This window comes from Streptomyces sp. AC555_RSS877, assembly GCF_019049245.1.
Taxonomy (GTDB): domain Bacteria; phylum Actinomycetota; class Actinomycetes; order Streptomycetales; family Streptomycetaceae; genus Streptomyces.
Genome location: NZ_JAGMUK010000106.1, coordinates 1 through 56506, shown reverse-complemented (window position 1 = coordinate 56506; position 56506 = coordinate 1). Strand labels below are relative to the sequence as shown.

Annotated in this window: 52 protein-coding genes and 2 pseudogenes; 26 read left to right on the top strand and 28 right to left on the bottom strand. The window is 69.9% G+C overall.

The features are described from left to right. Positions 1–783 precede the first annotated feature (783 nt). Entirely contained in the window at positions 784–954 is a 171-nt protein-coding gene (locus tag KUM49_RS36360) for a hypothetical protein (RefSeq protein ID WP_217241233.1), read from the top strand. 177 nt (positions 955–1131) lie between these two features. Next, entirely contained in the window at positions 1132–1425 is a 294-nt protein-coding gene (locus tag KUM49_RS36355) for a hypothetical protein (RefSeq protein ID WP_217241232.1), read from the top strand. Positions 1426–1851: 426 nt separating this feature from the next. Here KUM49_RS36355 and KUM49_RS36350 read toward each other — a convergent pair whose 3' ends face one another. Both KUM49_RS36350 and KUM49_RS36345 read right to left on the bottom strand, forming a co-directional pair. After that, complete coding sequence (locus tag KUM49_RS36350) at positions 1852–3126, bottom strand: MFS transporter (protein ID WP_254402327.1); 1275 nt, start codon at positions 3124–3126, stop codon at positions 1852–1854. Positions 3127–3607: 481 nt separating this feature from the next. Next, the gene (locus KUM49_RS36345) at positions 3608–4519 is read right to left on the bottom strand and encodes an NAD-dependent protein deacetylase (protein WP_217241230.1); all 912 of its coding nucleotides are present in this window, start codon (positions 4517–4519) and stop codon (positions 3608–3610) included. A 595-nt stretch (positions 4520–5114) separates the two neighbouring features. On the opposite strand from KUM49_RS36345, the gene KUM49_RS36340 reads away from it, so the two are divergent. Next, complete coding sequence (locus tag KUM49_RS36340; protein WP_217241229.1) at positions 5115–6002, top strand: aminoglycoside phosphotransferase family protein; 888 nt, start codon at positions 5115–5117, stop codon at positions 6000–6002. A 135-nt stretch (positions 6003–6137) separates the two neighbouring features. Here the strand turns inward: KUM49_RS36340 and KUM49_RS36335 are convergent, their stop codons facing one another. Continuing rightward, a complete protein-coding gene (locus KUM49_RS36335; protein WP_217241228.1) occupies positions 6138–7316 on the bottom strand; it encodes a Cmx/CmrA family chloramphenicol efflux MFS transporter in 1179 nt (392 codons plus the stop codon). 357 nt (positions 7317–7673) lie between these two features. Further along, on the bottom strand, positions 7674–8339 hold the full coding sequence (locus KUM49_RS36330) for a maleylpyruvate isomerase family mycothiol-dependent enzyme (protein WP_217241227.1): 666 nt from the start codon (positions 8337–8339) through the stop codon (positions 7674–7676). 116 nt (positions 8340–8455) lie between these two features. On the opposite strand from KUM49_RS36330, the gene KUM49_RS36325 reads away from it, so the two are divergent. Beyond that, positions 8456–8656, top strand: coding sequence for a hypothetical protein (locus KUM49_RS36325; RefSeq protein WP_217241226.1), 201 nt, complete (start codon positions 8456–8458; stop codon positions 8654–8656). Positions 8657–9076: 420 nt separating this feature from the next. Here KUM49_RS36325 and KUM49_RS36320 read toward each other — a convergent pair whose 3' ends face one another. The 3 genes from KUM49_RS36320 to KUM49_RS36310 all read right to left on the bottom strand — a co-directional run bounded on the left by KUM49_RS36320 (position 9077) and on the right by KUM49_RS36310 (position 12218). Continuing rightward, a complete protein-coding gene (locus tag KUM49_RS36320; protein ID WP_217241225.1) occupies positions 9077–10030 on the bottom strand; it encodes a Ppx/GppA phosphatase family protein in 954 nt (317 codons plus the stop codon). Positions 10031–10396: 366 nt separating this feature from the next. After that, positions 10397–11485, bottom strand: a complete 1089-nt coding sequence (locus KUM49_RS36315) for a HAMP domain-containing sensor histidine kinase (RefSeq protein ID WP_217241224.1) — start codon at positions 11483–11485, stop codon at positions 10397–10399. Positions 11486–11519: 34 nt separating this feature from the next. Continuing rightward, positions 11520–12218 (bottom strand): response regulator transcription factor, encoded by a 699-nt coding sequence (locus tag KUM49_RS36310; RefSeq protein ID WP_217241223.1) that lies wholly within the window; start codon positions 12216–12218, stop codon positions 11520–11522. 366 nt (positions 12219–12584) lie between these two features. On the opposite strand from KUM49_RS36310, the gene KUM49_RS49995 reads away from it, so the two are divergent. Further along, positions 12585–12707 (top strand): hypothetical protein, encoded by a 123-nt coding sequence (locus tag KUM49_RS49995; protein ID WP_302185536.1) that lies wholly within the window; start codon positions 12585–12587, stop codon positions 12705–12707. Between the two features lie 23 nt (positions 12708–12730). Further along, positions 12731–13813: an endonuclease/exonuclease/phosphatase family protein gene (locus tag KUM49_RS36300; RefSeq protein WP_254402319.1), complete on the top strand. Its 1083-nt coding sequence runs from the start codon at positions 12731–12733 to the stop codon at positions 13811–13813. Positions 13814–13945: 132 nt separating this feature from the next. Here KUM49_RS36300 and KUM49_RS36295 read toward each other — a convergent pair whose 3' ends face one another. The 4 genes from KUM49_RS36295 to KUM49_RS36280 all read right to left on the bottom strand — a co-directional run bounded on the left by KUM49_RS36295 (position 13946) and on the right by KUM49_RS36280 (position 16207). Then, positions 13946–14428, bottom strand: a complete 483-nt coding sequence (locus KUM49_RS36295; protein ID WP_217241221.1) for an iron chaperone — start codon at positions 14426–14428, stop codon at positions 13946–13948. A gap of 58 nt (positions 14429–14486) precedes the next feature. Continuing rightward, entirely contained in the window at positions 14487–15155 is a 669-nt protein-coding gene (locus tag KUM49_RS36290) for a glyoxalase (protein WP_374200243.1), read from the bottom strand. Positions 15156–15160: 5 nt separating this feature from the next. Next, positions 15161–15682 carry a helix-turn-helix transcriptional regulator gene (locus KUM49_RS36285; protein ID WP_217241219.1) on the bottom strand — a complete coding sequence of 174 codons (522 nt, stop codon included), beginning with the start codon at positions 15680–15682 and terminating at the stop codon, positions 15161–15163. Positions 15683–15796: 114 nt separating this feature from the next. Then, the gene (locus KUM49_RS36280) at positions 15797–16207 is read right to left on the bottom strand and encodes a VOC family protein (protein ID WP_217241218.1); all 411 of its coding nucleotides are present in this window, start codon (positions 16205–16207) and stop codon (positions 15797–15799) included. Between the two features lie 123 nt (positions 16208–16330). Between KUM49_RS36280 and KUM49_RS36275 the strand changes: the two genes are divergently transcribed. Next, on the top strand, positions 16331–16768 hold the full coding sequence (locus tag KUM49_RS36275; protein ID WP_217241217.1) for a pyridoxamine 5'-phosphate oxidase family protein: 438 nt from the start codon (positions 16331–16333) through the stop codon (positions 16766–16768). A 155-nt stretch (positions 16769–16923) separates the two neighbouring features. Here KUM49_RS36275 and KUM49_RS36270 read toward each other — a convergent pair whose 3' ends face one another. Next, the gene (locus KUM49_RS36270; RefSeq protein ID WP_217241216.1) at positions 16924–17511 is read right to left on the bottom strand and encodes a TetR/AcrR family transcriptional regulator; all 588 of its coding nucleotides are present in this window, start codon (positions 17509–17511) and stop codon (positions 16924–16926) included. A 117-nt stretch (positions 17512–17628) separates the two neighbouring features. Between KUM49_RS36270 and KUM49_RS36265 the strand changes: the two genes are divergently transcribed. The 7 genes from KUM49_RS36265 to KUM49_RS36240 all read left to right on the top strand — a co-directional run bounded on the left by KUM49_RS36265 (position 17629) and on the right by KUM49_RS36240 (position 24289). Next, positions 17629–18639, top strand: a complete 1011-nt coding sequence (locus tag KUM49_RS36265) for an NADP-dependent oxidoreductase (RefSeq protein WP_217241238.1) — start codon at positions 17629–17631, stop codon at positions 18637–18639. 112 nt (positions 18640–18751) lie between these two features. Next, entirely contained in the window at positions 18752–18883 is a 132-nt protein-coding gene (locus tag KUM49_RS49990; RefSeq protein ID WP_302185535.1) for a hypothetical protein, read from the top strand. 255 nt (positions 18884–19138) lie between these two features. Then, a complete protein-coding gene (locus KUM49_RS36260) occupies positions 19139–19942 on the top strand; it encodes an SDR family oxidoreductase (protein ID WP_217241215.1) in 804 nt (267 codons plus the stop codon). Positions 19943–20213: 271 nt separating this feature from the next. Further along, entirely contained in the window at positions 20214–21266 is a 1053-nt protein-coding gene (locus KUM49_RS36255) for a zinc-binding dehydrogenase (protein WP_217241214.1), read from the top strand. Further along, on the top strand, positions 21263–22363 hold the full coding sequence (locus KUM49_RS36250) for a class I SAM-dependent methyltransferase (RefSeq protein WP_217241213.1): 1101 nt from the start codon (positions 21263–21265) through the stop codon (positions 22361–22363). Before KUM49_RS36255 ends, KUM49_RS36250 begins: the two co-directional genes overlap by 4 nt. Beyond that, entirely contained in the window at positions 22360–23763 is a 1404-nt protein-coding gene (locus tag KUM49_RS36245; RefSeq protein ID WP_217241212.1) for an amidohydrolase family protein, read from the top strand. Before KUM49_RS36250 ends, KUM49_RS36245 begins: the two co-directional genes overlap by 4 nt. A gap of 58 nt (positions 23764–23821) precedes the next feature. Next, positions 23822–24289, top strand: a complete 468-nt coding sequence (locus KUM49_RS36240; protein ID WP_217241211.1) for a VOC family protein — start codon at positions 23822–23824, stop codon at positions 24287–24289. A 49-nt stretch (positions 24290–24338) separates the two neighbouring features. Here the strand turns inward: KUM49_RS36240 and KUM49_RS36235 are convergent, their stop codons facing one another. Together KUM49_RS36235 and KUM49_RS36230 are read right to left on the bottom strand one after the other, a co-directional pair. Next, entirely contained in the window at positions 24339–25214 is an 876-nt protein-coding gene (locus KUM49_RS36235; RefSeq protein ID WP_217241210.1) for a PaaX family transcriptional regulator C-terminal domain-containing protein, read from the bottom strand. Continuing rightward, the gene (locus tag KUM49_RS36230; RefSeq protein ID WP_217241209.1) at positions 25211–25855 is read right to left on the bottom strand and encodes a GNAT family N-acetyltransferase; all 645 of its coding nucleotides are present in this window, start codon (positions 25853–25855) and stop codon (positions 25211–25213) included. The genes KUM49_RS36235 and KUM49_RS36230 overlap by 4 nt, the downstream gene beginning before the upstream one ends. A gap of 223 nt (positions 25856–26078) precedes the next feature. Between KUM49_RS36230 and KUM49_RS36225 the strand changes: the two genes are divergently transcribed. Then, complete coding sequence (locus KUM49_RS36225; protein WP_308406923.1) at positions 26079–27071, top strand: serine aminopeptidase domain-containing protein; 993 nt, start codon at positions 26079–26081, stop codon at positions 27069–27071. 202 nt (positions 27072–27273) lie between these two features. Here KUM49_RS36225 and KUM49_RS49040 read toward each other — a convergent pair. Continuing rightward, a pseudogene (locus KUM49_RS49040) lies at positions 27274–28413 on the bottom strand (LacI family DNA-binding transcriptional regulator). Positions 28414–28779: 366 nt separating this feature from the next. On the opposite strand from KUM49_RS49040, the gene KUM49_RS36210 reads away from it, so the two are divergent. Further along, positions 28780–29661 carry a universal stress protein gene (locus KUM49_RS36210; protein WP_308406922.1) on the top strand — a complete coding sequence of 294 codons (882 nt, stop codon included), beginning with the start codon at positions 28780–28782 and terminating at the stop codon, positions 29659–29661. Between the two features lie 423 nt (positions 29662–30084). Here KUM49_RS36210 and KUM49_RS36205 read toward each other — a convergent pair whose 3' ends face one another. The 5 genes from KUM49_RS36205 to KUM49_RS36185 all read right to left on the bottom strand — a co-directional run bounded on the left by KUM49_RS36205 (position 30085) and on the right by KUM49_RS36185 (position 35917). Further along, positions 30085–30852, bottom strand: coding sequence for a trans-aconitate 2-methyltransferase (locus KUM49_RS36205; protein ID WP_217241206.1), 768 nt, complete (start codon positions 30850–30852; stop codon positions 30085–30087). Positions 30853–31081: 229 nt separating this feature from the next. Next, complete coding sequence (locus KUM49_RS36200) at positions 31082–32314, bottom strand: aminotransferase class V-fold PLP-dependent enzyme (RefSeq protein WP_217241205.1); 1233 nt, start codon at positions 32312–32314, stop codon at positions 31082–31084. A 5-nt stretch (positions 32315–32319) separates the two neighbouring features. Continuing rightward, entirely contained in the window at positions 32320–33639 is a 1320-nt protein-coding gene (locus tag KUM49_RS36195; protein WP_217241204.1) for a pyridoxal-phosphate dependent enzyme, read from the bottom strand. Further along, the gene (locus KUM49_RS36190) at positions 33636–35114 is read right to left on the bottom strand and encodes a Y4yA family PLP-dependent enzyme (protein ID WP_308406921.1); all 1479 of its coding nucleotides are present in this window, start codon (positions 35112–35114) and stop codon (positions 33636–33638) included. The genes KUM49_RS36195 and KUM49_RS36190 overlap by 4 nt, the downstream gene beginning before the upstream one ends. A 251-nt stretch (positions 35115–35365) precedes the next feature. After that, positions 35366–35917 (bottom strand): GNAT family N-acetyltransferase, encoded by a 552-nt coding sequence (locus KUM49_RS36185; protein ID WP_217241202.1) that lies wholly within the window; start codon positions 35915–35917, stop codon positions 35366–35368. A gap of 495 nt (positions 35918–36412) precedes the next feature. Between KUM49_RS36185 and KUM49_RS36180 the strand changes: the two genes are divergently transcribed. Continuing rightward, a complete protein-coding gene (locus tag KUM49_RS36180) occupies positions 36413–36658 on the top strand; it encodes a DUF5133 domain-containing protein (protein WP_217241201.1) in 246 nt (81 codons plus the stop codon). A gap of 46 nt (positions 36659–36704) precedes the next feature. Here KUM49_RS36180 and KUM49_RS36175 read toward each other — a convergent pair whose 3' ends face one another. Beyond that, a complete protein-coding gene (locus KUM49_RS36175) occupies positions 36705–37067 on the bottom strand; it encodes a hypothetical protein (protein ID WP_217241200.1) in 363 nt (120 codons plus the stop codon). A gap of 220 nt (positions 37068–37287) precedes the next feature. On the opposite strand from KUM49_RS36175, the gene KUM49_RS36170 reads away from it, so the two are divergent. Together KUM49_RS36170 and KUM49_RS36165 are read left to right on the top strand one after the other, a co-directional pair. After that, positions 37288–39021, top strand: coding sequence for a serine/threonine-protein kinase (locus KUM49_RS36170; RefSeq protein WP_217241199.1), 1734 nt, complete (start codon positions 37288–37290; stop codon positions 39019–39021). A 254-nt stretch (positions 39022–39275) separates the two neighbouring features. Next, positions 39276–40091: an SAM-dependent methyltransferase gene (locus tag KUM49_RS36165; RefSeq protein ID WP_217241198.1), complete on the top strand. Its 816-nt coding sequence runs from the start codon at positions 39276–39278 to the stop codon at positions 40089–40091. Positions 40092–40158: 67 nt separating this feature from the next. Here KUM49_RS36165 and KUM49_RS36160 read toward each other — a convergent pair whose 3' ends face one another. From KUM49_RS36160 to KUM49_RS36150, 3 genes are all read right to left on the bottom strand, one after another. Beyond that, positions 40159–41001, bottom strand: a complete 843-nt coding sequence (locus KUM49_RS36160) for an alpha/beta fold hydrolase (RefSeq protein WP_217241197.1) — start codon at positions 40999–41001, stop codon at positions 40159–40161. A 4-nt stretch (positions 41002–41005) separates the two neighbouring features. Next, on the bottom strand, positions 41006–41623 hold the full coding sequence (locus tag KUM49_RS36155; protein WP_217241196.1) for a dihydrofolate reductase family protein: 618 nt from the start codon (positions 41621–41623) through the stop codon (positions 41006–41008). Positions 41624–41736: 113 nt separating this feature from the next. Next, on the bottom strand, positions 41737–42978 hold the full coding sequence (locus KUM49_RS36150; RefSeq protein WP_308406920.1) for a SpoIIE family protein phosphatase: 1242 nt from the start codon (positions 42976–42978) through the stop codon (positions 41737–41739). Positions 42979–43288: 310 nt separating this feature from the next. On the opposite strand from KUM49_RS36150, the gene KUM49_RS36145 reads away from it, so the two are divergent. Beyond that, positions 43289–43720, top strand: a complete 432-nt coding sequence (locus KUM49_RS36145; RefSeq protein ID WP_217241195.1) for an NfeD family protein — start codon at positions 43289–43291, stop codon at positions 43718–43720. A 4-nt stretch (positions 43721–43724) separates the two neighbouring features. Further along, complete coding sequence (locus KUM49_RS36140) at positions 43725–44762, top strand: SPFH domain-containing protein (RefSeq protein WP_217241194.1); 1038 nt, start codon at positions 43725–43727, stop codon at positions 44760–44762. Positions 44763–44881: 119 nt separating this feature from the next. Here KUM49_RS36140 and KUM49_RS49035 read toward each other — a convergent pair. From KUM49_RS49035 to KUM49_RS36130, 3 genes and pseudogenes are all read right to left on the bottom strand, one after another. Then, positions 44882–45336: pseudogene (locus KUM49_RS49035) on the bottom strand (SAM-dependent methyltransferase); the annotation flags it as partial. 35 nt (positions 45337–45371) lie between these two features. Continuing rightward, positions 45372–45581: a hypothetical protein gene (locus KUM49_RS36135; protein WP_217241193.1), complete on the bottom strand. Its 210-nt coding sequence runs from the start codon at positions 45579–45581 to the stop codon at positions 45372–45374. A 70-nt stretch (positions 45582–45651) separates the two neighbouring features. Beyond that, complete coding sequence (locus KUM49_RS36130; RefSeq protein ID WP_308406919.1) at positions 45652–47277, bottom strand: PucR family transcriptional regulator ligand-binding domain-containing protein; 1626 nt, start codon at positions 47275–47277, stop codon at positions 45652–45654. A gap of 271 nt (positions 47278–47548) precedes the next feature. Here KUM49_RS36130 and KUM49_RS36125 point away from each other — a divergent pair, with 271 nt between their 5' ends. From KUM49_RS36125 to KUM49_RS36115, 3 genes are read left to right on the top strand one after another with little or no spacing between them, the layout of a single operon-like run. Beyond that, positions 47549–48817, top strand: a complete 1269-nt coding sequence (locus KUM49_RS36125; RefSeq protein ID WP_217241191.1) for an aspartate aminotransferase family protein — start codon at positions 47549–47551, stop codon at positions 48815–48817. Beyond that, the gene (locus KUM49_RS36120) at positions 48814–51687 is read left to right on the top strand and encodes an FAD-binding and (Fe-S)-binding domain-containing protein (protein ID WP_217241190.1); all 2874 of its coding nucleotides are present in this window, start codon (positions 48814–48816) and stop codon (positions 51685–51687) included. Before KUM49_RS36125 ends, KUM49_RS36120 begins: the two co-directional genes overlap by 4 nt. Then, positions 51684–53123: an NAD-dependent succinate-semialdehyde dehydrogenase gene (locus KUM49_RS36115; protein WP_217241189.1), complete on the top strand. Its 1440-nt coding sequence runs from the start codon at positions 51684–51686 to the stop codon at positions 53121–53123. Before KUM49_RS36120 ends, KUM49_RS36115 begins: the two co-directional genes overlap by 4 nt. Positions 53124–53253: 130 nt before the next feature. Here KUM49_RS36115 and KUM49_RS36110 read toward each other — a convergent pair whose 3' ends face one another. Continuing rightward, complete coding sequence (locus tag KUM49_RS36110) at positions 53254–53997, bottom strand: IclR family transcriptional regulator (RefSeq protein ID WP_217241188.1); 744 nt, start codon at positions 53995–53997, stop codon at positions 53254–53256. A 285-nt stretch (positions 53998–54282) separates the two neighbouring features. Between KUM49_RS36110 and solA the strand changes: the two genes are divergently transcribed. Continuing rightward, complete coding sequence (solA, locus tag KUM49_RS36105; RefSeq protein ID WP_217241187.1) at positions 54283–55422, top strand: N-methyl-L-tryptophan oxidase; 1140 nt, start codon at positions 54283–54285, stop codon at positions 55420–55422. A gap of 2 nt (positions 55423–55424) precedes the next feature. After that, positions 55425–56486, top strand: coding sequence for a succinylglutamate desuccinylase/aspartoacylase family protein (locus KUM49_RS36100; RefSeq protein ID WP_254402318.1), 1062 nt, complete (start codon positions 55425–55427; stop codon positions 56484–56486). Positions 56487–56506: the final 20 nt, after the last annotated feature.

Below are 56506 nucleotides of genomic sequence, written 5' to 3'. Positions count from 1 at the left end.
CGGCACGCGCTGAACGATGAGCAGGTGTTGCGCGTAACCGGGTAGACGGCCACGCATTTTCCTGTTCTGTACCCACGACGAGGGCTCCGGTGGGCTGAACCTGTACGCACGCCGCCTCGGAGCCGTCAGCAGGGGCATCACGTCGGCTGCGGGCTGGTTGCCGGCCTCGCCCGCCGCCGTCGCGTGGCGCGGGCCTCCGCGACATGGGACCTCGGCCCAGCAGGTCCGCACCGAACGCACCGACCCGTTTTGACGGGCCAGTCCGCAGCCTGGAAGGGAAGGGAAGCGGGGGGCGGGGCGGGCAGGCGACGGGGGGAATGCACCTGCCCGCCCCGGGAGCAATGACCCGCACGGGGGGAACGGGTCTTGCGAGCCGTAGGTACGGCCTACCCCCTACAGCGCATCGGACGCTGCATATGTCACGCAGGCGCGATCGGGGCGGGTGAGGGGGCCGCTCGCCAGGTTTTGCCGAGGCTCGTCGACGGCCCCGTCCCGTCCGACCACGCCGCTGGCTCTTCTTCCGGGGACGGGCTCCGGCAATAGGGCGTCGGCGGGCCGCGCTGCCCGGGTCGCTGCCGCAGGTATGGAAAGTGCCCGCGTCATCGACCCGCGAGCGAGCTGTTGCGCCCGAGTCCCGGCCCCACCGGACAGGCACTGGACGGGCACTGGGCAGGCGCCGGGCAGGCGAGAGAACAGGCAGCAGCGCGTCGTCTCTGACAATCCACGGCTTGCCAGGGGGATACGGGGGCATACGGGCCTCACCTATTCGAGAGGAACCGCTCCATGCTTGGTATAGCCGCAGCAGTACTGTTCTTCATCGCGTTCCTGATCAACGCTGCCGAGATCACGACGAACGATGTCTTCGCTTCCACGAACGTCATGCTGCTGGGCCTGATGCTTCTGGCCCTGCACGTCGCGGGAATCGGGAGTGGTTGGTCGAGCCGCAGACGCTGACAGCGGAACTCCCGGGTGGGGTGCGGCCCGTGATTGGCGCCTCACCCCACCTCGGTGCCCGCCCGCACAGCTACAGCGTCTTCCGCTCCTTCGTCCGAGCCGCCAGTAGCACATTCGGACTCCGACAGGGCGTGAGTGCAGCTGGTGAAACGCGAGTGCGGGGGTACACGGGGCGGCATGGCACCGAAGAATGACCACTCCACGTCCTTGCGGGCCGTGCGGCAACTGCACAGGATGCGCACCTTCTATACGGCAGCCGTCCTGATGTGGGCGGCATCAACTGCCTGGCTGGGGTGGGAGGATCCCGGGAGTCGACAGATGTGGGTGTCTGGCCTCTTCCTGCTGGTCTTTACCGGCCTGCTGTCCGTGACGTCCCTGTGGCTGCGGCGCCTTCAGGGCGCCGACGCGGACAAGCCCGTGCACCACGCCGCTCCGCGAAGGATGGCCGCTCGCCGTCAGGCGAATGCCTGAGGCCTGGCGCTTGGCGGGCCGCGCCATCTCACTGCCAGAGGTGACCAGGGGAAGGGAGACGCGTATGCCACAGCGTTCGAGTTCTCAGCCCCCGCCGTCGTGGATAAGGCCGGGTGCCCGGTGGGGGCCATGGCTCTACTGGCCGATGCTCTGCATAAGCACCGGCCTTTTGGTGTGGCGAGTGACCGATGGTGCCAGTACGGCAAGCATCGCGTTGGCGGCCTGCCAGGTTCTCTTGTGGTGGGGTCTCTTGGCCGGCAACTGGTCCGCGCGGCGCAGACGCCGCAGTTCATGAGCCCCCACCCCTCTTTGCCGCTTCTCCGGCGATGGAACCCGTTGCGGTCCACACTCGGCTTGGTCAGCCTGCTTCGGGGCGCGGGGCGCGGGGCGCGGGGGGACGGGCCCGATCAAGCACCGCAGGCATCGTCACCACGAGTTGGTATCGGGGCGACCGACCGTCAGCGGCGTCTCCACCGCGGCCGGAAGCGTCCGTCCAAGGCGTGCGAGCGGGGACATAGCCATCACCAGTGGGGACAGCATCATGCCTGAGGCCGCTGCCATGAGACTGGTCCGCGGCCCCCACTCCTCAGCGAGGAATCCGCCGAGCAGGGAGCCCAGTGGGGACAGCCCCATGCCGACGAACGTGATCGTCGCGGCCGCGCGGCCTTGCATCGCGTCTGGGGTGACACTTTGCCGGACGGTCATGGCCGCCACATTCACCAACTGGCCGCCGGCCCCGAACACGAAGTTGATCGCGAGGAGCACGGTTACGGTCACCGCAGAGGAACCGTGCAGCGCGGGTACGCACAAGAACACGCCGTCGCCGAGTGCCGCCGCGGCAACGAGTACCGGGCCGTACCCGAACCGGTTCGGCAGGCGGGCGGCCAGCACGGATCCCAGGAGCGCGCCTGGTCCCGTTGCCGCGAGTGCCAGCCCGACGGCGGTGCCGGACAGGTGCAGTTCCCGCGGCAGGAAGAGCAGGTAGACGGTTATCACGGCCGCGAAGGAGAACTGGAAGGCCGCCGAGGCCAGGCACACAGTCCGCAGCGAGGTATCGCTGACGACGAAACGCAGGCCCTCATGGATCCGCCGCCAGACCAGAGGGGGACGTTCTAGGCGCTCCGGCGGGGTCGATTCGACCCGACGGATCCGTCGGATCGACAGGAATGACAGCGCGAAGAACAGCGCGCTGGAGGCGGCACCGATCGGCGCCGACAGCAGGGACACCAGCGCACCGCCGAGGGCGGGGCCGCCGATCTGCGCCGCGGACCGACTACCCTCGAGCGCGCTGTTGCCCCGCACCAGCTGATCGCGTTGCACCAGCCGTACGAGAGACGTCTGGTATGCCACGTCGAAGAACACGGACAGGGCCCCGACGGCGAAGGCGGTCATGAAAAGCGCGGGCAGGCCCAGGAAGCCGAAGAGGCCGGCTACGGCGGCGGCACCCAGGGCGAGAGTCCGGCCGGCGTCAGTCAGCACCATCACCGCGCGGGTGCGCCACCTGTCCACCCATGCGCCGACGAAGAGCGAGAGCAACAGGATCGGCGCCTGGCCCAGGGCGCGCAGGACGCCGAGCTGGGTGGCACTGGCGTCGAGCGTCAGGACGGCGAAGAGCGGAAGCACAACCAGGGCTGTGTGTTCCCCGAGTTGGGAGGCGGTCTGCCCCACCCAGAGTCTGCGGAAGTCACCGTCCCGCCACAGGCTTGACGGAACAGGGCGACCGGAATCGGATACAGGGGAGGAAAGGGACGGCACGGGGATCCCTCGGGTTGCCGACAACGAGGCCCGCTACCGGGCGCACGACAGGTGCGCCGACGGTTCAGGCAGGAGAAGGCTCGCTGTGCCGCAACAGAAAGGGCAGCACGCGATGACAGGCCGATCGGCCTACAACGTCAACGCGCGCTCGGGTGACCGACCATGTGCGCAACTCCTCGTGGGGCAACTCGATGCACCCAGACACTAGCGCTCGATGGCCCCATGGGAAAGGCATTTGGGCTTCGAGGCAGGCGGCCAGATCCCGTTCCGCCGCAGCGGAACTCCCACAGCCCTGGATGAGCGATCCCCCAACCCGCCTGGCCCGAGGGCTCGAGGCCGCCGCTGTCTACGAGTGCAGCGTTCGCTTGGGAGCTGGGGGCGGGAATTCAGGGCTGACGCGATGCACTCCGGTGACGCCCTGTCATCGTCACTCTCTCACCTGGGGTGTCGCCTCGTCGTCGACGGGGATGCCCAGTCGGCCGGCGACGGTGGTGAGGGCTGTTCCCAGCGGGAGCTTGACTCGGGTGACGGCGTGCCGGTCGCCCCGGGTCGGGTCCCGGTTGATGATCAGCACTGGCTTCCCGGCCTGGGCTGCCTGGCGGACGAACCGCAGCCCGGACATCACCGTCAGTGAGGAGCCCAGGACCAGCAGTGAGGTCGCCTCATCGACCAGTTTGCGGCAGTGCTCGACGCGTGTCGGCGGTACGGTTTCGCCGAAGAACACCACGTCCGGCTTGAGGATGCCTCCGCAGACCGTGCAGGGCAGCACGCGGAAGTCCCCGACCTGTTCGTCGGTCAGGTCGGCGTCGCCGTCCGGGTTGATTCCGGTGGCCACCGGTTCGAAGCCCGCATTGGCTTCTTCCAGCCGCCGGGCGAGTTCGCGGCGCGGGCTGAAGGCGCCGCAGGAAAGGCAGACGACCTGAGCCAGGTTTCCGTGGAGCTCCACGACGCTCTCGGTGCCGGCGGCCTGGTGCAGGCCGTCGACGTTCTGGGTGATCACACCCGAGAGCAGGCCGTGCTGTGCGAACGCGGCCACGGCCCGGTGTCCGGCGTTGGGACGGGCACGGCCGAAGGTGCGCCAGCCGAGGTGGCTGCGCGCCCAGTACCGGCGGCGGGCCTGAGCGCTGGCGGTGAAGTCCTGGTAGGTCATCGGAGTGTGCCGGCTCAGGCTCCCGCCCTGGCCTCGGTAGTCGGGGATGCCCGACTCCGTGGAGATGCCCGCCCCGCTGAGCACCAGCACACCACCAGTGCTCAGCACATCGGCGACCGGCTCCAGATTTGTGGTGCCCGGCGGCAGGTCCGCGGTAGGGGTCCAGCTCATAGTGGGGCGCATGCGCATGCTGCCAGGGTACGGAACTGGCTGCCACCACCCGTTTCCGCTGTCGTGAGGGCCGTCGGCTGGGATGGTGCCGTGGACGACCCGCGTCGGGGGAGCGCGCGCCAGCGATTCTCCCCACATGGCGAGAGAACATGAGACCCGGAGCACCTGCGGACCGGTCTCCCTGTGCGCTGGATGTCCGGTGCAGGCCACCCCGACCTGTCCCAGTCGAAGGCCGACGCGGCGCTCGTGGACGCCGTCCGCGATCTGTCCCATGTCAGTGCACGACCTCTACGCCACCTACTCCGACTTCCGACCGCACTCTCACCACCGCGGCCGCCGTTTTGATGGCCGCGCGGTGGTGGTGGGCTTCCCCGGGTCTCCGGCCGCACTTCGCCGGACCGGCGCTGATCGGCTGGAGACCCGGCTGCGCCACCGCAAGGTTCGCAACGCCGGCCGGCTTGCCGGGACAGGCCTCCGGGGCACTGTCAGTAGTGCCTTCGGGTGATCCGCGGGGCCGACGTCGTCAGCCGGCCCAGGGCCGTACGCAACGTCCGTCTGCCGCGTTCGGCTGGTGCTAGCGTGCCTGCGCATGCCGGTGATCGGAGACTCATCGATGGACGAGTTCACGTTCGAGCAGGGCTTGGTGCGAGCGTTACTGCGGGATCAGCATCCGGATCTCGCAGGCCTCGAGCTCCGGGACGTCAACGGGGGCTGGGACAACCAGCAATGGCGCCTCGGGGAGGAGTTGGCGGTCCGCTTGCCGCGTACCGAGCGCGCGCCGGCCCTGCTGCACACTGAGCAGACATGGCTGCCCGTGTTGGCGAGGCTCCTGCCGCTGCCGACGCCCACTCCGATGCGGATCGGCAAGCCGTCGAGCCTGTTCGAGCACACCTGGACGATCGCGCGCTGGGTCGAGGGGGAGCCGGCTGATCACGCGCCGATCACCCGCGTCGATGCGGCCGAAATCCTCGCAAAGTTCCTTGGCGTACTGCATCACAAGGCGCCCGCCGACGCCCCGGCCAACCCTACGCGCGGCATCCCTCTGGCCGGATTGCCGAACCAGCGCGACCGCTGGTTCGAGGTCATCAATGACGACGCGACCGCTGACGCTGCGTGGGAAGTCTGGGAGAAGGCCATCGCAGCGGCCCCTTGGCAGGGCGCGCCGCTCTGGCTGCACGGCGACTTGCATCCGGCAAACGTGGTCGTCCGGAACGGAATGCTCGCTGGGGTGATCGACTTCGGCGAAATGTGCGCAGGCGATCCCGCGACCGATCTTTCGGCTGCCTGGATCCTGTTGCCTGCCGGGGCGGCGGATCGGTTCTTCGACGCGTACGAGCACGCCGACGAAGCCACCATCGCCCGGGCCCGCGGCTGGGCCGTCCTGCGCGCCCTGGGCCTGATCGAAATCGGACGGAACGGCAGGCTCGGTCTGCCTGGGGGTAAACCGACCTGGGAACCGGCGGGTTACGCCACGTTCGAACGGGTCCTCGCGGCGAACTGACCGCGCCACTGCGCGCGTTGGGGACGACACGCGGCGCCGGCCGCTGACCCGGCGTACGCCGCACGTCACCAGGTCTCGTTCGGCGCTCCAGGAGCCTTCGGCGTCCCTCGATGTTCAGGTGGGGGTTCGCATGCGTCACCGGAGCACCTCGGTGCTGTGGCGGGCCGCGATCGCAGTGCGGACGGGGAATGCGATGAGCAGCGCTACAGCGATCAGGAGGCCGCTTGCCCACAGCGGCCCCAGGTTCCCGGCTGCGGTGCTGAGGGTGGTGGCGGCGACGAGTGGCCCGACGCCGGCGCCGACGTTGAGTGCCGCGGTCGCGTAGGAGCCGGCCATGGTGGGGGCTCCTGCCGCCTCGTAGAGGACCCGCGTGATCAGGGTGCTGCCCAGCGCGAACGACAGCGCGCCCAAGACGAACACGAGGACGAGCAGAGCGACCGGCTTGTCGGCCAGCACCGCCAGGGCCGGCCAGCTGACGAGCAACAGTGGACCGCCTGCTGCGAGAACAAGGTAGGGGCGGTGGTCGGACAGCCGGCCAGCAACAGTGACGCCGGCGAAGGAACCGATACCGAAGAGCACCAGAGCGACAGAGATCCACAACTCGCCCAGCCCGGCGGTGTCGGTCACAACGGGAGCAAGAAAGGTGAAACTCCCGAACGTTGCCGCGTTCACCAGTGCGCCGAGCAGCATCACCAGGATCAACCGCGGCCTTGTGAGCTGGGCGAGCTCCGCTCGCAAGGTCGGCCCGCCAGTCGCCTCATCCTTCGCACGTCCCGCTGGGATCCCCTTCAGGACACCGAGAGCCGCAGGCAGGCAGAGAGCGGCGACGGCCCAGAATGTGGCCCGCCAGCCAAGCACCGCGCCGAGTACCGACCCACCGGGGACACCGGCGATCGTGGCCACTGTCGTGCCCGACAGCAAGACGGCCAGCGCGCGTCCCTTCTTGAGGGGGGAGACCAACGCGGCGGCCGTCGTGAGAGCGACGGCAAGGAATCCTGCGTTCGCCAGCGCGGCGACGACCCGGGTGGCGAACAGGATGGGAAAGCTCGTGGTGATTGCGCCCACGACGTGAGCTGCCGCGAAAGTGAGGATGAAGCCGAGAAGGCTGGAGCGCCTGGGCCAGTCGCGGGCAAGCGCCGCGACGAGAGGGGCGCCGACGATCATGCCCATCGCGAAGGCCGAGGTGAGCAAGCCTGCTGTCCCGACTGTGACGTCGAGATCGGAGGCGATGTCGGGCAAGAGGCCGGCAAGCATGAATTCCGAGGTGCCCATGGCACAGACCGCCATGGCAAGCAGGTACAGCGGAAAAGGCATCGAATGGCTCCGAGGTGAGGAGAAGCACGAGAAGGTCATCTCGTCACCGCGGCCAGCCCCTGGGCACACCCGTCCACCACAGAAATGCGGCGCGACGACAGGGCTACAGGCTCAGTGGTTCGGGGGGCTGACGGCGTGACCGAAAGCCCCCACCTTGTCCGACTCAGGACTCGACATGATCCGTACGCTACCCGACCGACGCCCGTCGAGGGACCTTGCTTTCCCCGGCATCGGCCTGTCTCACCCACGCCATGTGCCGCAACAACCGGACATGTGTACAACCAAATTCAGAGCGTTGATGGCTGCGATCACCGGCCTCGTGACGTAAGGCGAGCTCGCCAGGCTGACTCAGCGCAGTCACGCCATCCCGCGGCGCCCGCGGAGGAGCTCGACGCCGTCGCCTTCGAGATCGTCGCAGTAGGTCGAGCGCCCGGTCATCGCCATCACCAGGGCCAAGGTGGCGCCGGAGACGAGCTGTCCGGAACCGGTGGTGAAGGAACCGTCATTCGCGACGAGTCTCAGGCCGCCGATGCGTCCCTTGGCCACGACCACAGTGTCCGATCCCTGGTAGTACTCGGCCACCAGCGTGACCACCTCGATCGGATACTCGCGGCGGATGCCCAGCGGGCGCCGGATGTCTTCTCCGTGCACGATCGTTTCGCCGAGCATGGCTATGGGAGGGAGAGGCGGCTTGGTGGTGCTCGGGACCACGCGCCGGAATCGCTCCAGCGTCTCGGCCGGGGTAGCGCCCAGTTGCTCGGCCAGCCGCATGGCCACCTGTCTGTCGAAGTCGAACCGACAGCGGATCACACCCGCCAGCCAGTGCACGGAGTTGAGGCTTGCGCCCGCGGTGAGATGCGCCAGCACCTCACGCACCGTCAATTCGGTGCACAGCGACGGTGTTGCCCACTGCTCGTCAGTCAGGTCTGCGAGATCAGCCGCCAGCGCCGCTCGCTCAGCGTGGATCAGGGGCCAGACCTCAGCCCTCCGGCTGCGGTCTGCTGTCAGCTTCGGATCGGTCATGCGGCAGCGTCTCCTGTCACGGGTAGTGCTCTGCGTAGGACACCTGGCCGGAACGGGTGGCGTCCGGCAGGGGCGTTCAAGGAGGAGACCGTAGCCGCGGAGGAAAGTCATCGCTCGTGAGTGCAATCACGGTCTACTACCACGCCGGTGACGTGCGCCGAGTAGCCTCAGAGGTCGCAGTCAGTCCGACCCTCAAAGCTCCGTCCCAGGTTCCGTGCTGCCTCGCCATGCTGCTCGTCATCGTCGGAATGATCGCATTGCTCTTCTGGCCCGTCGTCGTCGACGACGGCTCCGGCCTCCCTGCCCTTGTGCGCTGACATCCGATGGGAGTCGGGGTGAGGCCCGTGTGAGGGCAGCAGGCCCGACCAGCCGCATGACGTAGCTCTGTCTGTCCCGATCCCAGTTTCGTGAGCCTTGTCCGGGGGTGGCAGCCCCCGGAGCATTGCTGCCTGCGAACGAATCGACGCAATCGCCTGGGAGACCTGATCAGGCAGGGCCTCAGCGGCGTAAGACTCGGCTGGTGTCCCGACCGAGTCCTCCACGCCTGGTCTGTCCTGGTTCATGCCTTGGGGCTGCCCTCGTAGACGAGCCTCGAACGCCCGATCACCCAGTGGGAGCACAAACGGTTGCCCCGGCCGGATCGGCTCGTGATCCTCGACACCAGCGAGCTGCCACCCGCTGGGCCCGCCCCTGGCAGCGGCGACGTACCGCTCCGGGCTCTGGACGTCCCGTTGGGTTCAGCCGGCGAGGCGAGGGCGCCCGCCGGTGGTGTAGGGCACGCCGAGGCGTTCGAGCAGGAGTCCTTCCCGGGTGGACCAGGGGCAGATCTCGACGTGCTTGGCCCCGCAAGCCTCCATGAGGGACTGCGCGATCAAGGCTCCGGCCAGGGACTGTTCGGCGCGGTGTCGGGAGATGCCGGGCAACTTGGCACGGCGGGACGGCCCCGCGTCGGCCAGCAGGGAGACCGACGTGCGCAGCCGGGGTAGCGCGAGCTGCCGTCTGTCTCGCGGTGTCTTGCCCTGGGCGGCGGTCAGCCGGGCGAGCTGTTCGAAGGTTTTGGAGGAGGCCAGCACCCGCCCGCCCGGTTCGGCCTGCGGCAGGCCGGGGACGGCTTCCAGGGACCGGCGCAGATGCTGCCGGATCTCGGCCAGGCGGCGCTGGGACGGTGCTGTGCCGCCCGGGAGCCAGTCGCGGGTGATCCTTCGGGCGCCCAGCGGCATCGAGTGGACGGTGTGGGGCTGCTCTCCGACGCCGGAGGCGATCTCCACGGTGCCGCCGCCGATGTCCAGAACCAGCAGCTGCCCGGCCGTCGGGCCTGCCCACTGGCGGGCGGCCACGTAGGCCAGCCGCGCTTCCTCCTCGCCGGTCAGCACGCGCAGGCGGGTGCCCGTGGTGCGTGCCACCCGCGCGATGATCTCGTCTCGGTTGGGTGCGTCCCGGATGACCGAGGTCGCGAAAGCGAAGACGTCCGTCCCGCGCAGACGCGAGTCCGCGGCGACGGCCTCGGCCACTGCTCGCTCGACGCTCTGCATGCCGGCTTTGTCCAACCGCCCCTTGCGGTCCAGTGTCTCGTGCAGCCTCAGTCGCACCTTGTGGGAGAGCACTGGCTCCAGCACTGCACCCGGACGCCGCCTCACCACCGTCAACAGAGCACTGTGGCACCCGACATCGAGCACGCCCGCCTGCCGCATCCCATCGCCTCCCCTGGTTCCGCACTCGACCGGACCGGCCCTTCCCCCATCCTCCGACAGCCTGACGACGGCACGACGGAGACTCCGGCCCACCGAGTGAGCATATCGTTACCGCCCGTGTACCCCCTGCCCCGGCCCGTAGCCCGTTGCTGTCGCAGCGGGGAGCGGCGCTCGCCATGCGGGCCGTATCCGTGGCCGACCCGAGAGGTTCTGCGCGGAATCCTGATATGTGGTGGGACGTATCGGAGGCGGCTGCGGGACCGGAATGAGCCGGCGGCTGGCGCGGCTGGCACCGGCTGCACGAGGTGCCGCTGGTGAGTTGTACGCGACGGCGAAGGTTGGCTGGCTCGCTGCGTGGCTCATTCGTTATCTGTCGGCGTGCGGGGCTGTCGCGGGGAGTTCCACCGTGATGCGGAGCCCGCCGACAGGACGTGGGGTGAGGGTGAGTGTTCCGTCGTGTGCGTGGGTGATGGTTTTGACGATGGCCAGACCGAGGCCGACGCCTGCGTGGTCGGTGTGGATGCGTTCGGTGCCGCGTTGGAATGGTTCGGTGAGGGTCGAGACGCGCTGCGGGGTGATCTGTTCGCCGGTGTTTTCGACAGTGAGCACCACAGTCTTGGGGCGGACGCTGGTATGCACCCACATGGTGCCCTGTTCCGGCAGGTTGTGGACGATCGCGTTGTGCACGAGGTTCATGGTCAGCTGCAGCAGGAGCGCGGGCGACCCGCTCGTGAGGGTGATGTCGCCGCTGGTCTCGATGGTGACGCCGTGCTTTTCCGCGAAGGGCAGGAGTGTCTCAGTGGCCTCTTCCGCCAGGAGGGACAGGTCGACGCGTTCCCTGGTGAAGGATCCCTGCTCGGCGCGGCTGACCAGGAGCAGTGCCTCGGTGAGGTCGATCGCTCGGGTGGTGACGGCGTGCAGGCGATCGATGAGTTCGCCGGTGTCACGGTTCGGATCGGTGCGGGCCACGTCGAGAAGTGCCTTCGAGATCGCCAGCGGGGTGCGCAGTTCGTGAGAGGCGTTGGCGGCGAATCTCTGCTGTTCGGCGACGTGCACTTCGAGCTGTGCGAGCATCGTGTCGAAGGCGTCGGCGAGTTCGCGGAACTCGTCCTTGCGGCCCGGTAGCCGGATCCGGTGGGAGAGGGATCCGGTCGCGGCCATGCGTGTGGCGTCCGTGACGCTCGTCAGGGGGGCGAGCATGCGGCCGGCGAGGATCCAGCCTCCCAGGAGGCCGAACACCAGCAGGAACGCCATGACTCCAGCTGCCCCCGACGCGAAGTTGATTGCGAGCTGGGAACGGACCTGCAAACCGCCGACGCCGGCCTTCACTTCGGGCAGGTCCCGCAGCAGGAAAACCCACACCGCCGCGACCATCAGGACACCGGCGAGCAGGAGAAATCCGGCGTAGCTGAGGGTGAGCTTGAGGCGAACGCTCAACCCGGGCGCCCTGTCCACGGTCCCAGGCGCCCAATCCCCGGCCCAAGACGCCCTATCCACGGTCTCCGCCCTCGTCTCTGGCGGCCTCTGCCTGCGTGTCGATGCGGTAGCCGACCCCAGGCACCGTGGTGATGATCCACGGCTCGCCGAGGCGCTTGCGCAGGGCCGAGACGGTGATGCGTACGGCATTGGTGAACGGGTCGGCGTTCTCGTCCCACGCGCGTTCCAGGAGTTCTTCGGCGCTGACGACACCGCCTTCGGCAGCGACGAGGACGTCGAGCACCGCGAACTGCTTCCTGGTCAGCGCGACGTAGTGGCCGTCCCGGTAGACCTCGCGGCGGAAAGGGTCAAGGCGCAGCCCTGCGATCTCCCGCACGGGAGGCCTGACATGGGCGCGTCTGCGGTCGAGGGCTCTGAGCCTGAGTGCGAGCTCCTGGAGTTCGAAGGGTTTCGTGAGGTAGTCATCCGCGCCGAGTCCGAACCCGGAGGCCTTGTCGTCGAGCCGGTCGGCCGCGGTGAGCATGAGGATCGGCATGCCGGTGCCGGAGGCGATGATGCGTCGGGCGATCTCGTCACCGGACGGTCCGGGGATGTCGCGGTCGAGGACGGCGATGTCGTAGGCGTTGACACTCAGTCTTTCCAGAGCGGTATGGCCGTCACCTGCGATATCGGCCGCGATCGCTTCCAGGCGTAGACCGTCGCGGATGGCTTCTGCCAGAAAGGGCTCGTCCTCGACGATCAGCACACGCATGTCATCAAGGCTACGAGTCGGTGCCTATCGTCGGCATATCGAAAACCGCATACATGCCGGCAACACCGAGCTGCCTTGACTGGCGGCATGCATCGAACACCGCCCTCAGCGCGACCAACGAGCCGCCGGACGCGCCGGCTCTTCGGCGTCAGCCTGTTCGTCGGCACAGCAGTGATCACAGCAGCCCTCGGCTATCAGGTGCCGAAGGCCTCGTCCCTGGCTGCCTTGCCCTCCTCGGCCGCACCACCCTCGACGTCCTCGCCGACCGAACCGCCCTTGCAGCCGTCCTCGAACGCAGCACCCCATGCGTCTCGCGGTGAGCACCGGGACGCGCCCGGTGAGGCGGACGGTGTCGTCCCTGACGGCGTGACGGTCTTCGACGACGCGATTCCGGCCGTGGCCAACCTCGATCCCGATCTGCTCAAGGCCCTCCGCCAGGCGGCAACGGCTGCCGCGGACGACGGAGTCGACCCGAGGACGCAGCAGTGACCGGCAGTGAACGGGGACGGACGATGGTGCAAATGGACACGGCGGAGCGGAGCGGACCAGAAGGTTCCGGATGCCGGGGCACCGGCTCCGGCGCCTGGCGTACGGGCATCCGCCGGGCGATCCGCATCGGCTCCCGGCCGGGGCCCTGGAAGCGCGGCCTGGTGCTCGCGGCGCTGGCGCTGCTACTGGGTCTGTTCATGTTGCTGCACGCGGAGATCCCGAACCGGGTCGGGAACCTCGGCAGCCTGGTGGAGACCTTCCTGCCGTGGTTCGGCCTGCTCATCCCGGTGCTGCTGGCCGGGGCGCTGTGGCGCCGCTCCGCCTCCGCGGTGGCCGCGCTGCTCCTTCCGGTCCTGGTGTGGCTGAACCTCTTCGGGGGGCTGCTCAGTGACAAGTCCCGCCCGGGCAGCGACCTCACCGTGGTCAGCCACAACGTCGCCGCCGACAACCCCGACCCGGCCGGCACCGCCCGCGACCTGGCCGCCTCCGGCGCGGACGTGCTGGCCCTGGAGGAGATCACCCCGCAGGCGAAGCCGCTGTACGAGAAGGAACTGGCGAAGGCGTATCCGCACCACACGGTGCAGGGCACGGTCGGGTTGTGGAGCAAGCTACCGCTGTCGGACACGCAGCCGGTCGACATCAAGACGGACGTCGGGCCGCTGGCGGACACCAAACCGGCCGACATCAAGATGACCTACAACCGCGCGCTGCGCACCACGGTGGCCACGGACCGGGGTCCGCTGGCGGTGTATGTGGCTCACCTGGGTTCCGCACGGGTGAATCCCAGAGGAGGCTTCGCGACGGAACACCGGGACCGCGGCGCGCAGGCGCTCGGCGAGACCATCGCCGCCGAGCAGAACGAGCGGGTGGTGCTGCTCGGCGACCTGAACGGCACCCTGGACGACCGGGCGTTCGCCGACATCACCTCACAACTGCACTCGGCCCAGGCCGCGGCCGGGGACGGCTTCGGCTTCAGCTGGCCGGCAAGGTTCCCGATGGTGCGGATCGACCAGATCCTGGTCAGAGGTGTGAAACCGGAGAGCTCGTGGTCGCTGCCGGCCACGGGCAGTGACCACCTGCCGGTGGCGGCCGGAATCAGCTGGTGAACGCCGCAAGGACGCCGGCCGGCGCTCCACTTGCTGCAGGACTCCACATAGCCGGCCTCGGGGACGTCCTGGTCCGCGGTCCCCTCGTCCGCGGCTCGGTCAGTCCTGCCGCCGGTTCCGCCCCGGCTGGTCTCAGCCCACCGCTTTCCTGACGAGAGCGCTGATGCGCTCTTCGTCGGCTGCGGTCAACTCCTTGAGGGCGTAGGCGACAGGCCACATGGTGCCGTCGTCGAGAGCCGCCTGGTCGCTGAATCCGAGCGTGGCGTACCGCGACTTGAACTTCTGCGCGCTCTGGAAGTGGCAGACGACCTTGCCGTCCCTGGCGTAGGCGGGCATCCCGTACCAGAGCCTGGGCGTGAGGTCCGGAGCGGCGGCCCTGACAATGGCGTGGATCTGCTCGGCGAGGAGCCGGTCCGCCTCCGGCATCTCGGCGATCTTCGCAAGCACGTCCCGCTCCGCTGCCGCCTCCTTCTCCGCCTTCGAACCACGCCGTGCCGCCGCCTGCTTCTGGCCGTGCGCGTGCTCCTTCATCGCGGCCCGCTCTTCGGCGGTGAATCCGTTGTACTCCGCGGCGGCCGTGCCGGAGTTCTCGGCGGACGACTTCGTGTGCTGCATGGCGGTTTCCTTTCGTACAGGGATGAGGCAGGGCGGGGCGGGAGTGCAGGGCTGGGCGTCAGGACAGTGCAGACGCCGTGGACGGTTGCGGGGCGAGCGACGTGGCGGCCTCCCAAGCGAATTCGTCCGGGTCGACGAAGGGGCCGGCGGTGCCGCCGAGGACGATACGGTGCGAGCCGGTGCCTTCGGCGGGGACACCGAGGTCCTTGGCCCGGCCGCGGCGCCTGTACAGCGCCAGCCTGACGGGGCTGGACTCGCCGGAGGCGAACTCGGCGTACTTGCCGCCGAAGCTCTTGGCCACGGTCAGGCCCCGGCCGACGTAGAACTGCTTGCCGGCCCTCACGTCCTCAACGGCGAGCAGGAGGACGATTTCGTCGATCTCGCGGGTGGGCGGGCCGGTGTCCTTCTTCGCCGAGGTCGCGATCTTCCAGATCGTCCCGTCCGGCGCCTGGACGACGCCGCCGTAGCCCCACAGTGACTTCGCGGCGGGCTTCAGCACTGCGGCGCCGGCGTCCACGGCGGCGCCGATGAAGCTGTCGACGGTGGCCGGCTGGGACACCGTGAGCGCCAGGGTGAAGCCGCGGAATCCGGTGGAGTGCGCCTCGGATGCCCGCAGGCGAATGCGCGTGTTCACGCCGAAGGCGGTGTAGAAGTGACGGGCGGCGTCCGGGTCGGCCACCTCGAGGGTGACGGATGTGATGGACGCGGCGGTTGCGGTGGTTGCCATGGCCATCACGCTAGGGGCTGCCCGGCGGCCGGGGCTTCTCGATTCCTGACCGGTCTGGTCACCTGCTTCGCCACACACGCCGGCATCCCCTGCACCGTGACCGCAGGCCCCGCATCACCGTCGGTACTCGTGGCATCGGCACCGTCGGCCGCAGCATCCGCCGCGCGACGCCGGAAGGCTCCGGGCGGCATGCCGACCAGCTCGGTGAAGCGGGTGGTGAACGTGCCCAGCGACGCGCAGCCGACCGCAAAACAGACCTCGGTGACGCTGAGGTCTCCTCGCCTCAGCAGTGCTGTCGCGCGCTCGATGCGGCGCGTCATCAGGTACGCGTACGGCGACTCGCCGTACGCGGCCCGGAACTGCCGGCTGAGGTGCCCGGCGGACATGTTCACACCGCGGGCGAGCGCCTCCACGTTCAGCGGCTGCGCATACTCCCTGTCGATCCGGTCGCGGACGCGGCGCAACCGCGCGAGATCGGCCAGGCGCTGCGCCTCAATGCGTGCACGCCGCCACTCGGGCTGACACATGAGAGCACTCCCCTCTCTTTCCTCTTCCATCGACGCCTATCCGCGCCTGAAGTACCTGTGAGACAGGCGTCCCAGACGCTCGGTGATCAGGACCGGCCCGCCGGAGCAATGACCTCAGCGAAGTTCCTGGATGCGGATCAAATTGCCCGCTGGGTCGCGGAAAGCGCAGTCACGGATGCCGTACGGCTGCTCGATCGGCTCCTGGACGACCTCGGTGTCACCGGCCTGCACCTTCTCGAACGTGGCGTCGAGGTCCGGCGTGGCCAGCAAGATCCAGCCGTAGGTGCCTTTTGCCATCATCTCGGTGATGGTGCGGCGCTCTTCCTCGGTGACTCCCGGGTCGGCGGCAGGCGGCGCCAGAAGGAGGGACGTGCTGGGCTGACCGGCCGGACCGACCGTGATCCAGCGCATCCTGCCCTGCCCGACGTCGCTGCGGACCTCGAAGCCGAGGACGTCGCGGTAGAAAGCGAGCGACGCGTCCGGGTCGTCGTGCGGCAGGAAGCTCGTGTGAATGGTGATGTCCATGACGAGCAGGCTAGAACCGATTCCCTGCCCCGCGCTTCTTGATTCCTGATCGGTCCGGCCACGCCAGGACGTTCTCGTTCCGGTCGGTGGTCAAGAGGCCGACGACACCAGAAAATTGACGCTATGGAATCTCCTGGTTTTGATGTGGACGCTTTCTTGCAGCAGCCGCTCACTGCTCGCATAGCGACGAGCGGGCCGACCGTGCGTCCTGTCTGGTTCCTGTGGGAAGGGGGAGCCTTCTGGACCTTGACAGGCCCGTGGGCCCGGTTGTTCGACCGAGTGAAGGAGGACCCGCGCGTCGCCCTCGTAGTGGACGAGTGCGACCTCGCAACGGGCCTTGTCCGGCAGGTGATCGCTCGGGGTCGGGCCGAGCTTGTGGCCTTCGATGTGCCGAGGGGCCGACGGAAGCTCGTCCGCTACCCGGGAGCCGACGAAGCACTGTGGGACGCGCGCTTCGTGCACTACCTGCACGATGGCCCAAGCGAACGAGGCACGATGTGGCTGCGCTTGGTGCCTGACTCGCTCACCGCGAAGGATCTCAGTTACTCCGCGGCGCCGTGATGGGGGATGGCAGGTGCAGGTGCAGGTGCAGGTGCTGTCTGTGCGGCGCGTGCGGTGTGAGCCGACGCTGCGGACGGCCCGGCTGACGTGGAGCATAGAGGCAGGTCAGCCGGTGCGGGTCGGGCTTTGCTGGTCCGTATGCGCGACGGTTTCGCCTATGGGCTCGGGGGCGCGGTTCCCTCGGTGTTCGTGCTCGCAGGATTCGTCAGGATCGCGCTCGCGACAACCGCGAAGAGGTGGTCGGCGCGTGGCGCGAGCGGGGGTTGATCGCTGAGCCACGCGAGTGCCGCTATCAGCGCGAACAGATCGGTGCCATCGATGTCGGTCCGCGCTGTACCCGCGGCCTGGGCGCGGGCGAGGAGACGCGCACCGGCCGCGCGCAGGGTGACGCACGAAGCGTGGAGTGCGGACTCGGTGTCCTCGATGGCGGCTGCCATCAGCACGGTCACACCCCGATACTCGGTTGTCCACGCGACGCAGTCGCGGAGCCACGAAACGAGCGCGTCTTCGGGCGAGTCCGACGTCTCGAACTCGCCCGCCCTGGCCGTCAGTTCGTCGAAGCTCGTGCGGAGCAGGGCTTCGAGCAGGGCCTCGCGGGTCGGGAAGTGGCGCAGCAGCGTCGCGAGCCCGACGTCGGCCCTGCGCGCGATGTCGCGCAGTGATACGTCGACGCCCTGCTCGGTGATGGCGGTGCCCGCTACGGCGAGCAGGTGGTCGCGGTTCTTCTTGGCGTCGGCCCGCATCGCAGCTGTCCCTCCTTGACTATCCGGATCAGTGGTCCATATATTCGGATCAGTGATCCGATTATGTGGATCGCTGATCCGAATAAGCCTATCCCGCAGCGCGGTCAGGAGAGAACGATGCCGACACACACGATGAGGGCGGTCCGGCTCCATGAGCACGGCGGCCCTGAAGTGCTGCGCTACGACGAGGTGCCGATACCCGAGCCGGAGCCGGGTGAGGTGCTCGTCCGCGTGCACGCGGTCGGCGTCAATCCTCCGGACCGGTACCTGCGCGACGGGCTGACCAGGATGCCTGGGGAGACGGAATCGACGGTTGGCCTGCCGGTGATTCCGGGGACGGACGTGTCGGGTGTCGTCGAGGCCGTCGCCGCGGACGTGGACAGTCTCGCCGTAGGTGACGAAGTCTTCGGTCTTCTGCGTTTTCCCAGCTTCGACGGCAGGGCGTACGCGGAGTACGTGGCCGCGCCGGCCTCGGACCTCGCACGCAAGCCGGCCGGCATCGACCACGTGCACGCCGCCGGGGCGCCCATGGCAGGGCTCACGGCGTGGCAGTTCCTGATCGAGGTCGGACACGATCGCCCCTCGCCCTTCCAGGCGGCGATGCATCGCCCGACGGCACTCGGCGCTGACACGACGGTGCTCATCAACGGCGCCGCGGGCGGCGTGGGACACTTCGCGCTTCAGCTGGCGAAGTGGAAGGGCGCACGCGTGGTCGCGGTGGCGTCGGGCGAGCATGAATCGTTCCTGGGCGAGCTCGGCGTCGACCAGTTCATCGACTACACCAAGAGTCGTCCTGAAGAACTCGTGCACGACGTCGACCTCGTTCTCGACACCGTTGGTGGCCCTCACAGCAGCCGCCTCCTGCGCACGCTCAAGCGCGGTGGCGCTCAATTCCCCGTGCTCCCTGGGGACTTCGACGAGGAAGAGGTCGCGAAGCTGGGTGTCACCGTCTCGAGCGCCCAGGTCCGCTCGAACGGCGCACAGCTCGCCGAACTGGGACGCCTGCTCGACGCGGGCACGGTCCGCGTCGCGATCGACAGCACGTTTTCGCTCGCGGACGCCCGAGCGGCCCATGAGCGCGCGGCCCGCGGGCACATCCAAGGCAAGATCGTGCTCACGGTCGCTTAAAAGGGGAAGCCCTACGAGCCCCTCGCCGGGGCCGGTACCGGCACCGGGCCGGCCCGAGGCGCCGCCTGATCCTTGACCGGCAGGGGTCGGCAACCGGGATACCGCGAAGAGAATGCCGCCGATCGGAGCCCGTATCCGAGCGCGGTACGCGACTCCCCATGCCCTGCCGGCCGAAGAGCTCGGCATTCGCGAGGTCGCCGGGTATCTGCGCATGGCCGGCAACACCGTCCGCCGCGGAGCGTGAGGCTGCCCGCATCCCGTTGGCTCAACTGGCCGCGGCAGGCTGGGGGTTCACCCTGGATGCCTTGCACGCCGCAGAGGATTCCGCCCGCCTGGTCACGGACCGGCTCGACGTCCACTACGTCCTGATGCTCAAGGGGGGCCAGCCGCTGGGCGGCGCCGAGGCCGGGTGGAGCCGCCAGTCCGGAGTGAATCTCGTCATACGAGACGGCGTCATGTCATTGGAGACAGCCGGGATCGGTCTCGATACCATCCAGCGATGGAGACCACACTGGAAAATTCCTCGATCGTCGTCACTGGCGGCGGCTCGGGCATCGGCCGGGCCATCGCCCGGCGCCTGGTCAACGACGGAGCCACCGTCACGATTTGTGGTCGTCGGGCCGACGTCCTGGAAGCGACCGCAGCCGAGTTGAACTCCGCCTGCTCCGGCCCGGGCCGCGTCCTCCCCATTGCCGTCGACGTAACCGACGAACGGGCCATGGGTGAGGCCGTGGCCCGGGCAGCCGAGGCCGGGAACGGCATCACCGGAGCGGTGGCCAACGCCGGTGGTAGCGGGCAGATGCGCCCGCTGCACGAGATCAGCGCTGCCGACATCGCGTCGGTGCTGAACCTCAATGTGGTCGGAACGTTCAATCTGCTGAAATTCACCGTGCCGTTGATGATCGAGCGACGGGGCGGGTCGTTCGTGGGAATCTCCTCCGGCGCCGCTGCCCAGACGAGTCGCTACTTCGGGGCGTACACGGCAGCCAAGGCTGCGGTCGACGTGCTGTTGCGCAACGCGGCTGACGAGTACGGAGGCCGGCTCGTGCGGTTCAACTCCGTACGGCCTGGGTTCACGATGAGCGAGAAGATGGCGTCCCTCGTACCGGCCGACGACCCGGTCCGTGAGAGTTACGTCGTGAACACTCCGCTGCCGGGGGTCGGCGAGATGACGGATGTCGCCAATCTCGTACGTTTCCTTCTCGGTCCCGAGGCGCGGTGGATCACCGGCGAGGCGATCGCAGTCGACGGCGGTAACAACATGCGCACCGGGCCCGACATCTCGTCGATGATTCCGATCTGAGGTGCAGCACGTGTCGGCTGCAGGGTAGCCACCGTCGCCGCCCAGCACGACCTCTGCAACCGCTTCACCGGGCTCGACGAGTTCAGGGTGATTTCGGGCCGGCCATTGACGACCGCCGATGGGCACCTATAGCTTTCAGCCGCGCCGATCGGTGGGCAACAAACCGATCGGGGGAGCGCTTTCAGGCGCTCCACGGAGACCGTTGCATGCCGACCAGGCGTGCAACGAGCTGGCCGGTGACTGAAGTCCCCAGCCAGCGGAGGTCTCTTTCGTGAAGGTCGTACTTTACCGAACGCACGGCGGTCTGGATGTGCTCCAGGTCGCCGACGTCCCGGTGCCCGAGCCGGGGCCGGACGAGGTGCTCGTCCGCGTCGCAGCCTGTGGCCTCAACCACCTCGACGTCCTGCAGCGGCGCGGGCCCTCGCTGATCCCCGGCTTCACCCTGCCGCACGTGGCCGGAATGGACGTCGCGGGCACCGTCGCGGCGGTCGGCCCGGCAGGCACTGGGCGGGCGGGCCATCCGACCGCGCTCGCCGAGGGCGCCCGTGTCGTGGTGAATCCGGCCGTGCCGTGCGATCGCTGCGAGAGCTGCGCCGCCGGAGCCGACGGCAGGTGCCCGAGCGTGGGTGTCATCGGCGCCACCCTGGCCGGCGGCTACGCCGAGTACGTCCTCGTCCCGGCGGCCAACGTGCACCCCGTGCCGGACGAGGTCGACCTGGTCGACGCGGCCGTCGTGCCGACGATCTGGATGACGGCCTGGCACGCGCTCATCGAGATCGGCAAGGTCCGCCTCGGCGAAACGGTGCTGATCCACGCGGCCGGCAGCGGCGTCAGCACCGCCTTGATCCAGCTGGCCAAGGCCAGTGGTGCCCGTGTGGTCGCCACGGTCGGCTCGGACGCGAAGGCCGACTACGCACGCGGCCTGGGCGCCGACTTCGTGGTCAACTCGACGACCGGCGACGTCGTGGCGGCCGTGCGCGAGGTCACCGGTGGGCGGGGCGCCGACCTCGTGCTCGATCACGTCGGCCCGGCCACATGGAACACCGGCATCTACAGCCTCGCGCCGCGCGGGCGACTGGTGTTCTTCGGCAACACGACAGGCAACCGGGCCGAGTTCGACCTGGTGTACGCCTACCACTTCGGCCTGCAGCTGCTCGGCTCGGACCCCTACGACCGCCGCGAGTTCGCCGCGATGCTCGACGCATACTGGGCCTCCACGTTCCGCACGCCGATCGACAGCGAGTTCCCGCTGACCGAGGCCGGGGCGGCGCAGGAGCGGATGGAGTCACGGCAGGCCACCGGCAAGATCGTGCTGCGCCCATGAGCAAGACGACCGCCACACCCGCCGGCCCGGCGCCGGTGTGGGACGTGATCAACGGTTTCACGTCCTACTGGGCGCTCTCGGCCGCGCTCGACCTCGGCCTGTTCGACGCCCTCGCGGAGGACGCCGATTCCGCAACCGGACTCGACGCCGCACAGCTGGCCACCGCGATCGGTGCGGCCGGCCCAGGCCAGGTGACCGTTCTGGCCGAGACCCTCGTCGCGCTCGGCCTGCTCTCCGCCGCCGAGGACCGCTTCCGGCTCACGCCCACGGCCGAGCGCTACCTGGTGTCGACTGCACCGGCCTCGATGGCCGCGCTCGTGCGGTACTCGCCCGGGCCGCCGGCCGCCTGGCCGGGCCTGGCCGACACCATCCGCACCGGCGCACCAGAGCCTGCCGTGACAGCCGGCCTGGCCGAGCTGTACCCGGCGCTCGTGCGCGCGACCGGCCCGACACAGGCCGGCGTGGCGACGGCTGTCGCCGCCGAACTGGAGCGCCGCGGACTGTGGCCGGAGCAGCCGACGGTCGTCGACCTCGGCTGCGGTTCGGGAGCCTGGCTGACCGCGCTGCTGCGCACCCGGCCGGCCGGCACGGTGATCGCGGTCGACCGGCCGAACGTGCTGCCGATCGCGGAGCGAGCGGCCACGGACGTCGGTCTGCGCGAGCAGGTGATCGCCGTTGCCGGCGACTACCTCGGGACCGCGCTCCCGGTCGCCGCGGCCGACGTCGTCGTCCTGGCTCACGTGCTGCGGGCCGAACCCGCCGAGCGGGCCCGGCAACTGCTCGCCCGGGCAGTCGAGTTGGCCGGTGCGGGCGGGGTCGTCGTGGTCGTCGACTACCCGCGTCCCGACCCTGCCCGCGCCCGTCACGACGACGGCGACGTCAGAGGCGAAGACCGCGTCGCCGCCTGCGTCGCCGCGCGCCACGAACTGCTGCTGTCACTGACGATGCTGGCCTCGACGGCGGGACTCGGTGTCACGGTCGCGGACCTGCGTGCGTGGGCCGAAGCAGCCGGAGCCGAATTGGTCGACTCGTTCGAGCCGTTGCCGCGCCAGCACGTCCACCTCATCCGCTCCCGCACCCCGGAGGCCACCTCGTGAACGCCCCGAACGGCACGGCAGCCGCCGACACGCTGATCGTCAACGCCCTCGTCGTGACGATGGACGACTCCCGCCGCGTGATCAGGGACGGCGCGGTCGCCATCCGGGACGACCTGATCGTGGCTGTCGGCAAGACCGCCGACGTGACCGCCCAGTGGCACAGCGACACCGTCATCGCCGGCGAGCGGTTCGTCGTCACCCCGGGGCTGATCAACACGCACGTGCACATCACCGGCGAACCGCTCACACGCGGCTTCGTCCCCGACGACACCCCGTTCCTGGAGAACGTCTTCGAGTGGCTCACGCCGATCCACACGTACTACACCGAGGAGGACGAGCACATCTCGGCCCAGCTCGCCGCGCTGGAGATGCTCAAGAGCGGAACGACCGCGTTCCTCGAGGCCGGCACGATCAGGTTCATCGACCCGGTCGTCGAGGCCCTCACCGAGATCGGCATCCGCGCCCGCGTCGGGCCGTGGGCGTGGGATCTCGTGCCTGAGCCGGAGGTGCTGCGCCTGTCGACCGCGCAGGCGATCGCCCGCCTGAACGACACGATGGACAGGTACGCCTCGGTGGCCGACGGTCGCATCCAGGCCTGGCCGATCATCATCGGCCACACCTGCTGCAGCGACGAGCTGTGGCGGGCCGCGAAAGAGCTGTCGGTCGAACGCGGCACCGGGTTCAGCTTCCACATGTCACCGGCGGCGATGGATCCCGAGGGGTTCCTCGCCGCCTTCGGGCAGCGGCCGTTGGTGCACCTCGACGAGCTCGGCGTGCTGGGCCAGAACGTGGTCCTGACCCACGCCGTCCACGTCGACGACGGCGAGGTGGCGCTGCTCGCACAGACCGGGACGAGCGTGTCGCACTGCCCGACCACGGCGCTCAAGGTGTCCTACGGCGTGACCCAGATCGGCAAGTTCCCCGAGATGGTGGCCGCCGGCGTGAACGTGGCGATCGGCACCGACGGCAACAACGCCTCGAACTACCACGACCTGATGCGCGCGACCTACCTGGTCGCCGGCCTGTTCAAGGACGCGCGGCGCGACGCCACGATCTTCCCGGCCGAGGACGCGTTCGCGATGGCCACCCGCAACGGCGCCCGCGCACTGCAGGCCGAGCACGAGATCGGCTCGATCGAGACGGGCAAGAAGGCCGACCTGGTCTTGCACGACACGAACCGGCCGGAGTGGCGGCCGCTGCACAACGTCGCCAACCAACTCGTGTGGTCGGCCGACGGGCGGGGCGTGCACACCGTGTTCGTCGACGGGCGGCGCGTCGTCGACGACTACCGCTGCACGACGATCGACGAGGGCGACCTGCTGCGCCGCGCCCAGACCGCCGGCGAGGGCATCGTGGCCCGCTCCGGCCTGCCCGACCGGGCCAAGTGGCCCACCGTCTGACCACCCGGCCGCGTGTCGCGGTCGAGCCGAACGAATGACGAATGAGGAGAACCGGACCATGGCACAACTGACCGAACCCCGCTGGACCCACGTCGCCCTCCCGGTCAGCGACCTGGATCGATCGATCGAGTTCTACGAGCACCTCACCCCGATGGTGCTGGTCACCAAGAACGAGGACGACACCGGGCGCAGCGCCTGGCTGTCGAACAAGGGTCAGGTCGACTCGGCGTTCGTCCTCGTCCTGGCCGAGTTCATTGCCGAGGTCGGAGCGCGTTTCGGTATCGAGCCGGGCAAGAAGGTGCCGACGCTGGCGCCGTTCGCGCACATCGGTATCGAGCTGCCCAACCGCGAGGACGTCGACGAGGTCGCGGCCAAGGCGCGCGAGATGGGCAACCTGCGGTGGGAGCCGATGGACATGGCCGCCCACATCGGCTACATCTGCGCCGTGGAGGACCCCGACGGCAACACGATCGAGTTCTCGCACAACCAGAAGGTGTTCTCGACCATCCAGGAGCTCTGGGGCTGACCGCCGCGTGGCCGGTCGGGCGGGGGCGCGGGCGCGGTCTGTGGCGTCTTCAGCGCGTGGCCCGGTCGGCCGCTTGTCGGGTGATGTCGGTGTAGAGGCGGAAGAGGGTCGGCCGGGCTTCGCCCGGGTCGGGTTCGGGCAGGGCCGCCCAGCATCGGGCGATGAGTTGCCGTGCCTGGGCGCCGGGCCAGGGCTGGGGCAGGAGCTGCGGCGGCAGCAGCGGGTCGGGCTCCATGGCACGGGTGAGTTCGGCCGCCAACTCGACAGCGATGGTGAGCAGTTCGGACGGGGAGAGTCCGGCTGAGCCGGTGAGCCGGTCGAGGCGGGGCTGGGCGATGTGGCTGAGGCGGTGGTAGCGGTCGGCGATTTCCTGCAAGGGCCATAGGTGGCAGGCGAGTTCGGCAGGCTCTTGGGTGTCGCCCCTGCGCAGGTCCGTCGTGCTGAGGAGGGTGAGCGCGCCGTGGGCGCCGAGGCGGTGCGCCGCGTCTTCGACGTACGGTTCCCAGGCGTTGGCGCAGACGTACAGTCCACCTTGGAGCGGGGCGCCACCGAGGTGGACGAGGGTCTCGCGCAGGGCGTCCCGGGCCGTGCGCGCCGATTCGGGCACGGCGAAGGCGGCGAGGTGCCAGACGCCGTCCCAGGGGGCGAGCCCGGCGTCCTGACGGAATGCGTGCCGCAGGAAGTCCGCGTTGGGGGGCAGGGCTTGTGTGGTGTCTTCCGTGGCGTGCAGCACTGCTCTGCGGCCGCGGCCTTCGTGGGTGAACCGGCTCTCGGCCACGAGGCGTTTGATGCACAGGCGTACCTGCTGGTCGCTCATGCCGAGGGTCGCGGCGACGGTGTACAGCTCGTCCGCGCTGACCGTGCCGTCTTCCCGGATCAGCGCGTGCACGAGCATGCGGGTGGGGATCTCGACGTGGTCGGTCATGGTGTGCGCAGTCCTCTCGGCCCATCCGCCTCGACGGGGCGGTGCATGGTGGTCACCGCGCCGAATCCCAGCAGTCTGCGGAGGTAGGGGGTGTGCTCGGTCCGTACGGCCGTGAAGCCGCGCCGCTCGTACAGGGCTCGGGCGCGCGGATTGGTGTCGATCACGTCCAGTCTGACCTCCCGGCAGTTCTGCTCCGCCGCGACAGCGGCCACTTCCTCGATGAGCAGGCTTCCGACACCGCGGCCGCGCACGTTTGGGGCAACGGCGATGCCGTCCATGACGAGCTGTCCGGAGGCCGGTTGACGTTCGAACAGGGCGAGGAGCAGGAGGCGGTGCAGTCCGCCCAGGCGTCCGTACGCGCGCAGCACGGCGGAGGCCGACCCTCCGGTGAGGGCCCGCCCGTCGAGTTGGTAGCCGGCGAGGCCGACGAGTTGTCCGTCGAGGAGCGCGCAGACCGCGCGATCGGCGTTCAGGTGGGCCGCGATGAAGGGCACCGCCTTGCCCGGCGGATTGAGTGCGGGTCCGAGTTTGCGGCCGAAGGCGTCCCAGTACAGCTCGGCCACCTGCCGCTCGGCTCCGGCCGGGACGCCTCGCTGGACAACCACTGGTCGGGCCCCGGGGCCTGTCTCGTCCAGTCCCATGCCGTGTCCCCTCTTGTTCGCTCAGGTTCGCTGAAACCGAAGTCTAAATCTATCGTACCCGTGACGACCGTGCTCGCAATGATAGCTTCGGTACTGCGTACACCCGAGCAGAGGCGGTCATCGCATGTCTCCCAAGACCCAGCCCCGACGGCCCCGACGGCCCCGACAGCCCCGACAGCGCGGACTCCGAATAGCCGTGTGGTCGCTCGTCACGGTCTTGGTCGTGGCCGTCGGTCTCGTCGGCGTGGTGCTGTGGCAGAACTCGTACGACATGGACGAGCAGCGAGTCACGATCCGCCACGGAGGCCACAGCCTCAACGGCGTACTGGCCATCCCCAAGGACGGCCGCAAGCGCCACGGCCTGGTCGTCTACCTCCACGGTGACGGTCCCGTCGACGCCACCCACGACGACGGTTACAAACCGCTGTGGGAAGCGAACGCCAAGGCCGGATACGCCGCTCTGTCCTGGGACAAACCCGGTGTCGCAGGCGCACCCGGCAACTGGCTCGACCAGTCCATGGACGACCGGGCCGCCGAGGCCGCCGCCGCCGTCGCCTGGGCGCGCGCCCGCCCGGACATCGACGGCGACCGGATCGGGCTCTGGGGTGCCAGCCAGGCGGGCTGGGTCCTGCCGAAGGTCGCCGCCAAGGCTCCAGTGAGGTTTGTCATCGCTGTCTCGCCCGCGATCAACTGGCTCCGGCAGGGCCGCCACCATCTCCTCGCCCAACTGCGCGCTGACGGCGCATCGGCAGCCCGCACCAAGGCCGCGATCGCCAAGAGCGACACCACCCGCCGACTGCTCGCACGCCACGCGACCTTCGAGGAGTACGTCAAGACCATGCGCGGCGACCCGGACGGCATGACCGCCGACCGCTGGGGCTTCATCTCCAAGAACTACACCGCGGACGCCACGGAAGATTTGCGCGCCCTGCGCGGCATACCCGTGCTGCTGGCCCTCGCAGGCCATGACATCAACGTGGACACCGCCGACACGGAGCGCATCTACCGCGACGTGCTGGACACAGGCGGCGCATTGACGGTCAGACGCTACCCGGACGCGAGCCATTCACTGCTCAGGCAGTCCATCGAGCAGTCGGACGTCAAGATCACGCTCACCGCGCTCTTCTCCCCCCGCTCACTCTTCGCGGACGGATTCCTGGACGACCAGCGACAGTTCCTGAAGGATCTCGGCCGACGTCGCAACACCACTCCATGACAGTCCCGCAAGGCCCCCGTGGCCGGTTCCGCAGCAGGCCGTCGCGCTCCCGCCGCCGCAGCCGACCACGAGCGCCACCGCAGCGAGGGCGGCTATGCTCGACACGGTGAGGCGCCTGGTTCTCGATTCCACTGGGTTCCTTTCATTTCACTGGGCGCGGTCCTGGCAGACCGTGCAGGCGGCCGGTACTGACGGCCGCCTGTCATCGGTGGTGCTTCGCCGCTCCGAGGTCAGAGTCGGGCGGCGAAGCGACCGATGCGCGTGCCACCAGCGGGCAGGGCAGCATCTCCTGAGCGGCAGGACCCGTCCCCTGGTCCTGCGCGCTCGTGAGCGCGAGCAGCTGTGCGACAGCCCGCGCCCCCATCTCGTAGTGCGGCAGGGCCACGGTGGTCAGTCCGGGGAACAAGCCGTCACAGATCAGTTCCTGGTTGTCGAACCCGATCACCGACAGGTCGCCGGGAATCGACAGCCCCAGTTCGGCGGCGGCGCGGTAGACGCCCATCGCCATCCGGTCGGCGAAACAGAACAACGCGGTGGGCCGTTCCTCCGGCTGCAGCAAGCGAAGCGCCGCGCGGTGCCCGCCGGCGGCGTCGGAGGTCTCCGCCACCACCAGTCCGGGGTTCTCGGCGATACCCGCCTCGGCGAGAGCTCGGCGGTAACCCTCCAGGCGTCAGTGCGTGGCCGGGATGTCGTCGCGGTTGTTGATGATGCCGATCCGGCGGTGGCCGTGACGCGTCAGCTCGCGTACTGCTGTCTGACCGCCCATGACGTCGTCCGGTACGACCGAGGGCACGCCGGGGTCGTCCGAGCGGGCGTCCAGCAGCACCGTGGGGAACGACCGCAGCCGCTGCGGCACCTGAACGACCCGGTGGTACATCGACGCGTACAGCACGCCGTCGACCTGACGCTGGAGCAGCAGGTCGATCTCCTTGCGCTCCAGCTCCGCATCACCGCCGGTGTTCAGCATGAGCATGAGCATGAGCATGAGCAGGAGCAGGAGCAGGAGCAGGAGCAGGAGCAGGAGCAGGAGCAGGAGCAGGAGCAGGAGCAGGAGCAGGCCATGCTTCGCTGCCTCCTCCTGCGCCCCCCAGGATGATCCGCCGGCGTGGGGCGTGGTGGCGATCTGGTCGCTGACGAAACCGATCGTGTTCGACCGCTTCAGCCGCAGCCCTCGCGCCAGACCGTTGGGCGCGTACCCCAGCTCCCGGGCCGCTTCCAGCACCCGCTGCCGGGTTTCGGCGTTGATGCGCTTGCCCTCGACCGCGTTGAGGATGTGGGAGACGGTCGTTGCCGAGACGCCGGCGGCTGCCGCCACGTCCTTGATCCCGATCCGCCTGCCCATGTCATGCCCAATCGTTCTGGCAAAAGGAGTGCGGGATGAGATTGCGCTCCGCGAGGCGCGCCTGTCCACGGCTGGTTACGAACTCGTGGCCAAGGAAGGTCGACGCGACGCGGAAACCCTGCCCCCAGCACTTCGGTGAAGAGCCGGGATCGGCGACTGGCGGCGGCCTTCCCGTAGCGGTGGTCTCGGCGGTCGTGGTGTGCTCCGGTTCGGGCCGCGCGGTGTCCTGTCCGCCCGGGGGTACTCGGCAGGGGACGAGTGGCCCTTGGGGCGGCCTGATGGCCCCTATGCGCATATGGGTGGCTGCGCCGAGGCTGGGGAACCGAGGAGCCGCGCGTCGGTGGCGTTCCGGGAGGAGGGAACCCCGTGACGGATCCGGTGATCGTAGGTATGGACGCTTCCGCGTCCAGCCTTGAGGCGGTCGTCGTCGCGGCCCGTGAGGCGCAGCTGCGCGGGGCGCCCCTGCGCATCGTGCACGCCTTCGGCCACTCGCCCGGCCACCTGACGACCGGTGCCCCACCGTGGAACCCGGCCGACCACGGCCTGGAGCCGATGGCGCGGGGGGCGCTGGCCCAGGCTGAGGAACGGGTGCACGCGGTGGCGCCGGGCATCGAGATCACGCGGTCGGTGGTAGCCGGTGAGGCGCTTGAGGTGCTGGAGATCGAGTCACGGTCGGCGTCGCTGGCGGTCGTCGGCAGTCGGGGCCTGAGTGGCTTCGCCGGGCTGTTGCTGGGCTCGACGGCGGTGCACCTGGCCGCGCACGGCCGCTGCCCGCTGATGGTGGTGCGCGGCCGCCCCGATCCGACCGGTGCGGTGGTGCTGGCCGTGGACGGTTCTGATGCCGGCGATGCGGCGGTGGAGTTCGCGTTCGCCGAGGCCGCGCTGCGCAAGGCGCCGCTGGTGGCCGTGCACGTGTGGAACACCTGGAGCGAGCGCGCCTACGAAGGCCCCGGTGACCCCCTGAACGCCATGGTGGTGGAAGCCGACCGTCTCCGTGAGGCCGAGCAGCACCTGCTGGACGAGACGGTCACCGCCTGGCAGAAGGTCTTTCCCCAGGTCGCGGTGGAGCGGCGGCTGGTGCGTTCCCGGATCCGCCCGGCGCTGATCGACGCCAGTCGGGGAGCCCAACTGGTGGTCGCCGGCGCCCGGGGACGCGGTGGCTTCACAGGCCTGCTGCTCGGCTCCGTCAGCCAGGCCCTGCTGCACCACGCCCACTGCCCCGTCACCGTCGTCCGCGGCAAGAGGTGACCGTGCCTCAGCAGATCCGGACGGAACGACACTCTGCCGATGCAGCCAATACGGAGCCGCCGAGGTGGCGGACCTGCTCGCCGTGGTCCCGGCCACGGGCCTGACCACGGCGGACGCCGAGCGGTGGGCCGCCGCCTTGAGGGCCGACGAACTGGCCGAACCGGCGCGTCGACCGCAGTTTGGAGGCTCTCGGAACCACGCTGACCGGCGAGTCCCTCGTCGCCAAGACGCCGCCCCCACTGCGGCCGACGGCGACGGCCCCGTGCCCGTGCCCGTAGCCGTCGCCGAGCGCCGACCGCGACGTCCTCGGGCTGGTCGCGGTAGACGGTTGGCGCTGTGTGGCGAGGGTGAGCGGCCAGTTGGATTCCGTAAACGTCGTCAGGCCACCCCTGCCGGTTTCACGGCCGCTGAACCGCTGGTCGGTCAGTCCTTGAGCGCGACCAGGACGTGGCTGTCGCCGAACTGCCAGACCGGGGTGATGTGGCGGAAGCCCGCTTGTCCCAGGAGTTCGACGTGGCGGGACAGTGTCAGGTCGTTGTCGTTCCCGTGGTGAGAGAGGGCCGCCTGGCGCTTCTCACGTTGTGCGAACAGCTCGGCCAGTTCCGGCTCCTGGGCGGCCGCGCTCCACCAGGCGTCCCAGTTCTCGTGGTCGTGTGTGCGGGACCGTTCGGCTCGTCGTCGCCCCACATGGGCGGTGAGCTTTGAGCAACGCCGGTCGTCCGGGGCGAAGTGGTCGCCGTTGACGAGGACGCCCCCCGGCCGCAGCAGGCACTCCAACTGACGGTAGGTCCGCAGCAGGGTCTGTTCGGAGAAGTAGTGGAGGGCTGTTGTCGAGACGACCGCGTCCAACGGGCGGTCCAGGCCGAGGGTGTCGGTCCACCCCCTGTCCCCGATCACCGCGTCCACGTAGCGGGCGGCATCCGCGTGATGAGCACGGCCGAGCTCCAGGAGCACCGGGTCCATGTCCACGGCGACGATCTCCGCGTCCGGCATCCTCTCGGTGAGCCGGGAGGCCAGCGACCCCGGGCCGCAACCGAGGTCGAGGACCAACGGTCCTTCCTGGTGGGCGACGACGTGTTCGACGACGTCGGCGATGACCATGAACCGCTCCTCGCGGGCGGTGGCGTAGTGCTGCTGCTGCAGTTCCCAGCGCTCCACCCACAGCCTGGCCGTCCCCATGCTTACGCCCATGCTTCGCGTCGCCTCTTCCGTCTCTCACTACCGGGTAGGCTCAGAACCTACTCCTTATTGGAAACGGTTTCCATTCGCCTTCTGGTCCGGGGTCGTCAGCACGGTACAGGCGGCCGGCCGAGGCGGCGGCCGGACCGGACCGGACTGACGGCACAGGACTCATGTGCTGCGGCATCAAGGGTCAGCCCCCGGGTCCTGCCACCTTGGCCGGTCCGGTCGATCGGCCGCATCATGGGAGTCCGGCGAGAACGGTCAGCAACCGGTCGATCTCCTCCGGGGTGTTGTACGCGTGCAGGCTTACGCGCACGGAGTCGGTCTTCTCGCCCGCGCTGCCCTGGCAGTGGCTGTCGGACCGGACCATGAAGCCGTGGCTGAAGAGGATGAATCCGAGGTCGCCCGAGTCGATGGACCGGTGGCGGATGGTGACGATGCCCTGGCGGCGCTGGACGGTGGAGTCGGCGGCCAGGCTGAGCGGACAGCCGAGAACCTCGTAGGCGTCCAGGTGGCGCAGCCCTTCGGTGAGCCGGGCCGCCAGGGCGACCGTCCAGCGTTCGATGCGGTCGATGCCCGTGGCGTCCAGCCAGTCCAGGGCCGCTGCCAGGGAGGCGATGCCTGCGGTGTTCGGGGTGCCGCTCCAGCCGCCGGGGGCGAAGGCCGGCCCGCGTGCCTGACGGGCCCAGACCGCGCCGGTGCCGGGCAGGGCCAGGGCCTTGTGCCCGGAGAAGACGACGAAGTCGACGTCCAGGTCGGCCACGGACACCGGCTGGTGGCCGACGCTCTGGGCGGCGTCCAGGCAGATGACGGCGTCCGGGCCGACCGCTCGCCGGATGCGGTGCGGGTTCATGTCGCCGCCGTAGACGTGGTGGACGTGGGTGGCGGCGACGAACCGGGTCCGAGGGCCGGTCAGTTCGGCGAGCGCGATGTGGTCGTAGTCCCCGGAGCCCGGCTGGTAGGGCATGGGCAGGACGCGGACGTGCACACCCTGGCGGGCGAGCAACTGCTGGGTCTCCAGCCAGGGCAGGATGTTGGCCTGGTGGTCGGCGACCGGTACGACGATCTCGTCGCCGTCGGAGAGGAAGCCGGCCAGCCAGTCGCGCGCGATCGTGCGCAGACCCTCGGTCGTGCCGCTGGTGAAGTGGACGGCGGAGCGCTCCGGGTGCGGGTCGTCCAAAAACTCCTTGATCCGGTCGCGGGTGCGCTCGACCAGGTCGGTGGTCCGGTTGGCCCAGGTGTAGGTGCCGCGACCGGCGTTGGCGTTGACGGTGGTGAGGTACGTCCGCACGGCGTCCAGGACGGCCAGTGGCTTCTGTGCCGTTGCCGCGCTGTCCAGGTAGGCCGGCTCCGGGGAGGCCGGCGCCGGGTGTCCGGAGAGGATCGGGAACTGCGCGCGCACCTCGCGCTGCCAGGAGCGCAGGTCCTCGAGGTCGGTGGGGCCGTGGTCGCGGGTCGTGGGTGCGGTCATGGCGGTCAGTCCCGTACCAGGGGCGCGCCCGCGTCGCGCCACGCGATGATGCCGCCGGCCAGGCTGCGGACGTCGGGGTGTCCCATCCGGGTCAGCAGCGCCGCGTACCGGGCGGACTGCTCGCCCACCGGACACGCCAGCAGCACCGGCTGCCGCCTGCTGAACGGCAGGCCGCCCTGGACGAGTTCCCCGAACAGTTCGTCGACGATGTTGACCGAGCCGTCGATGTGCAGCGCGGCGTACGCGTAGGGGCTGCGCAGGTCGACGACGAGCGGACGGTCGGTGGTGATCCACGCCTGGGCGTCGCCGACGCCGATGGCCGGGGCCGTACGGATCTCCGCGTCGGACAGGTCGGCCGGCGAGTTCTTCCGGGGCGGCCGGCCCAGCAGGTCGGGCCGTCGCTGCCGCACATAGCTCAGATAGCTCTCCACGCGGTCGCAGACGATGAACACCGCGACCTGGCGCTCAGTCAACTCCGCGTCCAGCTGTCGAAGATGACGCACGGCGCCGAAGTACGCGGCCCCGCCGGTCGGTCCGGCCAGGATGCCGCACCGGCGGTTCAGGGCGAGCATCCCCTCGATCGCTTCGTCGGCGCTCACCGACTCCATCGTGTCGTACGTGTCCGGATCGAACAGCCCGACTTCCTGGACCTCGTCGATGGTGCGGATGCCGGGGATGAAGTCGGACTTGGCCGCGACCAGGCCGAGGACCCGCACGGCCGGATCGGTCTCCCGCAGGACGCGGGCGACACCTGTCGAGGAGCCGGCGGTGCCCACGCAGGCGACGAACCAGTCCGGAGCCCGGCCGTCCAGGTCCTTCACGATCTCCGGTCCGGTGCCGGTGAGGTGGGCCTCGGTGTTGCGCGGGTTGAAGTACTGGTCGGTGTGCAGGTACGCGCTGCCGGAGGCGGACAGGGTCCGGTGGAAGAGGGTCAGCGGATCGTCGGTCGCGGTCGGGTCCAGACACTCGCTCTGGCCCGGCAGTTCCTCGATCTGAGCGCCGAGCAGCAACAGGAGGTCCTTGATCTCCGGAACGCGCATCCGGTTGGTGACGCTCTTGAAGCCAAGCCCGTGCATGCCCGCGATGACCGCCAGCGCCTTCGCCGTGTTGCCGCTGGACAACTCGACGACCTGGCTGCCGTGTTCGACCGCCTCACTCAGGTGTGGGCGCGCCATGTTCCAGGCGGCCCGGTCCTTGACCGAGCCGAAGGGGTTGAGCAGTTCGAGCTTGGCGTACAGGTCGATGTTCCGCAGTCCGTGCACGTCCGGGTCGATGCGCACCAGCGGGGTGTTGCCTATGGCCTCGGTGATGCTGTCGTACCTCAATGCGGTTCTCCCGGGAGCGTGATCGGCCAGTACTGGTCGTCCAGGCACCAGCGCCACGCGTCGCCGTCCTGCCAGACGGCGGCCTGGCGGGCGACGGGCTGGAGCTGGGCGCGGGTGGCGTGGAAGTCCATGGCGTAGCCGGCGGTGTTGGCAAAGACCATCAGGTCGCCCGGCGCGGGACGGCGCGGCAGGAAGACCGTACGCCTGGTGATCATGTCCGTCTCCAGGCACAGGCTGCCGAACAGGTGGACGCCGACTGGCTCCCCGCCGGTGTCCGCCCGCGGCCTGGTGTCGCTCCTGGGGATCACGACGGGGTCCAGGAGCACGCCGTGTTCCTCCAGGGCGACGTCGTTCGACTTCAGCGCCAGCCGTACGAGCAGCTCGGCACCGGCGTCCGAGGAGCGCACCTCCAGCACCTTGGCCACCGTGATCCCGCACTGGTCGAGCAGAGCCCGGCCGGGTTCCGTGTACAGGTCGTGGAGGTGCTCCAGGAGCAGTGCTGCCAGGGGACGACCGCCCAGGGAGGCGGCGGGCTGTGACAGCAGTTCGTCGAGGTAGCGTGCCCCGGCTACCGGCCGGTGGGCGGGATAGAGCCCGAGGCTGCCGCGCACCGTACCGGCCTCGTTGCGCAGTCCGTAGCCGTGCCCGCCCCAGGCCAGGGGTGGGCGTCTGCCCAGCACCGCGGCGGTGAGTTCGGTGGTGTACCGCTCCCACTGCTCCCCGTCGGCAAGGTAGTTGACGCCGAATCCGCCGCCGATGTCCACGGCTCGGGGGCGCAGGCCCCGGCTCCGGCACACCTCCAGGGCTTGAAGACAGCCTTCCAGGGCCGTCGCCTTCTCCGCGACGCTGGTCGTGTCCAGGTGGTAGGCGATGCCGGTCAGGTCGACCGCGCCGGCATGCCGTTCGACCGCTTTCAGCAGGAGGTCCAACTCCCGTACGGGCGTGCCGAAGCGGCTCGGCCGGCTCAGGACCCTGACGCCGGAGGTCTCGAATCCCGACAGGCGCAGCAGGATCCGTACGGGGGAGAGCTTGTGGGCGCGCACCAGCGCGGCGAGCTGGTCGAGTTCGGATCCGCCATCGACGCTCACGGTGACGCCCGTGCGAGCGGCGAGCCACAGGAATTCGGGGTTCTTGGGACCGGTGGCCGTGATCCGGTCGGGTGTGAAACCGGCGCCCAGGGCGTGCTGCAGCTCGCCCAGGGACGCGACGTCCACCCCGGCGTCCGTGGCGGCGAGCCGGCGCAGCAGGGCGCTGGAGCGGTTGGACTTGTGGGCGTAGAAGACCTGGCCCGAGAGATGGTGCTCGCGGTACACGGACCGGAACCGCTCCAGGTTCTCGGCTATCTGCTCCGGCACCACGAGGTTGAGTGGCGAGCCGAGCGCGTCGGTGAGCATGTGCAGGAATTCGGCCGACTCCAGCAGCGAACGGAGCCGCGGCCCGAGCCGGGGTTCCAGATACAAGGGCCCTCCGCCCACACGCAATACCCCTCCCCGTGAGCTGCCGCGCCCCGATCCGGGCACGTCCGACACTTCCTGCGGTTTTGCCGTATACCCCCTTTCCATTCCTCGGTCTGTTTACGCCCTGTGGTGCATGGGCCTTACCTTCGCTTTACGAGCGAACAAGGTGTGTAAAGGAGTCCGTGGCTGCGCGAGGCGCGCGGCCGTCGGCAGTTCCCAGGTGCGAGGGCAGGTCGCGACTCGGGCTGGCGGACCGTCGAACCGGACGTTCAGAGACTGAGGTTCATCAGGATGTCGTCACGGTCGTCGCCGGGGGCCACGCGAAGCGCGCCTGGCCATCGGCCCACTTCCGTCCATCCCAGGCTCCGGTAGAAGTGCTCGAGCCCGAGTCCTCCTCGCGCACTGAGCTGCAACTGCTCCAGCTTCATGTCCTCTGTGGCGATCTCCCGGACGCGGGCCATGAGGGCGGTGCCGATTCCTCGTCGGCCGAAGTGCGGGTGGGTCTGGACGTGGTTGACCACTCCGCAGTGTGCGATCAGGGGATGAGGGTTCCGGTGAATGATCAGCCAGCCCGCGAGTGTTCCGTGGACGGTCGCGACGAGCAGTCGGCTGCGCTCCGGATCGAGTCCGGAGATGAGCCGTTCCGCCGCCGGGCCGACATCCCGCACGCTGACGGGAGGCAGGGGGATTCCGGGCGCGATCACCGCGCCGCCCGCGTTGATGACGGCTGTCCAGCAGTCGACCAGCTGTCTCCTCAGGTCTGGCGTGATCTCGTGTGGCCGGGTGAGCTGCAGGAACTCGGGGGAGTCGGGCACCGTCATGGCGATCAGGTTTTCATACCTGGCCGAAAAGCTCCCGAGCACCGTCCAGAGCATCCTGTGCCTGCTGCTCGACCCCCGGTTGCAGGACACTGACAGATGTCCAGCGGAGGCGGCAAGGCTCACCTTCTGCGCGAGTCTGGTCGGGCCGCTGCCGTCGGATGGAGCGGCCCGCGAGTTCATAGATGCCCCATGGCCTCTTCCTCACACACGACCGGATCTCGCATCGCCCCTCTCGCGTGCCGTCCGGTCGGCAGCGCTGCAGTCACCAGGACGAAGCAGTCCCCCTCGGGCGCCGGCCGCGGCCGCACCGCGATACAGACGTGGGGCGGGCCGAAGGGCTGCGGGCACGGTGGCATATACCTCCCGTTGCGGGGCACTTGAAGGCCTGCTTGACGTGTCCGGTGGTGAGCCGTGGCGTCAGAGCCTAGATGCAGTCAGTTCCTCGCAGGGCTGCCGGCTGCCCGGTGGGAGGGGCTTTGAGGGAGAGGTATCACCGTGATCATTCCTGCGGAGAAGGAACTTCGTGCCGTGCTGGCCCGGTTCGCTCAGGCACGTATCGAGCATGACGTGCGCCCCACCGGCCGCACCAGCCGGGATCTTGAAGACTCCACGTACACGCTGTGCGTGATGACCGGAGCCCGCACCGCTGATGAGGCTCTGCTCGCGGCCGATGCACTGCTGGAGCAGTACAGCGGGAGCCATGTGAGCACCTCCCAGGAGGATGAGACGCTGGCCGCGTAAGACGGATCACCCTGTGCCTGCCGCTGCGTCAGGCCAGATCACTCTGTCAAGAGCGTGGCTGCAGCCAACGATGCGCGGCGGCCAGCGTCACCTCGATGTCGTCGCTCCATGAGCAGACTTCCAGCCACGACAGGTAGCCGCCCTGCACGAAGGCCAGGACTTCGCCGGGGCATTCACCGGCCTCGGTGACGAGTTGCGCTTCGGCCGCCACGACAGTGCCGGGGCCGGTGGGCGCGGGTTCGACGTCGCTGGTGTCGAGTGCGAAGTAGGCGGTACCGCACCCGCACGTGCAGCGCGCTCGCACGCTGAGGTGCGAAACCTGCCGCCGGAGCGCGGTATGAGCCGGATTGTCCTTGTTCAGGACTGCCGCCAGCACGTCGGCCACGTCGGCGGGCAGGCTCTCGGTCATCCCGTCACCGTATCTGCCAGGGGCTTGTGGCTCGGACCGTGCTCGGCGCGTGGGGCAGGACCACCCTGATCGTGGACTGAGCCCATGCTCCCGCGCGATGGCCGGATCAGGCCGGCGCACCATCAGCGGAAGGACGCGGAACCGGTGCGCTTGGGCGGCCCGTCGTGGGGCCGTCCGTGTGCGGCGATCGGCGTCGGTGGCGGGAACTAAGCTCCCGTCCATGAGTGAGGCAGACAGAGGCGCCGGGAGACGAGTCGTCGACGGCCGTTTCGAGTTGGAGTCCCGCCTCGGTGGCGGTGGGATGGGGACGGTCTGGCGGGCCAGGGACCTCGTGCTGCACCGGTTGGTGGCGGTCAAAGAGGTCCGCCCGCCCGACCGGGACTTGGCCGAATACGATCCCGAAAGCGCGCGGATGCTGCGCGAACGCGTGCTGCGCGAGGCCAGGGCCCTGGCGCGGATCGACCATCCGAACGTCGTCACCATCCACCACGTGGTCGACGGCGGCGACGGCACGTACCCGTGGATCGTCATGGAGCTGGTCAGCGGTGGCTCGCTGGCCGACCGGCTGGCCCAGGGACCGATGCCGCCGATCGAGGCGGCGCGGATGGGAAGGGGAGTGCTGGCCGCGCTCGGCGCTGCGCACGACACCGGTGTCCAGCATCGGGACGTCAAGCCGGCCAACGTTCTGCTGCGGCCCGACGGGCGTCCCGTCCTCACTGACTTCGGCATCGCCGCCATCCGTGAGATGACCAGCCTCACGGCCACCGGCTCCATGATCGGTACGCCCGACTTCATGGCGCCGGAGCGCATCTCGGGGCACGAGGGCGGATCCGCCTCCGACCTCTGGTCGCTGGCGATGATGCTGTACACGGCCGTAGAGGGGCACCACCCCATGCGCCGGGGTACTACCTTGGCCACCCTCGCCGCGGTCCTCTACGACGACGTGCCGCCGCCGGTGCGAGCCGGCGCCCTGCAGGACGCCCTGACGAGGGTGCTCGTGCGGGACCCGGCGGCGCGGCCGTCCGCCGCTGTGCTGGACCGAATGCTGGCCCAGGTCGAGTCGGGGCCGGGCCGCCGGGCGGCCTCGCGCGAGGAGCCCACCTCTTACCCCACCTCCTACCCGCTGAACCCGCCGTCGGCCTCTGCGATGCCGGTTGCCGGTGCCGGCACGGCCGTTCCTGCGCACACGGGCGCCCCCGCCGGCTTCGGGCCGCCGCCGGGTTACCCCTACCAGGGACAGGCCATGCCCCAGCCGGTGACCGCGCCCGTGCGGGCCGAACGCCGACGCACCTCCGGCTCGACTGTCCTGCTGAGCCTCGCGGCAACTTCGCTCGCCGGAACCGTGGCCCTGCTGTGGTGGCTGCTGCCCTTCGGAGGCGACTCGGGTGAGCCGGATGCGGGTGCCTCCCCTTCCAGGTCAGCTCCACAGGCGACCGCTGCACCGACCGCCGCGTCCCCGGCCGCGCAGCAGTCGCAGGAGTCGCAGGAGTCGGAGACCACCGACCTGCTGACGCCGGGCGGCATTCGCACCGCCATCGCAGCGTTCAAGGAGGAGACCGGCCGGGACATGTTCGGCGACTTCACCGTCTACCCGGAGTACGTGTCGGCCCAGCTGATGGTCAACGGCAGCACCACCAAGTTCGACTCCTACACCTACTACGCCGAACGGGGTGTCGAGAAAGGCATCATCTCGGGCACCCTGTCCAGCTCCGACCTGCCGGTCAGTCTCGACGGATTCAACTGGGACAAGGTGCCGGCGCTCCTCAAAGAGGCGGAAAAGAAACTCAACGTCGACGATCCGGAATCCCGCTACTTGGTGGTGAGACAGCCCGACGACGTCTTCGACACCCCGGCCGGAATGGCCATCTATCTGACGGACAAGTACAGCAGGGGCGGTTACCTGGAGACCGACACCGAGGGCAAGGTGACCAGGGTGCTGCGCGCAGAGGACTGACCTGGTCTGCGGCACGCTCCACGTCTGGGCTCACTCGGGCTTTCGCCCGGGCAGGCGGCCCGCCGCCCCCTACACGCCCCGGCCGCTGATGGACCCCAGCACCCCTCCGTGCCGCCCGGCGTGGGCGTCCCCCATCGTGCCAGGCGTCACTGACCGACAGCCGGAAAACCTGAACTAGTGGGTGAATGCCGGGTGTTCGGACATAGGTTGTGCCGTAAATGATCCACGCCTCGGTTGAAGGACGGACACGAGTGATGACCGACCCTGTGACGACGCCCGAACCAGCGAAGCATCAGAAGATCGACACGTCGGTTCCGCACTCCGCCCGCATCTGGAACTACTGGCTCGGCGGTAAGGACAACTATCCCGTCGACGAGGAGGCCGGTGACGCGTACACCGCAGTCTTCCCCGGCATCGTCACCATCGCCCGGTCCAGCCGTGCCTTTCTGCGCCGCAACATCACGTACCTCGTGTCCGAGGCGGGCATCTGGCAGTTCCTGGACGTCGGCACCGGCCTTCCGACCGCTCAGAACACCCACGAGGTCGCTCAAGGGCTCGCCCCCGAGACGCGGATCGTCTACGTCGACAACGATCCGATGGTCCTCGCCCACGCCCGCGTCCTGCTCCACTCCGCCCACGAGGGCGCGACCGCCTACATCGACGCCGACGTGACGGACCCGGACCGCATCCTCGCGGCCGCCGCCGAGACACTGGACTTCGAACGTCCCACCGCACTCATCCTCAGCAACATCCTGGGCCACGTCGCCGACTACGATCAGGCCCGCTCCATCGTCACCCGGCTGATGGGTGCCCTGCCCTCGGGCAGTTACCTCTCCATCAACGACGGGTCACGCGGCATCGACCCCGTCTTCGAGCAGGCCCAGGACGCATACAACAACAGCGGCGCCGCCCCGTACATCCTGCGCACGGCCGACGAGATCACCACCTTCTTCGACGGCTTGGAACTCATCGAACCGGGCGTCGTCTCGGTATCGCAGTGGCGCCCGGAGCACGGTTCGCCCAGCCCGGAGGTCGTCGCCGAGCACGGCGGTCTCGCCCGGAAGGCGTGACTGACACCGGGAGAAAAGCCGCTGCCGTACGGCAGCCCCTGCGCGGATGCCGTACCCGCGCCGTCCTCTACCCGAGCGTGAGCATCGCCTCGGCGACCTCGCCGACCGCCGCGTCGGGGATCGTTGTGGCGGCCTCCTCGAGGACGAGCAGCCGAGCCCCGGGGATCTCTCGCGCGATCGCCTCGCCGTTGCCGACGGGGAAGAACCGGTCGCGGCGACCGTGGACGACGAGCGTGGGGATCTCGATCTCGGGCAGACACTCGCGCCAGCGGGGTGTGCAGTCGAGCCGGGAAAACACCATGCCCATCTGGTTGGCCATCTGGACCGGGGGTGCGGTGCCGGGCGTGCGGTCCCAGATGCGCGCGGCGATCACGCGGGCGCCGACGGGGTCGTCGCCGAGGATCTCCGCACCGGAGGCGGCGAACTCCGCCACCGCCTCGCGGTCGGCCCAGTCGGGCATCGGATGCGAGAACAGCCGGCTCATCGTCGACTGGTCATGGTCGGGGAGGTCGTCGTCGGGCGGGCCGGGCGCAACCGCGCGGGTGCCGACCAGGGTGAGCGCCGAGAACGCGCCCGGATGGTCGAGCACGGCCACCTGGGCGACCATGCCGCCGACGCCGATCCCCGCGAGGTGCGCGGGCCCGCCGCCGAGCGCGTCAGCAAGGGCCGCCGCGTCGGCGGCGAGGTCGCGCAGGGTGTAGGCGGGCGCCTCCGGGTCCGCCGTCGTCGATTCTCCGCTGTCGCGCAGGTCGTAGCGCACGACGCGGCGCCCGCCGGCGGCCAGGCGCTCGCACAGTGCGTCCGGCCAGGAGAGCATCGTCGTCCCGCCCGCGAGCAGGACGAGCGGCGCGTCGTCGTCACCGAACGACTCGACGCCCAAGGCGATCTCATGGACGTTGACGGTGGTCATCGGGTCACCTCAGGACGTCGTAGGTCAGGTGCGTCGCGGTCGATGTCGAGGTCACGCTCCGCTGCACGAGAGTGCGCGGAGTTCCGCCGGTGAACAGTGGTGTCCCGGCGCCCAGTACGACGGGCGCGAGGTGCAGCGTCAGCGCGTCGACCAGCCCGGCGTCGAGCGCCGAGCCGATCGTGGTGCCACCGCCCATGAGGACGACGTCGAGGTCCTTGCCGCTGTCCGACGACGCCGCCTCGGCGCGCTCGCGCGCGGCGGTGACGGCGTCGGGCAGACCGGTGGTGACGAACGTCCAGTCGAGGTCGGAGAGCCGCACCGACTCCGGCGGCGAGCTGGTCACGACGATGAACGCGGGCTTGCCGACCTCGTCGGCGCCGTAGCCGGTCTTGTCGTCCCAGCCGTTCGGCCCGTCGACCACGTCGAAGAGGTGGCGGCCGAGGACGACGGCGCCCGAGCGGGCGGTGGCCTCGCGCAGAACCCGGCGGTCGTCGGGGTCGTCGGAAAACGCCCAGGTGTGCAGGGCTTCGCCGCCGGTGCCCAGACCATTGGCCGGGCCAGGGTCGGGCCCGGTGACGAAGCCGTCGAGGGAGACCGAGATGTCAGCGATGATTCGAGTCATGCCAGGGCAGACCTGATCCGCCGTGCGAACTCATCGCTGCCGCATACACCGTGTGTCGGACGTGAACCCGATTGCAGGACGCCCAAAGCGGCACGTCGGACGTACAGCGCAGGTCACAGGCGGAGGACGATCAGGGCGATGTCGTCGCGGGCGCCGCTGCTGACGCCGAAGTGCGCGAGCAAGGCGTCGGCGAGACGTTCGGGGTTGTGGCGGGCATGGCGGGCGAGCGCGTCGGTGAGGCGTCGCAGACCGGCATCGATGTCCTCGCCGCGGCGTTCGATGAGGCCGTCGGTGTAGAGCACGAAGGTGTCGCCAGGGGTGTAGGGCAGGTCGGCCTGGAGGCGGGGGACGGGTTCGGGGCGTGCCCCCAGCGGAGGGTCGGTGGCCCGGTCGAGAAGATCGCAGGTGCCGTCCGGGTGGAGCAGGACGGGGGGTGGGTGGCCGGCGCAGCTGTACATGATGCGGCGAGCGCGGGTGTCGACGACGGCCTGGACGACGGTGGTGGCCAGCGCGCCCTCCACGTAGCGGGCATACAGGCCCAGGACGTCCAGGGCTCTCGCGGGCCCTTCCACGGCTCGGATGACGGCGGACAACGCGCTGCGGAGCATGCCCATGACGGCGGCGGCCTCCAGGCCGTGGCCGACGACGTCCCCGACCGCGACGGCGAATCTGTTCTCGGGCAGGTCGACCACCTCGTACCAGTCGCCGCACACGTTGAGTGACCCGGCTGCGGGCAAGTAGCGCACTGCGGTGTCCCGGTGCCGTGCCAGGTGGGGCGAGTGGAGCATGGCCTCCTGCAAGGTGACGGCGACCTGGCGTTCCCGGGCGTGGGCCTGGCGCAGTTCCTCGTTCAGCCGATGGAGCTCGCGCGCCCGCGCATACAGCTCGACCTCCATCGCCTCCACGTCGCTGAGCGCCCCGCCGCCTCGCGGGCGAGGGTGGGAGAGGATGAACGAGGTCACGTCCTCCCCCCGGTGGATGATCCACTTTACCTGCCCGTCCGGCCCGAGCACCGGTGTGTTGATCGCGGACCACCACCGCTCCTCGAACACGCCGGGCCGGTCGGCCACAGGAATGTCGTACTTCATCGGCGCCATCGTGTCCGGCTTCTTCGAGCGCAGGACCCGGTGCAGGGAGGCGTGCAGGTTGCGTACCCCGTCAGCATCCGGGTCCGCCGGATTGTCAGGGAAGGCGTCGAAGAGGTACCGCCCGAGCAGATCCTCCGGAGTTCGGCCGGTCACCCGACAGGCCGCCTCATTGACGTCGGCGAGCACCAGATCGGGGCCCAGCACCATGCAAGGGCTGGGGGTGACCGTGAACAGCGCCTGGTAGTCGATGCCCGGCCTCCTCGCCACACGCTGCGGCCGTGCATCCTCATCAGGGCTGCTCTCGTCCCTCACCCTTACGTTCTACCGTTCGTCGGCGCCCTCGGCACCTGGGCACATCGCCTTCCCCCGGCCCCGCTGGGGCCGGCAGTGAAGGACCGGCCTCGTCGTCCCGTCCACCTGATCGCAGAGCGGCTCGCGCCCTACCCCGATTGCGCCAGTACCCCCCGATCGTTCGGCGGGGATTCCTTTACCTGGGGGTATCGCGGCTATCCCCTATCGGGGTCCAATGGTAAGGAGTTGGGCCCTTCGCGCACGCACCGGTCAGAAGAGGCACGCAATGGATCCATGGCTGATCTGGTTGATCATCGCAGCCGTGCTGGCTGCGGCGGAGATCTTCACCCTTACCGCTGCGCTCGGAATGCTGAGTGCGGCCGCATTGGTCACTGCGGGGTCCGCGGCGGTCGGCCTGCCGCTGCCCTTGCAGTTCTTGGTGTTCACCGTCGTCGCTACCGTCACCGTGCTGTTCGTGCGCCCCATTGCGCTGCGCCACGTCCTCCAGCCACAAGCGGAACGGTTCGGCGTGGACGCACTGGTCGGCAGGGCTGCGTATGTCGTCTCGGAGGTGACGGGCCTGGGCGGCAGGGTCCGTATCGACGGCGACGAGTGGACGGCCCGCGCCTACGACGAGACGCTGGTGATTCCTCCTGGAAAGACCGTCGACGTCATGGAGATCAGTGGCGCCACCGCGATCGTCTACCCCCGGGACTGAAAACATGGAAATCTCGGCGTTCCTCATTGCCGGCCTGATCGTCGCGCTGATCGCGGTTTTCACCGTGGTGCGGGCGGTCCGTATCGTGCCCCAGGCACGTGCTCGTAATGTCGAGCGGCTAGGCCGCTATCACCGGACCCTGACTCCCGGCCTCAGCCTCGTGATCCCTTACATCGACCGTGTTCATCCAGTGATCGATCTGCGCGAACAGGTTGTTTCCTTCAAGCCGCAGCCGGTTATCACCGAGGACAACCTGGTTGTCGAGATCGACACCGTGCTGTACTTCCAGGTCACCGACCCGCGAGCGGCTTTCTACGAGATCGCGAATTTCCTTCAGGGGGTCGAGCAGCTCACGGTCACGACCTTGCGCAACGTCGTGGGATCCATGGACCTGGAAAAGACGCTCACCTCACGGGACACCATCAACAGCCAGCTCCGTGGCGTGCTGGACGAGGCCACCGGAAAGTGGGGGCTGAGGGTCAACCGCGTGGAGATCAAGGCCATCGACCCTCCTCAGTCCATCAAGGACGCGATGCAGAAGCAGATGCGAGCCGAGCGGGACAAGCGGGCCGCGATTCTCGGCGCCGAGGGCCAGCGCCAGTCGCAGATCCTCACCGCCGAAGGCGACAAACAGGCCGCTGTCCTGCGCGCGGAGGGCAACCGTACCGCTGCGATCCTCCAGGCCGAGGGCCAGTCCCGGGCCATCGACGAGGTGTTCCAGGCCGTACATCGCAACGACCCCGACCCCAAGCTGCTCGCCTACCAGTACCTTCAGACGCTGCCCCAGCTCGCGCAAGGCTCGGGCAACAACTTCTGGGTGATCCCGAGCGAGATCACCTCCGCGCTGCAGGGCGTGTCCCGCGCCTTCACCGAGGTGCTGCCCCAGTCGCCGGCCACCCGCGACAAGCCCCCGGACGACATGGTTGCCCAGGCCGCCAACGACAAGGCTCAGGCGGAAGAAGCGGCTGCCGAGGCCCTCGCCGACGCAGCCAAGGCCGAGGGCGTCACTCCCGATGCCCTCCCGTCTCACCCGCCTCGCTGAGGCGGCGGGTGGCGTCTCTGCCCGCGCGACCCTCACACGGGAAGGGTGCGCAGGCAGACGCTGACCGACTCCGACGTGGATGACCCGAGCCAGGCCGCGGACCTACTCCGCGCACGAGGTCATGCGGCGGGCAGAGGAGCCGGTTCGGCGGAGTCCTTCCACCATACGAAGACCTCGGTGCTCGGTTGGCGTTCGGAGAACCGGCCCGACGGCGAGGTCTCTCGCAGGAGTCGACGCAGGTCTGCCTCGAAGTCAGCGCGGCGCGGGCCGAACAGGTGCGGAGCCGAGAATGACATCGAGAAGACCCCGGCGACGACGTCGTCAGCTGTGCGTTCCAGAGGCCGGCCGCCGGGAATGACATGGCGCTGTGGGCCGGAGAATCCCGCCCGGGCGAACACCGCGGCCTCACCCCCGGTGTTTCTGGGGCAGCACGCCCCGGCCGGCTCGCCGGACCGCCCCGAGGTAGTGCCTGACCAACTCCTGCCGCGGAGGGCTCCGCCGGATACGGCAGACCGTCGACGGTTCGGGTCTCCGTTTTCACGTCAGCGATGTGCACCAGCGCCCCGCCAGGCTGGCCAAAGGGCTGCAGTCGATGCGGCCGGACGATCGTCAGGCGTCGAAAACTCGGGCCTCGCAGCGGCTCCATGCACGTCGGGTGGTGTGGCGCATCCTGATCGGCGCGCCGAGCTCGATGCGGCGCTCGCCGACCTCGAGGCGCAGGCGAAGTGGCGCAGACGCCTTGGCGAGTGCCTGCGCGGTGACCTCCGGGTCACCGACCTCCGCCACCAGGCCGAGCCCGCCGCGCCGACGGGGCGACACGTCACCGCGGAGGCAGGCCGCTCACTGAACCCGTGCCTCGTTCCGGGCCGAGGCCGCAGCTCGTTCCACGTCAGTGGGCTCGCAGCACATCGAGTGCCATGAGGGCCGCGTGGAGTTCGGTGCGCTGTTCGCCGGACTCCAGGTCGCGGTCGAGGAGACGCTCGATGGTGCGCAGGCGCTGGTACATGGTTTCGCGGGAGAGGCCGCCCCGGCGTGCGGCGGTGGTCTTGTTGCCGGCCGCTTCGAGGTAGTGCCGCAGGGTCGTCAGCAGGTCGGTGCCGTGCTGGGTGTCGTGATCGATGAGGCGCCCGAGCTGCTGTTCGGCGTACTCCTGGATCCGGATGTCCTCCCGGAGGGCGTACAGCAGGCGGTGCAGGCCGAGGTCGGACAGTTCGTGGAAGGACCGGTCCGGGGGGAGGGGCTGGCCGGGTGGGGTGGCCTCGGCGACGCGGGCCGCCTCACGGAACGAGCGGGCGGTGTCGGAGAGGTCCGTGATCTCCGAGCCGACGCTCACCACGGCTTGGGGGGCCAGGCTCAGTACGGTGCTGCACAGTCGTTCGACGATGGGGCGCCAGGGTTGGGAGGGGCGCAGAGCCAGCAGGATGCCGAGGCGGTCGGGGGCCAGCTCGCCGACGAGTGCCGAGACGCCGGCCGTCCGGAGCTCCTGGAACAGGCGGGTCCCGGGCTCGGTTCCCCCGCTGCCCGTGCGGAGGTCCACCAGGGTCGCGACGAACCGGTTCTGGTCGGTCGGCAGTCCCAGCGCGGCGCAGCGGGCGCGGGCGTCCTCGGCGGAGCGGTGGCGCTGGTCGACCAGGTCGCGCAGGGCGTTTCGGTGCGCGGTGCGTTCCCAGGGGGTGGAATGGATGAGGCGGGCGACGGTCAGTGCCATCGCGGTCCGCTCCAGCACGGTGATGTCCTCCGGCCCGAAGGCGGGGCCGTCTGCGCGGGCCGGAAGCATGACCACACGGCCCCAGCGCTCGCCCTGGTACTCGACGGGTGCGGTGAGCCAGCCCACCGGGCCGCGTGTCGCCGTGTGGTCGTCGGTCCCGGTGGCTCTGGAGCGCTGTTCCCAACCGGTGAGCGCCTCCTCCACCGTGCCTCCGGACGGTTCGCAGATCAGTGCCTGGTGCACCAGGTTCTCCAGGACGACCGTGCGGCCGCACATCTCCGCCGCCGCACGCACCACGTCCTCCGGGCCGGCACCGCGCAGGGTCAGGGCGGTGAACACCTCGTGGATGCGCTGGGTGCGGCGCATCACGTCCGCCTGGTTGCCGAGCAGGAGGGCGTGCACGACCTGGGTGACCTCCAGGAAGTTGACGTCCTTGGCGAGCGTGACGAGGGGAAGGCCGCGCAGGCGGCAGGCGTCCACGAGTGCGTCCGGCGGGCGGTGATAGCGACGTACGAGTTCGATGACCAGCGCCGCGGCCCCGACGTCGGCGAGTTCGTCGACGTACCGGCGCACGCCGGCCACGTCGTCCGGGAGCGGCATTCCGGTGGTCAGGACGAGTTCGCCGCCCTTGAGGAAGGACGCGGGGTCGGTCAGTTCGGTGATGTGGACCCACCCGACCGGCCGCTCCAGGTGGGGCACGCCGGTGACGACCTGGGGTTGCCCGGCGGCCAGGACGGGAAGGGCCAGGACGTCGGCGACGGTGAGTGCGCGCGTGGGCCCATGGCCGGCCGGATGGCTGTTGTTCACGGTGTCTCCATGGGGTCCCCTGCCCGGGCACGGCTCCGTGCCCGGGAGTGTCCGGTCACTGTGACAAGCGTGGCTGACCTGCGCAAGAGCGGTCTGTGAGCAGTCGGAACCCGGCATGCCCCCGATGAGCACTCCACACAGCCCTCGGAGGGGCTGACACAACGTCCGGATGTCGCGGCCCGACCGGACACATCGCACGTTGGCGCACCCCTGGTCCGTGGAGATGCTCGGGATACCGCAGCAGACCAGACATCGAGGCCGGGAGACGAACATGACCGCACTGTCGCCGCACCTTCGCCAGGCCACGCCCGTGGTGGCGGTCCGGGGCGAGGGCGTTCACCTCTACGGCGAGGACGGCCGCCGCTACCTCGACTTCACCGCCGGCATCGGCGTCACCAGTACCGGGCACTGCCACCCGAAGGTCGTGGCGGCGGCGCAGGAGCAGGTGGGCACGCTGGTGCACGGCCAGTACACGACCGTCATGCACCGGCCGCTGCGGCAGCTCGTCGAGAAGCTGGGCGAAGTGCTGCCGGCCGGGCTCGACAGCCTGTTCTTCACCAACTCCGGCAGCGAGGCCGTCGAGTCCGCGCTGCGGCTGGCCCGTCAGGCCACCGGCCGTCCCAACGTCATCGTCTGCCACGGCGGCTTCCACGGCCGTACGGTGGCCGCCGCCTCCATGACGACGTCCGGCACCCGCTTTCGGTCCGGCTTCTCCCCGCTGATGAGCGGCGTGGTCGTCACCCCCTTCCCGTCGGCCTACCGCTACGGCTGGGACGAGGAGACCGCGACCCGCTTCGCCCTGAAGGAGCTCGACTACACCCTGCAGACGATCTCGTCGCCCGCCGACACGGCCGCGATCATCGTCGAACCGGTGCTCGGTGAGGGCGGCTACGTCCCCGCCACCCGGACGTTCATGGAAGGACTGCGGGAGCGGGCCGACCGGCACGGCTTCCTCCTCATCCTCGACGAGGTGCAGACCGGCGTCGGCCGCACGGGCCGCTTCTGGGGCCACGACCACTTCGGCGTCACCCCCGACATCCTCGTCACCGCCAAGGGCCTGGCCAGCGGCTTCCCGCTGTCCGGCATCGCCGCCTCCGAGGAGTTGATGGCCAAGGCGTGGCCGGGCTCGCAGGGCGGCACGTACGGCGCCAACGCCGTGGCCTGCGCGGCGGCCGTCGCCACCCTCGACGTCGTACACGACGAGAAGCTCGTGGAGAACGCCGAGGCGATGGGGGCCCGCCTGCGCCAGGGCCTGGAGGCGGTGGCCGACCGCACGCCGGGCATCGGCGACGTACGCGGCCTCGGGCTGATGCTGGCCTCCGAGTTCGTCACCGAGGACGGCAGCCCCGACCCCGACACCGCCGCCCGCGTGCAGCGCGCCGCGATCGACGAGGGCCTGCTCCTGCTGCTGTGCGGGGCCTGGAACCAGGTCGTGCGGATGATCCCGGCCCTCGTGATCGACGAGACGGCGGTGGACGAGGGACTCCAGGCGTGGGCGACTGCGGTCGAGGCCGGCACGTCAGGAGCGTCAGCACGATGAGCGACCCCCTCGCGCGGCTGACCGCCCGGCTCGCCGAGACCGCTCCCGGCCTGCGGGTGGAGACCGGCCCCGGCCCGACCGGTCCCTACGCCTACGACGCCTCCAACTACCGGGTCCCGCCGCAGGCCGTGGTCTTCCCCCGCGGCGCCGACGACGTGGTCGCGGTGGTGCGGGCCTGCCGGGAGACGGGCGTTCCGGTCACCGCGCGGGGCGGCGGCACCAGCATGGCCGGCAACGCGGTCGGGCCGGGTGTCGTCCTGGACTTCTCCCGGTACATGAACCGGATCCTGGACATCGACCCGGCCGCCGGGACCGCGCGCGTGGAGGCCGGAGTGGTCCTCGACGCGCTGCGCGGCGCGACCGCTCTGCACGGGCTCACGTTCGGCCCCGACCCGTCCTCGCACAGCCGCTGCACCCTGGGCGGCATGATCGGCAACGACGCGTGCGGCAACCGGTCGGTGCGGGACGGGCGGACCAGCAGCCACATCGAGGCCCTGGAGATCGTCACCGCCGACGGCGTGCGGGCCGTCGCGGACCGCACCGGTCTGCACCCGGTCGACCCCCGCGACGCCGACCTCGTCGCGCGACTCGAAGCGGACGTACGACGCCTGGTCTCGGACAACCTGGCACTCGTCCGTACCGAGCTGGGCCGCATCCCGCGCCAGGTCTCCGGCTACCAGCTGCACCACCTGCTGCCCGAGAACGGCTTCGACATGGCCCGCGCCCTCGTCGGGACCGAAGGCTCCTGTGCCGTCGTCACCGCCGCGAAGGTCCGCCTGATCGCCACCGCGCCGGCTGTGGCGCTGCTGGCCCTCGGCTACGACGACGTCGTCGACGCGGCCGAGGACGTCCCGGAGATCCTGCGCTGGTCGCCCAGTGCCGTGGAAGGCATGGACGAGGCGATCGTCGCCACTATGCGCGCCCGCCGCGGCCCCGACTCCGTCACCGGACTGCCCGAGGGCCGCGCCTGGCTCTACGTCGAACTCGACGGTGACGACGAGGCGACGGTCACCGCCCGCGCCGCCGAACTGCTGGAGGCGCTCAAGGCCGGGGGCCGGATGACCGGTGGGCGGGTCGTGGAGAGCGCGGCCGAGCGGCGTTCGCTGTGGCGGGTGCGCGAGGACGGGGCCGGTCTCGCCGCCCGTCTGGTGGACGGCGGGGAGTCCTGGCCCGGCTGGGAGGACTCGGCGGTCGCGCCCGAGGACCTGGCCGCCTATCTGCGGGACTTCCGCAAGCTGCTGGACTCGCACGGGCTGACCGGCGTCATGTACGGGCACTTCGGCGCGGGGTGCGTCCACGTGCGCATCGACTTCGACCTCGCCACGGACGAGGGCCGCACCGCCGCCCGTGGCTTCCTGCACGAGGCCGCAGCCCTGGTCGTCGCGCACGGCGGGACGCTGTCCGGCGAGCACGGCGACGGCCGGGCACGCGGAGAGCTGCTGGAGGTCATGTACAGCCACCGGATGATCCGCGCGTTCGCGGCCTTCAAGGAGGCCTTCGACCCCGAGGGCTTGCTGAACCCCGGCGTCATCGTGGCCCCGGCCCGACTCGATGCCGATCTCGCCCTGCACACGCCCCAAGTGCTGCCCGTCAGCACACTCTTCACCTTCCCGCACGACGAGGACGGCTTCGAAGGCGCTGTGCGCCGTTGCGTCGGCGTCGGCCGATGTCGCAGCGATGTCGGTGGCGTGATGTGTCCGAGCTACCGGGCCACGGGGGAGGAGAACGACTCCACCCGGGGCCGCGCCCGCCTGCTCCAGGAGATGGTGCGGGGGGAGACGGTGCGGGACGGCTGGCGCTCGACCGAGGTCAAGGACGCCCTCGACCTGTGCCTGTCCTGCAAGGCATGCTCCAGCGACTGCCCGGTCGGCGTCGACATGGCCACCTACAAGGCGGAGTTCCTGCACCAGCACTACAAGGGCAGGCTCAGACCCCGGTCCCACTACTCACTGGGCTGGCTGCCCCTCACCTCGGCCCTGGCCGGTTACGCCGCCCGACCGCTCAACGCGCTGCTGCGCGGGCCGGTCGGCAGGCTCCTCGCCCGCCTCGGAGGCGTGACCACGAAGCGCGCGATCCCGACCTTCGCCTCCCGGCGTGCCCTGCGCAAGGTCCTGCGCGCGGCGAAGACCGGCGAACCGGCGAAGGCCCTGCTCTTCGTCGACAGCTTCACGCGGGCCTTCCGCCCGGAGGTCGCGGGCGCCGCCGGCCGCGTGCTCGCCGACGCGGGGATCCCCTGCACGGCCGAGGACGGCCTGTGCTGCGGATTGACGTGGGTCAGCACCGGCCAGCTGTCCGTCGCCCGCCGCGTCATGGCCCGTACGGTCGCCCACCTCGACAACGGCGACGACCGGCCCATCATCGTGGCCGAACCCAGCTGCGCCGCCGCCCTGAAGCGTGACGTGCCCGAACTGCTCGGCACCGACGCCGCCCAGCGCGTCGCGGCCCGCGTCCGCACCTTCACCGGCGCCCTGACCGACCTGGCCGCGCCGGACTGGACCCCGCCGGAGTTGCCGGACCAGGTCGTCCTGCAGACCCACTGCCACGAGTACGCCACCTTCAAGGGCCACCACCCCCGCGACCTGCTCGGCCGCCTGGGCGTACGCAAGGTCGACGAGGCCGAGGGCTGCTGCGGACTCGCCGGGAACTTCGGCTTCGAGGAGCAGCACTACGACACCTCGATGGCCGTCGCCGACCTGGCTCTGAAGCCACGCCTCGACGGCATCGACGAGAACACGCCGACGGTCGTGGTGGCCGACGGTTTCAGCTGCGCCACCCAGATCGACCACCTCGCCGGCGACCGGGGCATCCGCGCCCTGCACCTCGCGGAGCTGCTCGACCCCACCGCCGATCAACCAGGAGGAACCCCATGACCGACACACCCACGCAGTTGTTCATCGGCGGGTCCTGGTCGGACGCCGCGGACGGCGCCACCATGCCCGTCGACGACCCCGCGACCGGTGAGATTCTCGCCCACGTCGCCGACGCCGGCGCCAAGGACGCCCAGCGCGCCGAGGAGGCCGCCGTCCAGGCGCAGGAGGAGTGGGCCCGTGCGGCGCCCCGGGTGCGCAGCGAGATCCTGCGCCGGGCGTACGAGATCGTCATCGAGCGCACCGACGAGCTGGCCCACCTGATGACGGCCGAGATGGGCAAGCCCCTGGCCGAGGCCAGGGGAGAGGTGGCGTACGCGGCCGAGTTCTTCCGCTGGTTCTCCGAGGAGGCCGTCCGTATCGAGGGCGGCCACGGCGTCCTGCCCGACGGCCGCAACCGCATGCTGCTCTCCCGCCGCCCGGTCGGCCCCTGTCTGCTGATCACCCCGTGGAACTTCCCGCTGGCCATGGGCACCCGCAAGATCGGCCCGGCGATCGCCGCCGGCTGCACGATGATCCTCAAGCCCGCCCCGCAGACCCCTCTGTCCAGCCTGGCTCTCGCCGCGATCCTCAAGGAGGCCGGGCTGCCGGACGGCGTGCTCAACGTCGTCACCACCTCCCGTGCGGGGGAGGTGTGCGAACCGCTCCTGCGCGGCGGGCGGATTCGCAAGCTCTCCTTCACCGGCTCCACCAACGTCGGACGCCTGCTGCTCGCCCAGAGCGCGGAGGCGGTCGTGCGGACCTCGATGGAGCTGGGCGGGAACGCGCCGTTCATCGTCTTCGAGGACGCCGACCTGGACAAGGCGGTCGACGGTGCGATGGTCGCCAAGATGCGCAACATGGGCGAGGCCTGCACCGCCGCCAACCGCTTCTTCGTCCACAGCTCGCTTGCGGAGGAGTTCGGGCGGCGCCTGGCCGAGCGCATGGGCGCGCTGGTCGTGGGCCCCGGCACCCGGGACGGCGTCGACGTCGGCCCTCTGATCGACAGGGCCGGACGGGCCAAGGTCGAGGAACTGGTGGCCGACGCGGTGGAGCGCGGTGCCCGGGTGCTCGTCGGCGGCCGTACGCCCGAAGGCCCGGGCTGCTTCTACCCGCCGACCGTACTCACGGACGTCGCCTCCGACAGCCGCCTGATGGACACGGAGATCTTCGGCCCGGTCGCGGCGATCCTCACCTTCGACGACGAGGACGAGGTGATCCGCCGGGCCAACGACACCCCCTGGGGTCTCGTCGGCTACGTCTTCACCGAGGGTCTGGACCGCGCCCTGCGGGTCAGCGAGCGTCTGGAGGTCGGCATGGTCGGTGTCAACACCGGCCTCGTCTCCAACCCGGCCGCTCCCTTCGGCGGTGTCAAGCAGTCCGGGCTGGGCCGTGAGGGCGGCCGGGTCGGGCTCGACGAGTTCCTGGAGTACCAGTACCTCGCGGTGCCTGTGCGATGACGGCGGTCCTGCCCTGACCTACGCCGCATCGCGCACCGCGCGGGCCACGCCGTCCCCGGCCGCTCTGTCCTCCTGGCCGGGCACGGACGGGGCCCTGCCTCGCCGCGGGCGGACCGGGCCGAAGGCGCCCTCAGCGCAGGTGGCGCGCGGTGATCTCCGCCGCCGTCTCGGTCACCAGTCGCCCCAGCTCCGGGAGCCGACCGGACTCGAAGCGTGAGTCCGGCAGGGAGACGGCCACGGCGGCCAGCGGGACGCCGTCGCCGTCCAGGACGGGAGCCGCGATGGCGCAGACCCCCTGGAGGTACTGGTTGTGGTTGACGGCGTAGCCACGCTCCCTGACCCGCCGGAGCTCCGTGCGCAGTTCCTCGGGGTCGGTGATGGTCTCCTCGCCGTACCCCTCGAACGTGCCCGTCGCGAACTCGTCGACCTCGGGATTCGGGAGATGGGCGAGGATCGCGTGCCCGGTGGCCGTGGCGTGCAGGGGTGAGGTGTCGCCGATGGTGTGGAAGGTCCGTACGGGGTGGTCGCAGTCGACGCGGTCGACGACGACCATGCTGTGCAGTGCGTCGGGCACCGACAGGTGGATGGTCTCGTTCACCGTGTCGCGGAGGCGGATCATGGGTTCGCGGGCGGCGGCGAACAGGCTGGAGCCCTGCAGGGCTGCGGGTCGTACGGCCAGTACCCGGGCGCCGATCTCCCAGCGCGTGGTGTCCCTGCGGTTCGCGCGCAGCCAGCCCGCCTCGGCCAGGGTGACCAGGGTGCGCTGCACCGTCGACTTCGGCAGGCCGAAGAGCTTCGTCAGCTCCCCGACGGTGACCGGCTGATGCTGGGCGACCGCCTCCAGGATGCGCAGCGATCTCGTGACGCTCTTCATTTCCATCCGGTTTCCCCCTGTTAATCCGCGGAATTTCTGCTGGACACCTCTTGACTCCCCACCGAGCCGCTGTCATTCTCGTGCCAGATTCTAGCACAGCGTTCCACAATGTGGCACGGCGCTCGACGGAGGAGATTCCGAAGAAGTGGGCCAGGGCCGCGAGACGCGGCGGCTGTGAGCCGAGGACCCGAGGAAAGGGCCCGGCCCCCGCCCAAACCACCTTGAATCAACCAGCCTCATGTCGGGCGCTCAGCATGCGCCTCGGCGATACGAAAGGAAAGTCCTGTGTCAGCTGCCAAGAAGCGCGTCGCCGTCGTCGGCGTCGGAACGATGGGCAGCCAGGCCGCCTGGCGGCTGGCGGCCCGCGGCGCCGAGGTCGTCGGGTACGACCGGTTCGCCCCGGGACACGACCGCGGCGCCGCCGGCGGTGAGACCCGGATCTTCCGCAGCGCGCACTTCGAGGACTCCCGCTATGTCCCGCTGCTCAAGCACGCCGACGCCCTGTGGGAGCAGCTGCAGGAGGAGACCGGCCGCGAGCTGCGCCGGCTGACCGGATGTCTGCTGATGGGGCCGACCGAGCACCACCAGATGGCCACCGTCCTGCAGTCCATCGCGGAGCACGACCTCGACCACGAGGTGCTCGATGTCGAGCTTCTGGCGAAACGTTTCCCCCAGTACCGCATCGAGGACGGCGACGCGGCCGTGCTCGACCGCCGAGCCGGTTTCATCCGCCCCGAGCTGACCATCCAGAGCGCCGCCCGCCGCGCCGAGCAGCTGGGCGCGGTGATCCACCGCTACAGCACGGTCCGCGAGATCGTCCCCGTCGCGGGCGGCGTCGAGATCCGCACCGACTCCGGCAGCGAGCGCTTCGACACCGTCGTCGTCACCCCTGGCCCCTGGGTCAACGACCTGCTGCCCGACCTGCCGTGGGAGGTGGACGTCCGCCGCCTGGTCAGCGCCTGGTACGTGCCGACCGCCCCCGAGGCCTGGTTCGGCGAGGAGCGCCCGGCGTTCATCCGGACCGCGCCCACCCACTGTTACGGCCTGCCCTCCCCGGACGGCATCTCGGTCAAGCTCGGCCTCTCCCGAGCCCTGCACCAGCCCGCGGGCGACCCGAACCAGCTGGACAGGACGGTGCAGCCCGAGGAACTGGAGATCTTCTCCGAGCTGATCGAGCGTCACATGCCGGACCTGAACCCGGACCCGACCCGGCTCTCCGTCTACATGGAGGGTTACACCGAGAGCAGCCGCCCCCTGGTCGGACCGCTGCCCGGCGCCGAGAACGTGATCCTGCTCGCCGGTTTCTCCGGCCACGGCTTCAAGCTCGCGCCCGCCTTCGGTGACATCGCCGCCGACCTGGCTCTGGACGGCACCTCGCCCCAGCCCATCGACTTCATCTCCACCGTCGGCCGTACGGAGGCATGACCATGAACGACGCCACCCTCACCGTCGGCTCCCTCGATGCCCAGCCCGGCACCAAGGCCCGCGGCACCGTCCGGGCCGACCTCGGCACCCTCACCGCGGACATCCCGCTGACCCTGGTCAACGGCTCCCGCCCCGGACCCCGAGTCGTCATCACGGCGGGCGTGCACGGCGGCGAGTTCACGCCCATCGACGCCGCCGTACGGCTGGCGGACCTGCTGGAGCCCGGCGAGGTGCACGGGCAGGTCATCATCTGCCCCGTCGCCAACCCGCCCGCCGTGTACGAGGGCCGGCTCAACATCTCCCCGGTCGACGGCGTGAACCTCAACCGCGTCTTCCCCGGCGACCCGGCCGGCGGCCCCACCGAGCGGCTGGCCGCCTGGCTCTTCACCCACCTGATAGACGGCGCCGACGTCTACGTCGATCTGCACTGTGGCGGCATCGACCAGGTTCTGCGGGACTTCGTCGGCTACCGCCTCACCGGTGACCCGGACCTGGACAAGGCCACGGCCGAACTGGCAGGCTCCTTCGGCATCGAGGACGTCATCCTCGGGCTGAAGGCCGACGGCGGCAACAGCCACGCGGCCGCCGCCCGCCGGGGCATCTCGGCGGTCCTGGTCGAGGTGGGATCGCTCGGACAGCGGGACGAGCCCACGGCCCTGAGCCGCGTCGACGGCCTCCTCACGGCACTGCGCCACCTGGGCGTCCTCGACCAGCAAGGCTCCGTCCCGGCCCCGATCCACGAATGGGTCTGGTCCGCCGGCGTCACCGCCGAGGCCACCGGCCTGTGGTACCCGGAGTTCGCCTTCGACGCCGACGTCATCGGCGAAGTGACCGAAGGCGACCTCCTCGGCCGCATCGTCGACCCTGCCGACGGCACGCAGCACACCGTCCACGCCCCCGCCGGCGGACGGATCTTCTACGGCATGCACGGCCTCACCGTCGCCCCCGGCGACGAACTCGCCGCCCTCGCCGTCCCGTGGGACCCCGACGCGGGCCCGAGCCCCGACACCCTCCGTACCCCCGGCGCGGGCCATGGGTCCGACGAGGCGGCTCCCCGCCCGTAATACCCCCGACCCCCCTGCCC

Coding starts and splice junctions, on each gene's coding strand:
- KUM49_RS36360 (WP_217241233.1), top strand. CDS start 784: ATGCTTGGTATAGCCGCAGCAGTACTGTTCTTCATCGCGTTCCTGATC.
- KUM49_RS36355 (WP_217241232.1), top strand. CDS start 1,132: ATGGCACCGAAGAATGACCACTCCACGTCCTTGCGGGCCGTGCGGCAA.
- KUM49_RS36345 (WP_217241230.1), bottom strand. CDS start 4,519: ATGCGCATGCGCCCCACTATGAGCTGGACCCCTACCGCGGACCTGCCG.
- KUM49_RS36340 (WP_217241229.1), top strand. CDS start 5,115: ATGGACGAGTTCACGTTCGAGCAGGGCTTGGTGCGAGCGTTACTGCGG.
- KUM49_RS36335 (WP_217241228.1), bottom strand. CDS start 7,316: ATGCCTTTTCCGCTGTACCTGCTTGCCATGGCGGTCTGTGCCATGGGC.
- KUM49_RS36330 (WP_217241227.1), bottom strand. CDS start 8,339: ATGACCGATCCGAAGCTGACAGCAGACCGCAGCCGGAGGGCTGAGGTC.
- KUM49_RS36320 (WP_217241225.1), bottom strand. CDS start 10,030: ATGCGGCAGGCGGGCGTGCTCGATGTCGGGTGCCACAGTGCTCTGTTG.
- KUM49_RS36310 (WP_217241223.1), bottom strand. CDS start 12,218: ATGCGTGTGCTGATCGTCGAGGACGAGCCCTTTCTGGCAGAAGCCATC.
- KUM49_RS36300 (WP_254402319.1), top strand. CDS start 12,731: ATGGTGCAAATGGACACGGCGGAGCGGAGCGGACCAGAAGGTTCCGGA.
- KUM49_RS36295 (WP_217241221.1), bottom strand. CDS start 14,428: ATGCAGCACACGAAGTCGTCCGCCGAGAACTCCGGCACGGCCGCCGCG.
- KUM49_RS36290 (WP_374200243.1), bottom strand. CDS start 15,155: ATGGCAACCACCGCAACCGCCGCGTCCATCACATCCGTCACCCTCGAG.
- KUM49_RS36285 (WP_217241219.1), bottom strand. CDS start 15,682: ATGTGTCAGCCCGAGTGGCGGCGTGCACGCATTGAGGCGCAGCGCCTG.
- KUM49_RS36280 (WP_217241218.1), bottom strand. CDS start 16,207: ATGGACATCACCATTCACACGAGCTTCCTGCCGCACGACGACCCGGAC.
- KUM49_RS36275 (WP_217241217.1), top strand. CDS start 16,331: ATGGAATCTCCTGGTTTTGATGTGGACGCTTTCTTGCAGCAGCCGCTC.
- KUM49_RS36270 (WP_217241216.1), bottom strand. CDS start 17,511: ATGCGGGCCGACGCCAAGAAGAACCGCGACCACCTGCTCGCCGTAGCG.
- KUM49_RS36265 (WP_217241238.1), top strand. CDS start 17,629: ATGCCGACACACACGATGAGGGCGGTCCGGCTCCATGAGCACGGCGGC.
- KUM49_RS49990 (WP_302185535.1), top strand. CDS start 18,752: ATGCCGCCGATCGGAGCCCGTATCCGAGCGCGGTACGCGACTCCCCAT.
- KUM49_RS36260 (WP_217241215.1), top strand. CDS start 19,139: ATGGAGACCACACTGGAAAATTCCTCGATCGTCGTCACTGGCGGCGGC.
- KUM49_RS36250 (WP_217241213.1), top strand. CDS start 21,263: ATGAGCAAGACGACCGCCACACCCGCCGGCCCGGCGCCGGTGTGGGAC.
- KUM49_RS36240 (WP_217241211.1), top strand. CDS start 23,822: ATGGCACAACTGACCGAACCCCGCTGGACCCACGTCGCCCTCCCGGTC.
- KUM49_RS36235 (WP_217241210.1), bottom strand. CDS start 25,214: ATGACCGACCACGTCGAGATCCCCACCCGCATGCTCGTGCACGCGCTG.
- KUM49_RS36230 (WP_217241209.1), bottom strand. CDS start 25,855: ATGGGACTGGACGAGACAGGCCCCGGGGCCCGACCAGTGGTTGTCCAG.
- KUM49_RS36205 (WP_217241206.1), bottom strand. CDS start 30,852: ATGGGCGTAAGCATGGGGACGGCCAGGCTGTGGGTGGAGCGCTGGGAA.
- KUM49_RS36200 (WP_217241205.1), bottom strand. CDS start 32,314: ATGACCGCACCCACGACCCGCGACCACGGCCCCACCGACCTCGAGGAC.
- KUM49_RS36185 (WP_217241202.1), bottom strand. CDS start 35,917: ATGACGGTGCCCGACTCCCCCGAGTTCCTGCAGCTCACCCGGCCACAC.
- KUM49_RS36175 (WP_217241200.1), bottom strand. CDS start 37,067: ATGACCGAGAGCCTGCCCGCCGACGTGGCCGACGTGCTGGCGGCAGTC.
- KUM49_RS36170 (WP_217241199.1), top strand. CDS start 37,288: ATGAGTGAGGCAGACAGAGGCGCCGGGAGACGAGTCGTCGACGGCCGT.
- KUM49_RS36165 (WP_217241198.1), top strand. CDS start 39,276: ATGACCGACCCTGTGACGACGCCCGAACCAGCGAAGCATCAGAAGATC.
- KUM49_RS36160 (WP_217241197.1), bottom strand. CDS start 41,001: ATGACCACCGTCAACGTCCATGAGATCGCCTTGGGCGTCGAGTCGTTC.
- KUM49_RS36155 (WP_217241196.1), bottom strand. CDS start 41,623: ATGACTCGAATCATCGCTGACATCTCGGTCTCCCTCGACGGCTTCGTC.
- KUM49_RS36145 (WP_217241195.1), top strand. CDS start 43,289: ATGGATCCATGGCTGATCTGGTTGATCATCGCAGCCGTGCTGGCTGCG.
- KUM49_RS36140 (WP_217241194.1), top strand. CDS start 43,725: ATGGAAATCTCGGCGTTCCTCATTGCCGGCCTGATCGTCGCGCTGATC.
- KUM49_RS36125 (WP_217241191.1), top strand. CDS start 47,549: ATGACCGCACTGTCGCCGCACCTTCGCCAGGCCACGCCCGTGGTGGCG.
- KUM49_RS36120 (WP_217241190.1), top strand. CDS start 48,814: ATGAGCGACCCCCTCGCGCGGCTGACCGCCCGGCTCGCCGAGACCGCT.
- KUM49_RS36115 (WP_217241189.1), top strand. CDS start 51,684: ATGACCGACACACCCACGCAGTTGTTCATCGGCGGGTCCTGGTCGGAC.
- KUM49_RS36110 (WP_217241188.1), bottom strand. CDS start 53,997: ATGAAGAGCGTCACGAGATCGCTGCGCATCCTGGAGGCGGTCGCCCAG.
- KUM49_RS36100 (WP_254402318.1), top strand. CDS start 55,425: ATGAACGACGCCACCCTCACCGTCGGCTCCCTCGATGCCCAGCCCGGC.